At 52.3% G+C, this 57,546-nt stretch carries 57 protein-coding genes, 2 tRNA genes and 1 pseudogene (1 of these 60 only partly in view); 28 read left to right on the forward strand and 32 right to left on the reverse strand.

Going from position 1 to position 57,546, the window contains the following annotated elements:
- Positions 1-165: 165 nt before the first annotated feature.
- From J0A66_RS19045 to J0A66_RS19075, 7 genes are all read right to left on the reverse strand, one after another.
- Positions 166-250 (reverse strand) — tRNA-Leu (locus J0A66_RS19045).
- Positions 251-275: 25 nt separating this feature from the next.
- A complete protein-coding gene (gene secG / locus J0A66_RS19050; RefSeq protein ID WP_206575449.1) occupies positions 276-629 on the reverse strand; it encodes a preprotein translocase subunit SecG in 354 nt (117 codons plus the stop codon).
- Between the two features lie 13 nt (positions 630-642).
- The gene (gene tpiA / locus J0A66_RS19055) at positions 643-1,410 is read right to left on the reverse strand and encodes a triose-phosphate isomerase (RefSeq protein ID WP_206575450.1); all 768 of its coding nucleotides are present in this window, start codon (positions 1,408-1,410) and stop codon (positions 643-645) included.
- A 103-nt stretch (positions 1,411-1,513) separates the two neighbouring features.
- The gene (gene glmM, locus J0A66_RS19060) at positions 1,514-2,863 is read right to left on the reverse strand and encodes a phosphoglucosamine mutase (protein ID WP_206575514.1); all 1,350 of its coding nucleotides are present in this window, start codon (positions 2,861-2,863) and stop codon (positions 1,514-1,516) included.
- A 188-nt stretch (positions 2,864-3,051) separates the two neighbouring features.
- Positions 3,052-3,882 (reverse strand): dihydropteroate synthase, encoded by an 831-nt coding sequence (gene folP / locus J0A66_RS19065; RefSeq protein ID WP_206575451.1) that lies wholly within the window; start codon positions 3,880-3,882, stop codon positions 3,052-3,054.
- 58 nt (positions 3,883-3,940) lie between these two features.
- The gene (gene ftsH, locus J0A66_RS19070) at positions 3,941-5,884 is read right to left on the reverse strand and encodes an ATP-dependent zinc metalloprotease FtsH (protein WP_277603595.1); all 1,944 of its coding nucleotides are present in this window, start codon (positions 5,882-5,884) and stop codon (positions 3,941-3,943) included.
- 258 nt (positions 5,885-6,142) lie between these two features.
- Positions 6,143-6,385, reverse strand: a complete 243-nt coding sequence (locus J0A66_RS19075) for a hypothetical protein (protein ID WP_206575453.1) — start codon at positions 6,383-6,385, stop codon at positions 6,143-6,145.
- Between J0A66_RS19075 and yhbY the strand changes: the two genes are divergently transcribed.
- Positions 6,385-6,681, forward strand: coding sequence for a ribosome assembly RNA-binding protein YhbY (gene yhbY / locus J0A66_RS19080; RefSeq protein ID WP_206575454.1), 297 nt, complete (start codon positions 6,385-6,387; stop codon positions 6,679-6,681). The genes J0A66_RS19075 and yhbY overlap by 1 nt on opposite strands.
- Positions 6,682-6,928: 247 nt before the next feature.
- Entirely contained in the window at positions 6,929-8,872 is a 1,944-nt protein-coding gene (locus J0A66_RS19085) for a beta-propeller domain-containing protein (RefSeq protein WP_206575455.1), read from the forward strand.
- Between the two features lie 59 nt (positions 8,873-8,931).
- On the opposite strand, the gene J0A66_RS19090 is transcribed toward J0A66_RS19085, so the two are convergent.
- Positions 8,932-11,529 carry a PKD domain-containing protein gene (locus J0A66_RS19090; RefSeq protein WP_206575456.1) on the reverse strand — a complete coding sequence of 866 codons (2,598 nt, stop codon included), beginning with the start codon at positions 11,527-11,529 and terminating at the stop codon, positions 8,932-8,934.
- 262 nt (positions 11,530-11,791) lie between these two features.
- On the opposite strand from J0A66_RS19090, the gene J0A66_RS19095 reads away from it, so the two are divergent.
- The 7 genes from J0A66_RS19095 (at position 11,792) to J0A66_RS19125 (ending at position 18,340) form a co-directional block, all read left to right on the forward strand.
- Positions 11,792-13,087, forward strand: a complete 1,296-nt coding sequence (locus tag J0A66_RS19095; protein ID WP_206575457.1) for a pepsin-like aspartic protease — start codon at positions 11,792-11,794, stop codon at positions 13,085-13,087.
- A gap of 80 nt (positions 13,088-13,167) precedes the next feature.
- Positions 13,168-14,016: an SAM-dependent methyltransferase gene (locus J0A66_RS19100; protein ID WP_206575458.1), complete on the forward strand. Its 849-nt coding sequence runs from the start codon at positions 13,168-13,170 to the stop codon at positions 14,014-14,016.
- Positions 14,017-14,028: 12 nt separating this feature from the next.
- Complete coding sequence (locus tag J0A66_RS19105) at positions 14,029-14,574, forward strand: GNAT family N-acetyltransferase (protein WP_206575459.1); 546 nt, start codon at positions 14,029-14,031, stop codon at positions 14,572-14,574.
- 124 nt (positions 14,575-14,698) lie between these two features.
- Positions 14,699-14,923 (forward strand): hypothetical protein, encoded by a 225-nt coding sequence (locus J0A66_RS19110; RefSeq protein WP_206575460.1) that lies wholly within the window; start codon positions 14,699-14,701, stop codon positions 14,921-14,923.
- 6 nt (positions 14,924-14,929) lie between these two features.
- Positions 14,930-16,672: a GGDEF domain-containing protein gene (locus J0A66_RS19115; RefSeq protein ID WP_206575461.1), complete on the forward strand. Its 1,743-nt coding sequence runs from the start codon at positions 14,930-14,932 to the stop codon at positions 16,670-16,672.
- 77 nt (positions 16,673-16,749) lie between these two features.
- A complete protein-coding gene (locus J0A66_RS19120; protein ID WP_206575462.1) occupies positions 16,750-17,817 on the forward strand; it encodes an MBL fold metallo-hydrolase in 1,068 nt (355 codons plus the stop codon).
- Positions 17,818-17,971: 154 nt separating this feature from the next.
- Positions 17,972-18,340, forward strand: coding sequence for a hypothetical protein (locus tag J0A66_RS19125; protein WP_206575463.1), 369 nt, complete (start codon positions 17,972-17,974; stop codon positions 18,338-18,340).
- A 24-nt stretch (positions 18,341-18,364) separates the two neighbouring features.
- Here J0A66_RS19125 and J0A66_RS19130 read toward each other — a convergent pair whose 3' ends face one another.
- Positions 18,365-19,111, reverse strand: coding sequence for a substrate-binding periplasmic protein (locus tag J0A66_RS19130; RefSeq protein ID WP_206575464.1), 747 nt, complete (start codon positions 19,109-19,111; stop codon positions 18,365-18,367).
- A gap of 133 nt (positions 19,112-19,244) precedes the next feature.
- The gene (locus tag J0A66_RS19135; RefSeq protein ID WP_439098882.1) at positions 19,245-19,730 is read right to left on the reverse strand and encodes a MarR family winged helix-turn-helix transcriptional regulator; all 486 of its coding nucleotides are present in this window, start codon (positions 19,728-19,730) and stop codon (positions 19,245-19,247) included.
- A gap of 94 nt (positions 19,731-19,824) precedes the next feature.
- On the opposite strand from J0A66_RS19135, the gene hppD reads away from it, so the two are divergent.
- The 4 genes from hppD (at position 19,825) to J0A66_RS19155 (ending at position 24,871) form a co-directional block, all read left to right on the forward strand.
- The gene (hppD, locus tag J0A66_RS19140) at positions 19,825-20,913 is read left to right on the forward strand and encodes a 4-hydroxyphenylpyruvate dioxygenase (RefSeq protein WP_206575466.1); all 1,089 of its coding nucleotides are present in this window, start codon (positions 19,825-19,827) and stop codon (positions 20,911-20,913) included.
- 11 nt (positions 20,914-20,924) lie between these two features.
- Positions 20,925-21,473 carry a VOC family protein gene (locus tag J0A66_RS19145; protein ID WP_206575467.1) on the forward strand — a complete coding sequence of 183 codons (549 nt, stop codon included), beginning with the start codon at positions 20,925-20,927 and terminating at the stop codon, positions 21,471-21,473.
- The gene (locus tag J0A66_RS19150) at positions 21,470-22,477 is read left to right on the forward strand and encodes a fumarylacetoacetate hydrolase family protein (RefSeq protein ID WP_206575468.1); all 1,008 of its coding nucleotides are present in this window, start codon (positions 21,470-21,472) and stop codon (positions 22,475-22,477) included. Before J0A66_RS19145 ends, J0A66_RS19150 begins: the two co-directional genes overlap by 4 nt.
- A gap of 261 nt (positions 22,478-22,738) precedes the next feature.
- Positions 22,739-24,871, forward strand: a complete 2,133-nt coding sequence (locus J0A66_RS19155) for a TonB-dependent receptor (RefSeq protein ID WP_206575469.1) — start codon at positions 22,739-22,741, stop codon at positions 24,869-24,871.
- A gap of 132 nt (positions 24,872-25,003) precedes the next feature.
- Here the strand turns inward: J0A66_RS19155 and J0A66_RS19160 are convergent, their stop codons facing one another.
- A complete protein-coding gene (locus J0A66_RS19160) occupies positions 25,004-26,170 on the reverse strand; it encodes a hypothetical protein (protein ID WP_206575470.1) in 1,167 nt (388 codons plus the stop codon).
- Positions 26,171-26,303: 133 nt separating this feature from the next.
- On the opposite strand from J0A66_RS19160, the gene J0A66_RS19165 reads away from it, so the two are divergent.
- The 3 genes from J0A66_RS19165 to J0A66_RS19175 all read left to right on the forward strand — a co-directional run bounded on the left by J0A66_RS19165 (position 26,304) and on the right by J0A66_RS19175 (position 28,816).
- Complete coding sequence (locus J0A66_RS19165; RefSeq protein ID WP_206575471.1) at positions 26,304-26,513, forward strand: hypothetical protein; 210 nt, start codon at positions 26,304-26,306, stop codon at positions 26,511-26,513.
- A gap of 397 nt (positions 26,514-26,910) precedes the next feature.
- A tRNA-Ser gene (locus J0A66_RS19170) sits at positions 26,911-26,998 on the forward strand.
- A gap of 96 nt (positions 26,999-27,094) precedes the next feature.
- A complete protein-coding gene (locus J0A66_RS19175; RefSeq protein ID WP_206575472.1) occupies positions 27,095-28,816 on the forward strand; it encodes a DUF6538 domain-containing protein in 1,722 nt (573 codons plus the stop codon).
- Here J0A66_RS19175 and J0A66_RS19180 read toward each other — a convergent pair.
- The gene (locus J0A66_RS19180; RefSeq protein WP_206575473.1) at positions 28,813-29,205 is read right to left on the reverse strand and encodes a hypothetical protein; all 393 of its coding nucleotides are present in this window, start codon (positions 29,203-29,205) and stop codon (positions 28,813-28,815) included. The two genes, J0A66_RS19175 and J0A66_RS19180, sit on opposite strands and share 4 nt — an antisense overlap.
- 65 nt (positions 29,206-29,270) lie before the next feature.
- A complete protein-coding gene (locus J0A66_RS19185; RefSeq protein ID WP_206575474.1) occupies positions 29,271-30,158 on the reverse strand; it encodes a BRCT domain-containing protein in 888 nt (295 codons plus the stop codon).
- 152 nt (positions 30,159-30,310) lie between these two features.
- Between J0A66_RS19185 and J0A66_RS19190 the strand changes: the two genes are divergently transcribed.
- From J0A66_RS19190 to J0A66_RS19205, 4 genes are all read left to right on the forward strand, one after another.
- On the forward strand, positions 30,311-30,544 hold the full coding sequence (locus J0A66_RS19190) for a helix-turn-helix domain-containing protein (RefSeq protein ID WP_241264317.1): 234 nt from the start codon (positions 30,311-30,313) through the stop codon (positions 30,542-30,544).
- A gap of 287 nt (positions 30,545-30,831) precedes the next feature.
- Complete coding sequence (locus J0A66_RS19195; protein ID WP_206575475.1) at positions 30,832-31,710, forward strand: hypothetical protein; 879 nt, start codon at positions 30,832-30,834, stop codon at positions 31,708-31,710.
- On the forward strand, positions 31,710-32,456 hold the full coding sequence (locus J0A66_RS19200) for a ribonuclease H1 domain-containing protein (RefSeq protein ID WP_206575476.1): 747 nt from the start codon (positions 31,710-31,712) through the stop codon (positions 32,454-32,456). Before J0A66_RS19195 ends, J0A66_RS19200 begins: the two co-directional genes overlap by 1 nt.
- Positions 32,457-32,517: 61 nt before the next feature.
- The gene (locus tag J0A66_RS19205; RefSeq protein WP_206575477.1) at positions 32,518-33,528 is read left to right on the forward strand and encodes a hypothetical protein; all 1,011 of its coding nucleotides are present in this window, start codon (positions 32,518-32,520) and stop codon (positions 33,526-33,528) included.
- A gap of 140 nt (positions 33,529-33,668) precedes the next feature.
- On the opposite strand, the gene J0A66_RS19210 is transcribed toward J0A66_RS19205, so the two are convergent.
- The 10 genes and pseudogenes from J0A66_RS19210 to J0A66_RS19245 form a co-directional block, all read right to left on the reverse strand.
- Entirely contained in the window at positions 33,669-33,998 is a 330-nt protein-coding gene (locus tag J0A66_RS19210; RefSeq protein WP_206575478.1) for a hypothetical protein, read from the reverse strand.
- Positions 33,999-34,074: 76 nt separating this feature from the next.
- Positions 34,075-34,413: a DUF7957 family protein gene (locus tag J0A66_RS19215; protein WP_206575479.1), complete on the reverse strand. Its 339-nt coding sequence runs from the start codon at positions 34,411-34,413 to the stop codon at positions 34,075-34,077.
- A complete protein-coding gene (locus tag J0A66_RS19220) occupies positions 34,410-35,141 on the reverse strand; it encodes a hypothetical protein (RefSeq protein ID WP_241264318.1) in 732 nt (243 codons plus the stop codon). The genes J0A66_RS19215 and J0A66_RS19220 overlap by 4 nt, the downstream gene beginning before the upstream one ends.
- 162 nt (positions 35,142-35,303) lie before the next feature.
- Positions 35,304-35,384 (reverse strand): annotated as a pseudogene (locus J0A66_RS23965) (RHS repeat-associated core domain-containing protein); the annotation flags it as partial.
- 98 nt (positions 35,385-35,482) lie between these two features.
- Positions 35,483-36,043: a YjaZ family protein gene (locus J0A66_RS23990; RefSeq protein ID WP_500676667.1), complete on the reverse strand. Its 561-nt coding sequence runs from the start codon at positions 36,041-36,043 to the stop codon at positions 35,483-35,485.
- 184 nt (positions 36,044-36,227) lie between these two features.
- Entirely contained in the window at positions 36,228-37,181 is a 954-nt protein-coding gene (locus J0A66_RS19225; RefSeq protein WP_206575481.1) for a tyrosine-type recombinase/integrase, read from the reverse strand.
- On the reverse strand, positions 37,168-37,647 hold the full coding sequence (locus J0A66_RS19230) for a hypothetical protein (protein ID WP_206575482.1): 480 nt from the start codon (positions 37,645-37,647) through the stop codon (positions 37,168-37,170). Before J0A66_RS19230 ends, J0A66_RS19225 begins: the two co-directional genes overlap by 14 nt.
- Positions 37,644-38,399 (reverse strand): IS21-like element helper ATPase IstB, encoded by a 756-nt coding sequence (gene istB, locus J0A66_RS19235; RefSeq protein ID WP_206575483.1) that lies wholly within the window; start codon positions 38,397-38,399, stop codon positions 37,644-37,646. Before istB ends, J0A66_RS19230 begins: the two co-directional genes overlap by 4 nt.
- A gap of 1 nt (position 38,400) precedes the next feature.
- Positions 38,401-39,939 (reverse strand): IS21 family transposase, encoded by a 1,539-nt coding sequence (gene istA, locus J0A66_RS19240; RefSeq protein WP_206575484.1) that lies wholly within the window; start codon positions 39,937-39,939, stop codon positions 38,401-38,403.
- A gap of 255 nt (positions 39,940-40,194) precedes the next feature.
- Entirely contained in the window at positions 40,195-40,452 is a 258-nt protein-coding gene (locus J0A66_RS19245; protein ID WP_206575485.1) for a hypothetical protein, read from the reverse strand.
- 148 nt (positions 40,453-40,600) lie between these two features.
- Between J0A66_RS19245 and J0A66_RS19250 the strand changes: the two genes are divergently transcribed.
- The 6 genes from J0A66_RS19250 (at position 40,601) to J0A66_RS19275 (ending at position 45,009) form a co-directional block, all read left to right on the forward strand.
- Positions 40,601-41,590 carry a hypothetical protein gene (locus tag J0A66_RS19250; protein ID WP_206575486.1) on the forward strand — a complete coding sequence of 330 codons (990 nt, stop codon included), beginning with the start codon at positions 40,601-40,603 and terminating at the stop codon, positions 41,588-41,590.
- Positions 41,591-41,594: 4 nt separating this feature from the next.
- A complete protein-coding gene (locus J0A66_RS19255) occupies positions 41,595-41,858 on the forward strand; it encodes an HNH endonuclease signature motif containing protein (protein ID WP_206575487.1) in 264 nt (87 codons plus the stop codon).
- A gap of 808 nt (positions 41,859-42,666) precedes the next feature.
- Entirely contained in the window at positions 42,667-42,909 is a 243-nt protein-coding gene (locus tag J0A66_RS19260) for a hypothetical protein (protein ID WP_206575488.1), read from the forward strand.
- Between the two features lie 236 nt (positions 42,910-43,145).
- Positions 43,146-43,790: a type II toxin-antitoxin system Phd/YefM family antitoxin gene (locus tag J0A66_RS19265; RefSeq protein ID WP_206575489.1), complete on the forward strand. Its 645-nt coding sequence runs from the start codon at positions 43,146-43,148 to the stop codon at positions 43,788-43,790.
- Positions 43,783-44,640: a hypothetical protein gene (locus J0A66_RS19270; protein ID WP_206575490.1), complete on the forward strand. Its 858-nt coding sequence runs from the start codon at positions 43,783-43,785 to the stop codon at positions 44,638-44,640. Before J0A66_RS19265 ends, J0A66_RS19270 begins: the two co-directional genes overlap by 8 nt.
- Positions 44,641-44,700: 60 nt before the next feature.
- A complete protein-coding gene (locus tag J0A66_RS19275; protein ID WP_206575491.1) occupies positions 44,701-45,009 on the forward strand; it encodes a hypothetical protein in 309 nt (102 codons plus the stop codon).
- 57 nt (positions 45,010-45,066) lie between these two features.
- Here J0A66_RS19275 and J0A66_RS19280 read toward each other — a convergent pair whose 3' ends face one another.
- The 4 genes from J0A66_RS19280 to J0A66_RS19295 form a co-directional block, all read right to left on the reverse strand.
- The gene (locus J0A66_RS19280) at positions 45,067-45,945 is read right to left on the reverse strand and encodes an SMP-30/gluconolactonase/LRE family protein (RefSeq protein ID WP_206575492.1); all 879 of its coding nucleotides are present in this window, start codon (positions 45,943-45,945) and stop codon (positions 45,067-45,069) included.
- Positions 45,946-45,970: 25 nt separating this feature from the next.
- Positions 45,971-46,678, reverse strand: a complete 708-nt coding sequence (locus J0A66_RS19285) for a sulfite exporter TauE/SafE family protein (RefSeq protein WP_338143922.1) — start codon at positions 46,676-46,678, stop codon at positions 45,971-45,973.
- A 136-nt stretch (positions 46,679-46,814) separates the two neighbouring features.
- Positions 46,815-47,594, reverse strand: a complete 780-nt coding sequence (locus tag J0A66_RS19290; protein ID WP_206575494.1) for an SDR family NAD(P)-dependent oxidoreductase — start codon at positions 47,592-47,594, stop codon at positions 46,815-46,817.
- A gap of 66 nt (positions 47,595-47,660) precedes the next feature.
- Entirely contained in the window at positions 47,661-48,374 is a 714-nt protein-coding gene (locus tag J0A66_RS19295) for a FadR/GntR family transcriptional regulator (protein WP_206575495.1), read from the reverse strand.
- Positions 48,375-48,646: 272 nt separating this feature from the next.
- Between J0A66_RS19295 and J0A66_RS19300 the strand changes: the two genes are divergently transcribed.
- Complete coding sequence (locus J0A66_RS19300; protein WP_206575496.1) at positions 48,647-50,275, forward strand: sodium:solute symporter; 1,629 nt, start codon at positions 48,647-48,649, stop codon at positions 50,273-50,275.
- A 168-nt stretch (positions 50,276-50,443) separates the two neighbouring features.
- On the opposite strand, the gene J0A66_RS19305 is transcribed toward J0A66_RS19300, so the two are convergent.
- Positions 50,444-51,469, reverse strand: coding sequence for a glycoside hydrolase family 43 protein (locus tag J0A66_RS19305; protein WP_206575497.1), 1,026 nt, complete (start codon positions 51,467-51,469; stop codon positions 50,444-50,446).
- Positions 51,470-51,575: 106 nt separating this feature from the next.
- On the opposite strand from J0A66_RS19305, the gene J0A66_RS19310 reads away from it, so the two are divergent.
- Complete coding sequence (locus J0A66_RS19310; protein WP_206575498.1) at positions 51,576-52,598, forward strand: arabinan endo-1,5-alpha-L-arabinosidase; 1,023 nt, start codon at positions 51,576-51,578, stop codon at positions 52,596-52,598.
- A gap of 71 nt (positions 52,599-52,669) precedes the next feature.
- Here the strand turns inward: J0A66_RS19310 and J0A66_RS19315 are convergent, their stop codons facing one another.
- The 4 genes from J0A66_RS19315 to J0A66_RS19330 all read right to left on the reverse strand — a co-directional run.
- Positions 52,670-55,045 (reverse strand): beta-L-arabinofuranosidase domain-containing protein, encoded by a 2,376-nt coding sequence (locus J0A66_RS19315; protein ID WP_338143923.1) that lies wholly within the window; start codon positions 55,043-55,045, stop codon positions 52,670-52,672.
- Positions 55,042-55,986 carry a glycoside hydrolase family 43 protein gene (locus J0A66_RS19320; RefSeq protein ID WP_206575499.1) on the reverse strand — a complete coding sequence of 315 codons (945 nt, stop codon included), beginning with the start codon at positions 55,984-55,986 and terminating at the stop codon, positions 55,042-55,044. Before J0A66_RS19320 ends, J0A66_RS19315 begins: the two co-directional genes overlap by 4 nt.
- A 6-nt stretch (positions 55,987-55,992) precedes the next feature.
- Entirely contained in the window at positions 55,993-57,393 is a 1,401-nt protein-coding gene (locus J0A66_RS19325; RefSeq protein ID WP_206575500.1) for an MFS transporter, read from the reverse strand.
- Between the two features lie 147 nt (positions 57,394-57,540).
- On the reverse strand, positions 57,541-57,546 hold the 3' end of the coding sequence (locus J0A66_RS19330; RefSeq protein ID WP_241264319.1) for an AraC family transcriptional regulator. It continues 747 nt past the right edge of the window; only the last 6 of its 753 coding nucleotides appear in the window; its start codon lies beyond the right edge, outside the window; its stop codon occupies positions 57,541-57,543.

A 57,546-nucleotide genomic window follows, 5' to 3' on the forward strand; every position in this document is an offset into this window, starting at 1 on the left:
TCGAGAAGAGCGTATGGTTTTAGAAATTTTGAAAACTACCGGATCAGAGTAATGACCCATTGCGGATGGAATGGTGTTATTAATCGTGTACGTTGAGTGCTGATCCCCCGTTTATGGGGTAGAGCCTGGTCTGCTACCCATCAGATTAATCTGATGGGTATTATTTGGTGCGGATGGCGAGACTCGAACTCGCACGTCTTGCGACACCACCCCCTCAAGATGGCGTGTCTACCAATTCCACCACATCCGCAAAAACGTCTACAGGTTCAGGGTAATCAGTTTGGAACGTCTGTCGGTTCCTGCTTTTCTGTTACCGGTACATCATTGTCAGCAGGCTGACTGGCCGGCTGCTCAACCGGTACTTCCAGATTTTCCCACTCATCGACCTGCTTTTCCTTGCCCGCTGTCATTGCGCCCAGCACCAGGCTGATGGCAAAGAACAAAGTGGCCAGCACAGCGGTGCTGCGGGTCAGAAAGTTACCGGAACCTGAAGAACCAAAAACGGTGTTGGAGGCACCGGCGCCAAAAGACGCGCCCATGTCGGCGCCTTTACCACGCTGAATCAGCACCAGGCCAATCAGCGCCAGGGCAACCAGCAGATATACCACCATCAAAACTTCGTAAAGCATGCTTTACCTCAAATCACTTTGCCGCTTGGCAAATCGCTAAAAAATCGTCTTTTTTCAGACTGGCGCCACCTATCAGGCCGCCGTCCACATCCGGTTGTGCAAAGAGCTGCACTGCGTTGTCGGCATTAACACTGCCGCCATACAAAATTCTAAGTCCTGCGGCCGCCTCGGCATTGGCTTTGCTAAGGTGCCGGCGGATATGCGCATGCACATCCTGCGCCTGTTCAGGCGTCGCTGTGTTGCCCGTACCAATGGCCCAGATGGGTTCATAGGCAATGACCATTTTACTCAGCTGTGGTGCACCGACCCGGGTCACTACCGCATCCAGTTGGGCAGACACATAATGTAACTCGTCACCTGCTTCCCTGACCGGTAATGGTTCGCCGACACAGAGGATGGGGGTCAATTCAGCTCCGAGTGCTGCCGCCACCTTTTCTGCCACCAACTCATTGGATTCCTGCTGGTCGGTGCGCCGCTCTGAGTGACCGACAATCACGTATTGGCAGCCTACTTCCCTGAGCATCCCGGCAGCCACTTCACCGGTATGAGCGCCGGACTCAAAGTGACTGAGGTCCTGCGCACCCAGGGCGAACTTGTCGCTGTCGAAACTTGCCAGAAAAGGGAAAGGCGGGCATACCACCACGTCCAGATCTGTAAGGTCTGCGTCCTGCAGTGCCGACTGCATTGCCGAGGCCAGTTTCAGGTCACCGTTCATTTTCCAGTTTCCTGCCACCAAAGGCCTTCTGCCTGCAGCGTCAGTCTTTTGTTCGGACTGGGTCATCTTGACTCCGGGCTCGCTTGGCCAGTCAGTTCAAAGCGCGCGAGAGTGTACCCAACCCACAGGTAAGATACAAGTGGGCAGAAATGCAAACTCGCCAGTTTTGTCACCGTCCGGTTACTTTTCGTACCGAGTCGGCAATGTGCTCGGCCCACTTGCTTGCCACTTCGTCCCGGGTCGCTTCCACCATCACGCGAATCAGCGGTTCAGTGCCACTCTTACGCAACAGAATGCGACCTTCATCGCCCATATCCTGCTCAGCCGCTTTGACCGATGACTGCACGTCCGCATGATCTATTGGCGAGATACTGGTTTGGGTATACCGTACGTTGATCAGGGTTTGGGGAAATTTTTCCATGCCGCGACGCAGCTCATACAGACTCATGCCGGCCCGTAGCATGGATGTCAGCACCTGCAGACCTGAGACGATGCCATCGCCGGTGGAGGCCACATTGAGGTTCAGCACGTGGCCTGAACTTTCACCGCCGATATGCCAGCCCTTATCATGCAACAGTTCCATCACATACCTGTCGCCCACTTTACTACGGGCAAAGGGAATGGACAGACGGCTCAGAGCCACTTCCAGGCCCAGGTTGCTCATCAGGGTGCCCACTACCCCGCCGCCATTCAGGCGTCCGGATTTAAGCGCGTCCCGGGCGATGATATAAACAATCTCATCCCCGTCCACCACGTTGCCCTTGTGATCCACCATCATGATGCGATCACCGTCACCGTCCAGGGCAAAGCCCAGATCGGCTTTTTCCGCCAGCACCCGCTCGGTCACTGCCTGCATGGAGGTGGCGCCCACATCATCGTTGATATTCAAACCGTTGGGTGTGGTACCGATTTCGACCACCTCAGCACCCAGCTCACGCAGGACATTGGGGGCGATGTGATAGGTAGCCCCATGGGCGCAGTCCACCACTATCTTCATGCCGGTGAGGGACAATTCGGACGGAAAAGTGCCCTTGCAGAACTCGATGTAGCGTCCTGCCGCGTCCGAAATACGGGTGGCCTTGCCCAGCTTGTCGGAGGCCACACAGACCATAGGCTTTTCCAGTTGGGCTTCGATAGCCAGTTCAATATCGTCGTCCAGCTTAAAGCCGTCAGCCGAGAAGAACTTAATGCCATTGTCATAATAAGGGTTGTGTGAAGCGCTGATAACGATTCCGGCCTCAGAGCGAAATGTCTTGGTCAGATAGGCGATAGCGGGCGTGGGCATGGGTCCCAGCAGACCGATATTGATACCGGCCGCCGATAATCCGGCTTCCAGGGCCGATTCCAGCATATAACCCGAGATGCGGGTGTCCTTGCCGATCAAGACCTTGTTGGTGCCGCGGCCGGCCAGCACTTTACCGGCGGCCCAGCCAAGTTTGGTCACAAATTCGGGGTTGATGGCGCTCTCGCCCACCTTGCCGCGAATACCGTCTGTACCAAAATACTTTCTGCTCATGATTATCCTTATAATTGACCGGTCTTTGCCGGCTGGATAGTTTCCATCCGGAAACAGGCTCCTGCCCTTATTCCGGAGCGGAAAATGAAAATTGCGATTTCCATTTACCTCCCATTTTCAACGCGCAAACACGCATTGAAAATGGCGGCGCATCCCTACGCCGCGCTAGCACCCGCCTTTCAGGACGGGCACTAGACATTCTCGGGAGAAAGGGTTGCGCTGACCACCCGTAGCGCATCCACCGTAGGCTTCACATCGTGAACCCGGAAAATCCGTGCCCCTTTCAAGGCCGCGATGGTCACACAGGCCAGACTGCCCGCCAATCTCTCTTCCACCGGGCAGTCCAGCAGCTTTCCGATCATGGATTTGCGGGACATGCCCACCAACAGGGGAAAGCCCAGGTGATGGAATCGCTCCAGCCCCTTCAATAGCTGGTAATTATGCTGCAAAGTCTTGCCAAAGCCAAAGCCTGGATCCAGCATCAGACGATCCTGTCCAATGCCGACCTCCACACAGGCCTGCACCCTGTCATCCAGAAAGCTGAAAATGTCACCAAACAAATCGCCGTAGCGGGGCTCATGCTGCATGGTACGGGGCTGCCCCTTTATGTGCATCAGGCAGACCGCCGCCCGGGTGCTGGCAGCCGCCGCCAATGCGCCCTCTTCCTGGAGGGCGCGTACATCATTGATCAATCTGGCGCCGGCCCCCACTGCCTCGAGCATTACTTCTGGTTTGCTGGTGTCTATTGAGACAATAGTGTCGAAGCGCTGGCTGATGGCTTCGATAACAGGCACCACTCTGTCCAGCTCTTCCTGCTGCGGCACATCCTTTGCGCCGGGGCGGGTCGACTCGCCACCCACATCGATAAAATCGGCCCCTTCGTGCAGCATTCTCTCGGTCTGTCTGAGTGCGTCGTCCAGGCGATTGAATTGTCCGCCATCCGAGAAGGAGTCGGGGGTGACATTGAGGATCCCCATCACCCTGGGAACAGTCAAATCCAGTTCTTTATCAATAAAATTCATAGCATGACTTAAAGACTAAAAGGGCGCTGAAAAGCGCCCTTCGGGTTGGAATGCCGGCTTAGCCCGGAATATCCCCAGGCTTACCCAGGTCTGCCTCAGAGGACTTCTTCTTGTCCTTTTTGTCATCGGCGTCGGGCTTGCTGGATGCACCACCCTTGGGCTTGTTGTTGTCACTGTCCCAATCGGCCGGCGGGCGAACATCCCGACGGGCCATCAGATCGTCGATTTGTTTGGCATCGATGGTTTCGTACTTCATCAGCGCATCCTTCATGGCATGCAGGATGTCCATGTTGTCACGCAGGATGGTTTCCGCCCTGTCGTAGTTACGGTCAATGACGGCCTTGATCTCCGCGTCAATGGCCCGAGCCGTGTCATCAGACATATGCTTGGCCTTGGTCATGCTGCGGCCCAGGAAGACCTCACCGTCTTCATCGGCATACAGCATGGGTCCCATCTTGTCGGACAAGCCCCACTGGGTGACCATCTTGCGGGCCAGGTCGGTGGCGCGCTCGATATCGTTGGAGGCCCCGGTGGTAACCTTTTCGCCGCCGTAGATAATATCTTCGGCAATACGGCCGCCGTAGAGGCTGGAAATCATGCTCTCCAGATGCTGCTTGGTGTAGCTGAACCTGTCCTGTTCAGGCAGGTACATTGTCACCCCCAAAGCCCGGCCCCGGGGGATAATGGACACTTTGTAAACAGGATCGTGCTCAGGTACCAGACGGCCGACAATGGCGTGACCCGCCTCGTGATAAGCGGTCATTTCCTTCTCGCTTTCGGACATGACCATGGACTTGCGCTCGGCGCCCATCATGATCTTGTCTTTGGCTTTGTCAAATTCTTCCATCGCCACCAGACGCTTGTTGGCACGGGCGGCAAACAGGGCAGCCTCGTTAACCAGGTTAGCCAGATCCGCGCCTGAGAAACCCGGCGTACCGCGGGCAATCACCCCGGCATCCACATTGTCGGAGATGGGCACCTTGCGCATATGCACTTTGAGAATCTGTTCACGACCACGGATGTCCGGCAGGCCGACCACGACCTGGCGGTCGAAACGACCAGGACGCAGCAAGGCAGGGTCCAGTACATCGGGGCGGTTGGTGGCGGCGATCACGATAATGCCTTCATGACCTTCAAAACCGTCCATTTCCACCAGCATCTGGTTGAGCGTCTGCTCACGCTCATCATGGCCTCCGCCTAAACCGGCGCCGCGCTGACGACCGACGGCGTCGATCTCGTCGATAAAGATAATGCAGGGTGCGGATTTCTTGGCCTGCTCGAACATGTCACGGACACGGGAGGCGCCCACACCGACAAACATCTCAACAAAGTCAGAGCCTGAGATGGTAAAGAAAGGCACTTTGGCTTCCCCGGCAATAGCTTTAGCCAGCAGGGTCTTACCTGTGCCAGGAGGGCCGACCATCAGTACGCCTTTGGGGATCTTGCCACCGAGTTTCTGGAACTTGGACGGATCGCGCAAAAAGTCCACCAGTTCGGAGACTTCCTCTTTGGCTTCATCACAACCGGCCACGTCCTGGAAGGTGGTCTTGATCTGATCTTCGCCCAGCAGCCTCGCCTTGCTCTTGCCGAACGACATGGCGCCACGTCCACCGCCGCCCTGCATCTGGCGCATAAAGAAAATCCACACACCAATCAGCAGTAACATGGGGAACCAGGAAATAAAGATATTGGCCAGCATTGAAGGGCGCTCTGGCGGCTCATTGATCATGCGAACATCGTTCTTGATCAGATCCGTCACCAGGCCGTCATCGCCAACGGAGGGAATGTAGGTGGTAAAGCTTTCACCACTGCGGGACACCCCTTTTACCTCCCGGCCGTCGATGCGTACTTCACGCACCAAGCCCTGATTCACCTCATTGATAAACTGGGTGTAATCATACTGACGGCCGGCTGAATCGCCGGGTGTAAAGCTCTGGAACACCGTCATAAGGACGACGGCGATCACTAACCACAATATTAAATTTTTAGCCATATCGCTCAACGCTGTAACCTCTGTAAAAACAGTTTGTCTCCGAACCTGTTGCCAGGGTCGGTTGCCTGGCACAAGCCAAGGGCCTGTTCGATGCTGAAGTGTGAACTCCAGCCATCGGGTCGGACTGTATCAGACCCGATATCCACCAATAAATTCCCGGCAGGGCTAAGACTACAATAGTTTACCTGTGGAAACTATTCTGCTCGGGCAAAACTGCTACCCGGTATTTGTACTCAGAGCAGACTTGTCTCGCCGCCTTGCCCTCTATCAGGACCCGGGCTGGGCTTTTGCCTCACCTCGGCACCAGGCAATACGATCATCCTGTCCGTATTGATCAACCTGCCTTTGTTCTATATTTGCGATCAGTTGGACAAGTCCAAAAACACCGGCCCTGCGGCTGGCAGTGGCGTCTTTTTCGCCATAACTGATGATTGTCATTATGCTTAGCGCAAAGATGGCGCTAGAATAACGGTTTTCAAGCATTAATCCCCAATTAAATTTGTAACTCAATGAATCTTTCCACCAAACAGAAGCAATATCTCAAGGGCCTGGCCCACTCCCTCAAACCCGTTGTACTGCTGGGCAGTAACGGCCTGACCGAAGGCGTACTGGCCGAAATCGACAGCGCCCTGAACCACCATGAACTGATCAAAGTCAAGGTAGCCACCAGCGATCGCGAACAGAAACAACTGGTATGCGACGCCATCGTGCGGGAAACCAAAGCCACTCAGGTTCAACTGATTGGCCACAACCTGGTGCTGTACAGGGAAAGCGAAGAAAAGAAAATCCGCATTCCCAAGGGTTGATTCTTTGCCAGGCGCCCCGGCGCCTGACCAACTACCAATCTACCCTCACCTGGTCCAGGCGGATATCTGAATAAATCGGTTTATTTGACAGAAAAATCCGATTAAGACTGCCGATTTGAAAACGAGCCTGTTTGGACTGTTTAGCTGATTACGGATAGTCACAAATTGGTGTAATTTTAAGCAGATTTCCCGCTCCGCCAGGCCTAGGCTTTATCCGTCGGCTCTCCCATTAGGTAAGGAAATCAGCATGAAGAAGCGCTTCCCCGGATTACTGATACTCGCAGTCAGCCTGAGCGCTTGTTCCGGCTCAGATGACACGTCCACCCCTTCCCCACAGCCCGTTGACAGTGCACCTGCGGTAAATGCGCCTGTTACCTTCACCGGCAATCTGATTCAACCCGGAGAACAGGCGGTCAGCCGCTTTCTGAAAAATGGTCTGTATGCTCAGAGCCTGGCCGGCAGTGACGCTGAAGTCGCCTCACCTTCGTTCAGTTTTGCTGACACGAACCACTCAGTCACCAATACTCAGGAGGCCGGCGTGGACGAAGCTGACCGGCTCGAGTACGACGGCGAGTTTCTCTACTATGCGGCCTATCCAGCCTGGTACGAAGTCGATAACCAACCTTATGTCAGGGTGATGCAACGCCAGCATGACCAAAGTTTTAGCGAACTGACCCGTCTGCCGCTGGCGACAGAGCTTGGACAGATTAATGGCCTGTATCTTGATGACAACCGCCTGGCGGTGATCAACAGCTCCTTTCCCATTATGCTGTTTGCCGATATTGTCGGCTCCTGGGGCGGTGAAAAGAATCAGGTGACCGTCAGCCTGTTCAATACCAGTTCGCCTGACTCAATCGAGCAGGTTGTCCAGTTGCAGATGGACGGTTGGCTGCTCGGCAGCAGGCGGATTGAAAAGCAGTTGTACCTGGTCACCAGCAGTGCCCTGAGCCTGGAAGGATTAATAGCCGGCGCTGCAGATGATGAAACTAAATGGCGGAACTATAACCTGCTGCAAAGCACCGATATGCAGAGCCTGATGCCCAGGCTCGCTGTGAACGGCCAGTCAAGGGGATGGATTCAGGCTGAAGACTGTCTGATCCCCGAACAGGCCGGCGAGCAGGATGGCTACAGCCAGCTATTGATAGTCACCCGTATTAATATGGATAACCCCCAGGATATCAGCGCATTGTGCATGACGGGACAGGCAGAAAACCTCTATATGTCGGCACAAAACCTGTATCTGGCCGGCACAGTGGAAAATCAAACCGTCCTGCACAAGGTGGCCCTGTCAGAGCCTCTGTCTTATCAGGCGTCGGGATTGGTGGACGGCACACTGGGCTGGCAGGCCAATCCTTACTTCAGGCTCAGCGAGCATGACAACCATCTGAGGGTGGTCAGCAGTGACTACAGCGACGGTACCACCCACAGGCTGAATATTCTGGCCCAGCAAGGGCAAAACCTGGCCCTGGTGTCACAGCTTCCCAATGACAATCAACCAGAGGCTATCGGTAAACCCGGTGAAGATATTTACTCCGTGCGCTATCTGGATGACAGGGCCTATATCGTAACCTTTGAGCGGACCGATCCACTCTATATATTGGATCTGTCTAATCCTTTGCAGCCCATGGTGGAAGGCAGTCTGGAGCTGCCCGGATTCTCCAGTTACCTGCACCCTCTAGAGAATAATTATTTGCTTGGCATAGGCCAGGATGTGAGTCTGCAAGACCTGCCGGGGGAGGACGGCCAGGTCACTCAGACCCCGGTGCGCGAGGGCATGAAGGTCAGCCTGTTTGATATAAACGACCCGGCTCACCCCATTGAGCTGGCCAGTATCGCCAGAGATAACAGCTTTACCCCGGTTGAGTTCGACCATAAGGCTTTGTCGGTACTCAAAGAGGGCGATCAGTACCGCTTTGCCATGCCGGTGGAACATTGGCAGACCTGTGATGAGGCCTGCACCACCCTGTGGGCACCCGGCCACAGCCTGATGCTGGTGTCGGTGGACGCCAGTCCGGGCATGGCCAGTCTGAGTGTGGATGGACAACTGCAGGCTGATGACAGCGATGGCAGCTACCATTTCGGCGGTGCCGACCGTAGCCTGCTGCAGGGAGATAATGTCTACTATCTGCATGGCAATCAGCTATGGCATGCCAAATGGACCAACCCTGATTTGGTCAGTGGCCCTTATTAGCTTCACAAAAAGTAACTAAAGAGGTGAGCATGCTCACCTCTTTAATCTAAAAAATATAACTATTCCGGCAGCTCTACAGGCCTTTTAACTATCTTCAACATAGTTTGAGAAGTGACACTAAGATTATATATCTGATCTACTCCGTCATAGTCAGTAGGTTCAAAAATATAGAAATTGTAAAACTTATGCTGCTGTGAAAGATACAAACCAGCCTCTCCTTGTAAACTGCCACTTTCTAGCGAATCCAACTCCCAAATCCTCTCGTTATAGAGAAAACAGTCCTCTCCTATCTGAGGTTGGTAACCAGAAGGTTGGCAAATCTCTCCTCCAGATGTTTCCCAGGAGCGCCTGTAGCGGCGAATGACCATCTTATTTTTTTCATCAAGTTTCCAAAACCCCGGATAAACAATTACCTCGTGTACGGAAAGCATTCCATCGTTATTGGAATCATTGCTGTAATAAGTGGTAGCAGTGCCATCTGTTTCTAGTTCAAACCAGAACTCTTCAAGCGGTTTATTGGAAAAAACAGGCCATTTATAAATTCCTGAGAAAGTTTCCGCTCCAATATTGATAGCGTCAAAATCTTTTTTAACCACTCTCCCTGAACTTGCATATTCTTTGTCATTACTTGAAAGTAAAATGTTCACTAACGGCACTTCATTAGTGTCTTTGATGAATACAAGATTGGCTTTCCGGAACAATTTCGATTCGTCAAACTGCAAAGAAACATTTCCATCTGTAGAAATCAACCAGGTTCCCTCAACAACTTCTTCAAGCGAGACCCCCGCATTATCGACCGTAGGATAACGTATTTTCACTCCCCCCCCTGTTTGCCAAGAACCGCTGAGTGTGAGGTGGAAGCTTCTGTAGTCAGAAGTTATCCATTCTGAGTTGTTTGTATCCTCCCCCACGGAAAGTTTAGGAAGTTGTATAACATACTCTTTATCCAATTCGATGACTGACTCGGGGAGAATGAGGTCTTCAGCAGTACGCCAACGCATAGACATAAGAATAGGTTTGTAATATGACTCAGAGGTGTACCATTCCGCTCTAGTCAATAGATTGATCAGTAAAACCGGCTCACCATTGGGAAAATAAACTTTCCTCATTTCAAGGTTTTCAATAAATACATCGCAAAATGAAGAGTTAATATCATAAAATAGGAAGCAATCCCAGCTACCCAGAAATAGCTTCTCTGAATCCACCGAAAAGTTAATCTGCTCCTCAATCTCAGTCCATGAAAAGTCAGCAGCTCCATTAGGGTAAGATGTATCCTCAGGACTGAAGTGGATTACGCCTGTACCATCTTGTTTAAGACTAAGTTTTCCTGAATCCGATGTATTCTGTGTTGAAGATTCATAAAAATAGAAAGTTTCCTCTCCATCAATGGAAAAACCGGGCAAATCTGAGATAAAATCATTCATCTTACTGTAATAAAGCTCTTCTCTTTCCCCCTGGATATCATCCAACAGTTCCGGAATTTCTTGCTGCTGCCTTGAATAGGCTAACAAATCGTTTATCTGCGCAGAGTACGCACTCAGTTCGCCAGCTTGGTAGTCATCCAACATCAGCTTAAACAGCATACCAGTGGGAATAATGTCCGCAGCGCGGATTTGGGAGCTGATACTGATTAGGTCATGGGAGTCTTCTGCGCTGACAATAGCCTTGTCCAGTTCGGCGTGAATCGCACTGGTAATATGGTCAATTTGCACCTGGTAAGTAAGAGGCTGCCCTTCAACCTCTTTGGCTGACAGATAAATGCTGTCCACTGTACCCGGCACACTGCTGACGGCCAGTTTGTCATATGGGCTAGCGGCCCGGGCGGTGACAATGACCGGGTGCACAGCGGCATCATCTCCCAGATTCAGCGCAATCCTGAATTTGCCGGTTTCATCGGTATTGCCGCTAAAATTCTGCTCCCCGACTGCAACCACCACTTCCGCACCTGCAAACAATGGCGCTGTTAGCTGCCCAACCAAATCAAATCGGTATTCGAATTCTTCCACCGTAACTTTAAAGGTCTTTTCAGCAGACTTGCCCAACCTGTCACTGACCACCAGTTTGAATTCCAGCGCTGTATTAACCGAAACGTCTGGGGCAGAAAAGCTTATTCGGTTTGCTTCGGTAACAAGATTGGCAACAGCAGGTCCGCTAATCTGCTCCCATACGTAACTGGCAATCCCCCCGTCTGTATCCAAAGCCTCAACGCTCAGGGAAAACTCTGCCTGCTCCATTACAGTTTGATCTTCAACACCAAACTGTGGGGGATGATTAAACAGTACGTTAACGCTTATCTGCCCCTTGCTCTGGGCACCGTCATTGTCCGTCACCTGCAGCTCAAACACTATCCTGTCATCGGCTTCCACAGCAGGTGCCGTGAATGTTAGTGATGCAGAGCCTGGCTGCTGGAAATCGACTTCGGGGCCCGACACCTGCTGCCAGATATAGTCACTGATCTGGCCATCGGCATCGGTCACAGTGGCAGATACAGTCACCTCTTCACCTTCGATGGCAGAGACGTTGGCGGCTGAGATTACTGGAGCCTGGTTAGCTGAAGGGTTGGGAGTGGGAGAAGGTGCGGATTCGCTGCCACCGCCTGAGCCGCCGCAGGCAGTGAGAACCAGCAGCAGGCCCATAATAGTTATTCTTTTTATCATTCTTGTAAGTCCTCAATACAGGGACGCACAAGTTATACCTCCCTGAAAATACTGATCCATGCCGGCAAAGCGGCGTTAGCATTATCCATGGAAGGGATTATCGGTCAATACGATAGTCTGGAAATTATTGGGTAGGGACAATCTCTCTGAACCCTTTTTCCTGGCATGCAAAAAAGAGAAAAAGCAGAAGACACACAGGAATCCCCGGATACTAATTTCTGCTTAGCTCTGTTAGGCTCACCAAAAAACTAAGTCATTGATTATGCAGCACTCTGTCCGGATTCCTCTAAACAACACCTTTGCCAAAGGGGGCTATTGCGCCCGGGTGCATATTGGTCAGCACCAGCATCCGGTTAACCTGGTGTTGGATACCGGCAGCAGCACCCTGGCGGTACATAACGGCAGTTACCAGCCGGAGCGGGACGATGCCTTGCAGGCCACATCCCTGGCCCAGGATGTGATCTACGGCAAGGGAGGCTGGTACGGCCCGGTGGTGAATACCACTGTCAGTATGGGACTGCCGGGACACAGGGCGGTGCTGGACAGGGTCAATGTGGCTGTAACGGCCAAAGAGCAGGCGCAGAGTTTTATCGATGCCGACGGCATCCTGGGGCTGGCTTATGAGGGCCTGAATCCGGCCTATGATATTGCCCCATACCTGCAGGATAAACAGGTATCGCCGGCACTGAGTTATCCCTTTTTAATGGACACGGCGCAACACCCAGACTCGGTACGCCAATACCGGGAGTTTTTGCATCAGTATCCGCGCCACCCTGTTACCCCTTATTTTACCCAGCTCGAAGAACATGGCGTGGTAGCCAACCAGTTTGCCCTGCTGACCCACAGGTCCAGCGTGTATCAGACCCATACTCATTCCCCGTTGGAAAAACTGACTTCCCATCATCTCAACCATGGGCTGTTTGTGCTGGGCAAACCCAAATTACATCTGGACCTGTACCACGAGCCGTTTCACTCCATCAAGGTGCTGGACGACAAATACTACAATGTGGATCTGCTCGGCTTGCAGCTTGGCGAGACTCCAAAACTGGCAGCGCCAAAGCTTGCCGCCGACCAGGTTAAGGGCTGTCGCACCAATGCCATAGTCGACAGCGGCTCTACCCTGCTGGTGCTGCCGCCGGGCCTGTTCGACGCCCTGATGCTGCAGTTTTACGCCTTAAACCCCGGGTTTAAGGCCCTGCTTGCACCTTTTCAGTCATTCAGCGGCGAGGAAGTGGGTATCCCCTTAGCGCAACTGAATCTTAAGGAGTGGCCGCCCCTGTATCTTGATTTCACCGGCGAACAGGGCCAATCGGTGCGCCTGACCTTAAGCCCCCAGACTTACTGGCAAATCCATGCACCCCAGCCCAACCAGGCTTACTTTAAGCTGACCACAATGCCAAGCTGGCCTAATCAAAGCATTTTGGGCCTGCCGCTTCTGAACAATTACTACTGCCTGTTTGATCGCAGTGCCAGCGGCACCGGCGCCATCCGCTTTGCCGCCAAGCGGGATTTCAGCGGCCAGTTGCTTGGTCATCTTTGCCAGGAGTTCAGTACCTGAAGCAACCGGCAATTAATGCTGGACTTGACGGGCCAAATCCATACATTAACCACAAACAATAAAAAGGATCCTCCCACCTGATGGAAACCCCCAACCAATCCGGCAGCATAGTCTGCGTGGGCGTCGGCATGACCCTTGGCTCCCATATCGCTCCTTTATGCCGCAGTTATATTGAACAGGCCGACGTGGTTTTTTGCGGCGTGTCCAACGCCATCGTCGAGCTGTGGGTGAAGGAAATGAACCCGGATGTGCGTAGCCTGCAGATCTACTACGAGGAAGGTAAAGACAGGCGCATCACCTACCGGGAGATGGTGGATGCCATGATGGCGGAAGTACGGGCAGGCAAAAAAGTGGTGGGGGCCTTTTACGGCCATCCCGGAGTGTTTGCCTGGGCGCCCCATAAGGTGATCGAAACCGCCAGAAGCGAAGGCTTTGAGGCCCATATGGAGCCGGGGATCTCCGCCGAAGACTGCCTGTTTGCCGATTTGGGCATCGACCCGGGCAAAAGCGGCTGCCAGCATTTCGAAGCCAGCCAGTTTATGTTCTACCAGCGCAAGGTAGATCCCAGCGCTTATCTGATCCTCTGGCAGGTGGGCATCGCCGGCGATCGCTCCGCGGCCCGCTTTGCCACCGATAACGCCTATCGCCAGGTGTTACTGGAACTGCTGCTGGAGATTTATCCGCCCGACCATCAGGTGGCCCTGTATGAATGCCCCACCCTGCCCATTGACGATACCCGTATCGATTGGATCCCGCTACAGGATTTCGCCAGGGTGGAAGTAAACCAGCATACCACTATGGCTATTCCCCCCTGTGCGCAGATGGAAAAGAATCAGGCAGTACTTGATCGGTTGACGGAACTGGACAAACAATTTGCTAAACAGAAGATTGTTCACCATATAGACCCAAAGGGCAAAGAGACTGTGTAAGAGAGCGTTAGTATGGAGTTCAGAACTCAACGACTCTTCTGTAGGCCGTTAAGAGAGTCTGATAAACAGATCTATTGCTTCTTATATACCGATACCGAGGTAATGAGAAAGATTTCGAATCCAATTTCGATACAAAGCGCTGAGAAAAATTTCCAAAAGGCTCTAATGAATAATGCTAACAAGCCCTTTGCCCAATTAAGCTGGGCAATCGAGGAAATCCAGACTTCCAGAATTATCGGAATAAAAGGATTCAGATGGCATCATTCCGGTGCCAGCGAGACTGAAATTGGTATGATGCTAGTCCCAGAAGCACAAGGTATGCGCTACGCTGTGGAGGGATTGGGGGCATTAGTGGACTACGGCTTTAAGTACCTAAGCCTAAGGCGCATTTTTGCCCAATACAATGTAGGTCACCTGGCATCGGAAAACTTAGTAAAAAGATTAGGGTTCACCGTCCTTCCTGACATCATAGACACCCTATATGGTTCTACCAAAAGATGTGAGATTCATGCCCAGAATTGGCAAGCCTGCGAGATCACAAGGGCAATAGTATCTTAGGATCGTTTTTGGCCTTGAGCAAAGCTGCCATTAGAAGTTAACAATCCAGACTTATAGTGCTAGATTGAGCTTTCTGGAAACCTCTCAACTTCCAGATCTGTCATTAAAAATATAAGGAATAAAAATGTCTGCCATTCAATTACTAGAGAAAATAGGATCCTCGTCAGAACTACAAGGTAGGAACTCTACAGCCGCTGAAGTTCGAGAACTAGCAATTAATTCAGTAAGAGAGTTAGAAATTCATAGCGAGAAAAAATGGTGTGTTTTTGTACCGGCCGAAGATGACGAGCAAGACAGTGAGGATGAATCCGAAGAAAAAAAAGAAATAGAAAAGGTTATCCTTCAGTAAGAAAAAATGACTAGAATATTCTTCTGTTGCCTTTTATTTATCACCAGCACTTTATGTGCTGGTAATTTTTATGACAGACTAGAAGACGCCGATAGAATAAGAAGTTCAGATCTACATGGCTTTTCATTAGCGTTAGCAGAAATAGAAAAAAGTTACAATTTACTAAATGAAGAAGAAAAAGAATACCTAGAATACCTTAGGGCTTACAAGTTATCTTATTCTGGAAAGTATGAAGAGGGATTAAAGATTTACAAATCTCTCTTTAAGGTTGCAAAAAATATAGATGTGAAAATACGCTCTGCGGCATCCATAATAAACACGCATGCAAACACTAGGAATTTCACAAGCGGTTATGAATATGTTGAAAAAACAAACCACTTGTTAGCGAACTATACAGGACAGTATAGGCATAACGCTCTTAATGTAATGGGTATATTTTTCAATCAGATTGGTGATTACGAAAGCGCAGAGCAAAAAGCCCTACTTGTCATCTCCAGCCAGCCTGACGCACGAAATTTATGTCTCGCAAAGCATATAGAATACGAATCAAAAATAAACAGAAAAGTCTTCATCAAAGATAGAGAAATAACCGAATCAATAAGAAAATGCGACGAAAGCGGCGAGCTTGTTATAAGCGGAATGATTAGAACACATTATGCCGAATATTTAATAGAGAACAACTCATCAACAAGAGCCATTGATATTTTACAATTATCTAGTGAGCTTATTGAGAAAACAAACTATCCGAGACTCATGGCTGAGTTCTACTCCACCCTTTCCTCTGCTTATTTAGTCGAAGGTAACTTAACACTGGTTGAAAAATTTGCACTGAAAGCGATTAAAAAATCTGGTGCTATGGGGCCTACAAAGCCTGTTGTGATTGCATATAAAAACTTGTCGATAGCTGCAGAAAAGAAACTTAACCTTTCAGAGAGCCTTGTTTATTTTAAAAAATACGCAGAAGCCGATAAAGCCTATCTCGACGAAGTGAAAGCCAAACAACTAGCCATCCAGCAGGCCAAGCACGACGCCATAGAAAAGGCCAACCAGATTAAACTGCTGGATAAGGAAAATACTTTGCTGAAAACAGAGGCGCGGTTGGCTAAGGAAGAGCAGGAGAACAGCCGGCTGTTTATGGCGTTTCTGATGCTGGTGATTCTGGTTGTGGTGCTGTGGGCCTATAAGAACCGCCGTATGCATATTCAGTTGCGTAAGCAGGCAGAAACCGATGATCTGACCGGGGTCAGTAATCGCAGCCATTTCAGCCAGGTGGCCGAATCGGCGCTCAACTATCATCAGAAAACCCGTCAGCCCCTGGCTTTTGTGATTTTTGATCTGGATCTATTTAAGAACGTAAACGATCAGTACGGCCATCAGACTGGCGACTGGGCGTTAAAAGAAGCCGTCGAAGCGTCCCGACGGGTCTGCCGGGAGCAGGACCAGATTGGCCGCATGGGCGGTGAGGAATTCGCCATTGTGCTGCCGGGCTGTTCCATCGACAAGGCCATGCAGGTCGCAGAAGCCTGCCGGCAGGCCATAGCTTCTATCGATACCTCGCCCAGCAGCGAACAATTCACCCTGACCGCCAGCTTCGGTGTGGCCGACACCCAGGTATGCGGGTACGACTTTGACCAGCTCTACGGCTGCGCCGACAAAGCCCTGTACCAGTCCAAGGAGCAGGGCCGCAACCGGGTATACCGATATATTCAGTCGCCTTCCGACGGCCCGCTCACCAGCCAGCCTGTTTAGTGGCGTCCGACGGCGCTGGGATATGATGATATCTTTTAGTGGACAAGGTTTACTGTCAAATAACGACAAGGTCGGTGATGACACGCTATTTACTGCTGATATTCTGGCTGGGTCTGACCGGTTGCAGCTACACCCAACCGTTGCCGGAAAACACCACGGCCCCGGTAAAAAACGGCAAATTCGATAACCCGCATATTGTGGATCCGGAAAAAACCGTATTCGGTTTTTTAAAGGTTAAATACTTCGGCGATGTGCCTTTTGCCGATCAGAGCGAACAAACCGACAGGATCCGCCTTGCAGAGACTTTTGTGGATCTGAGGCAAAAATCCGACAGACCCCGGGTCACCTGGCTTGGCCATTCCAGTTTTCTCATCAGTATCGGCGACTTGCATATTCTTACTGACCCCATACTGACGGACCGCGCCTCGCCGGTCAGCTTTGCCGGGCCAAAACGGCTGGCGCCCCTGCCCTACTCTTTTGAGGATTTGCCACAAATCGATCATGTGGTTATCTCTCACAATCATTACGACCACCTGGATCAGCCAACTATTGAGGCGCTGGGCCAGGGGCCTGTCTACCATGTGCCCCTTGGGCTAAAAGCCTGGTTTGACGATATTGGCCTGCAAAAAGCCAGGGTGGAGGAATACGACTGGTGGCAAACGCGGCAACTGGCCGGACTGACCTTGACCGCCACCCCCACCCAACACTGGTCGGCCCGCAGTTTGTTTGACCGGCGTGAGACCCTGTGGGCCGGCTGGCATCTGGCCGTCGGCAACTTTTCTGTCTGGTTTGCCGGCGATACGGGTTACAACTCCTATGACTTTGTCGAGACCGGCAGGCGCTTCGGCCCTGTGGATCTTGCCCTGATCCCCATCGGCGCCTATTCACCAAGGGATTTTATGAAGCCCTATCATGTGAACCCGGCCGAGGCGGTAAAAATACACCAGGAAGTGCAGGCCCAGTTCAGTATCGGCATGCACTGGTCTACCTTCCAGCTCAGCGCCGAGCCGTTGGACGAACCGGCTCAGCTACTGGACCAGGCCATGGCATCACAGCCTGATGTGGCTCCCTTTGTTACCCTGGCCATTGGCGAAAGCCGTTATTTCCCGTCCAACGCCCCACCGTCAAACTCTGCAGACGACTAGCCAGCTCGCATTTGCAGCGAGGTTGCCGCAATTATGAAGCTGCTTGAGCCATCCGCACTGGCCTTTTTTGTGGAATTGTCTTTAATTAAGACAGATAATAAAAAACAAGGATTGTAGGACGCAATCCATTGTCGTTCAGGAACAAGGAGTTTCAATGCATCCATCAGAACTGCAGTCGTTCAACCAGGCTCTTCTCAAGCTTCTAACCCTTATTTATCAATGTGATCAGCGTATTCGTCTGAGCGAACAGGACTTTGTCGACGATATAGCCGAAGGCATGGAATGGCACAGCCGCATCCCCATCGACATGTACCGGGCCGAGGCCGTAATAAAAGCCAGACAGGCCCTGGACAGTGACAACATCAAACCCTTTCTGATTGAGCTAAAAGCGGATCTGCAGGCAGATCCGGCGCTTGCCATGCAACTGGCCAGGCAAATGGTCGATGTGGACGGCGAATTGAACCACAACGAAGAGGAAATCCTCACCTTGCTTGAAGAAAAGATCCTGGTGGCGACAGTCTAGTCGCCACTTGCCTGAACTGGGTGATTATTTGCGATACTGTTCGATGATCTGCTGAACGACACCCTCGTCATTCATGTGATCCAGCGCCTGTTGCAGTTGCTGCTTCAGTGGCTTGGGAAACGCCAGGTTCAGGGCCAGATAGTTGCCTTTAACCGGCAGGGGGAATTCCAACGCAGGCACCAGATCCTCCAACGCGAAACCTGTCGCCTGTACCTGATAGTGCAGGGTCAGGGGTGAGCCCACTATCAAATCCAGCTTGCCCAGGGCGAACAGCTTCATGTCCGCGTGTTTATAAGACACATTGAGCAAATTGCGGCCTTTCTCAAAGCCGTGTTGGATCAGTATCGCCTCGTACACATCATTGGGTGGAATACCTATGGTGAAGCGGGTGGCATCGGCCAGATTAACCAGTTGAATATCCTCACGCTGACGCAGCTTGTAAAGGTAAGAGGTGGACTTGACCAACGGCCCCACCCATTGGAACTGCTGTTCCCTGTCATCACTGCGGGCCGTTGAGATCAGTCCCCCCGCCCTGTCCTGCTGAACATTCTGGTAGGCCCGCTGCCAGGGCAACAATTCAAACCGGCACTCGGCCTCTACCTTCTGACACATGCGCCTGACAATATCGGCATTGATGCCGACCACTCTATTTTTGTGAACAAACTGATAGGGGGGAAAATGCTCCGTATAAACCGTCATATCTGCTGATTCAGCTTTACCTGCAGCGGTAAGCGCCACAGACAACCACATAAGCCAAAATCGTAATCGCATAGGGACCTCATCGAACAAGGACCGGAAGATTAAAGGAGCCGACAGGGATTAACAACCTGCAAATTGCGGCTTTTTCCGATAAGTCTTGCGCCTGCTCCAAGGGGCGGCGTCTAAACGTTTGACGGATAAGAGATTAGCTGGACATAACCTGATCCAGATGATTAAACAGGCTGTCCATCTGTTCGATCTGCTCAGCACTGAGATCGGCAATCAGCTTCTCTTCGTAGGCGATGGCGATTGGTACCACTTCGCTGTAAAGATTTCTGCCCGCCTCAGACAGGGCCAGGGCAAAGCGGCGATTATCCTTGTCGTCCTGCGCTTTGATCAGCCTTCCCTTGTCCAGCATCTTTTTGACAGCCCGTGACACGGCCACCTTGTCCATGGCGGTGCGCTGCACTATCTCAACGGCTGACAAGCTTTCTTCCTCCCCCAGTATGGCCAGAATACGCCACTCGGGGATACTCAAATCGAACTGCTTACTGTATTGCTCGGCCAGGGACTGAGAAATTTTGTTAGCTAAAGTTGACAGTCTGTAGGGCAAAAAGCGCTGTAATTTTAACGGCGGGGACCTGTCCAACGGGGTGTCCTTATTGTGAAAAGTTACAGATGAAACTAACATGCCTGCACAACAAATTGCACGATTGGGCAGGTTCCAAGGTTCGTAGCGACCAGATTGCCCAATCTAACCAGTAGAGACAACAAGGGGAATAAGCGTGGCTGATTTATTTGACAATCCAATGGGCCTGGACGGCTTCGAGTTTGTAGAATTCACGGCTCCCAGAAAAGGCATTCTTGAGCCTGTTTTTGAGTCCATGGGCTTTGTAAAAGTGGCCCGGCATAAGTCCAAAGACGTCGAACTGTGGCGCCAGGGCGATATCAACTTTATCACCAACTACGAGCCCGGCAGTCATGCCTATTACTATGCCATTGAGCACGGTCCCTCTGCCTGCGGCATGGCCTTTCGGGTTAAAGATGCCCAGTTTGCCTACGCCGAAGCGCTGCGCAAGGGTGCCCAACCCATTGAAATAGAAACCGGCGCCATGGAGCTGCGACTGCCTGCCATCAAGGGCATCGGCGGCGCGAACTTGTATCTGATCGATCGCTACAAGGAAGGCGAGACCATCTACGATATCGACTTCAAGTGGCTGGAAGGGGTAGACCGTCACCCGGAAGGTTGCGGCTTCCACACCCTGGATCACCTGACCCACAACGTGTACCGCGGTCGCATGCAGTACTGGGCTGACTTCTATTCCAAGCTGTTCAACTTCCGCGAGATCCGCTACTTCGATATCAAAGGCGAATATACCGGCCTGCTGTCCAAGGCCATGACCGCGCCTGACGGCAAAATCCGCATTCCCCTTAATGAAGAAGCCAGCGCCGGCGGCCAGATTGAAGAGTTCCTGATGAAGTACAACGGCGAAGGGATCCAGCATATCGCCTTTGCCTGTGACGATCTGATTGCCTGCTGGGACAGACTGAAGAAGCAGGGCGTGAAGTTTATGACCGCTCCCCCTGAGACCTACTATCAGATGCTGGAAGAGCGCCTGCCCGGCCACGGTGAGCCGGTTGGAGAACTGCAAGCCCGCGGCATTCTGCTGGATGGGACCACAGAAGGCGGTCAGCCCCGTCTGCTGCTGCAGATTTTCTCTGAAACCGTGCTCGGGCCGGTATTCTTCGAGTTTATCCAGCGTAAGGAAGACGAAGGATTCGGCGAGGGTAACTTCAAGGCCCTGTTCGAATCCATTGAGCGTGACCAGGTGGCCCGCGGCATCGTCGGCAAGAAAGAACAGGCCAAGGCATAAGGAGCCGGACAATGAAAATTCAACGTATTCACCATGTGGCGTATCGCTGCAAGGACGCCAAACAGACGGTCGAGTTTTATCGCGATCTGCTGAACATGGATTTTCTGCTGGCCATTGCCGAAAATGAAGTGCCTTCCACCAAGGAGCCGGATCCTTATATGCACGTGTTTCTGGATGCGGGCCAGGGCAACGTGCTGGCGTTCTTTGAGATCCCCAATTCCCCGGAAATGGGTCGCGACCAGAACACCCCTGCCTGGGTACAGCACATCGCCTTTGAAGTGGGCTCCATGGATGAACTGCTGACCGCCAAGGCAAGACTGGAAGAGGCTGGGGTATCGGTTTTGGGTCCGACGGATCACACCATCTTTAAGTCCATCTACTTCTTTGATCCCAATGGCCATCGCATCGAGCTGGCGGCCAACACAGCCAAGCCGGGCATGTTGAATGAGCTCAAACGGGTGGCCGACGACATGCTCAACGAGTGGGCCAAAACCAAGCAGGCCCCCAAACATGCGGCCTGGCTGCACGGCGAAGGGGATTTTAACGGAGACAAACAGTGAAGCTGGCCAGTGTTAAGCATGGCCGCGACGGCAAACTGGTAGTGGTCAGCCGCGATCTGGCTCGCATGGTATCCGTGGAAGATATTGCGCCGACCTTACAACAGGCCCTGGACAACTGGAACGAGGTTAAAGAGCGCCTTAACACCCGCTTCCAGGCCCTGGACAGCGGTGAGCTGGCCGGTGAGCCCTTTGAACAGAGCCGGTGCGCTTCGCCCCTGCCCCGCGCCTATCACTGGGCCGACGGCAGTGCCTATGTGAACCACGTGGAGCTGGTGCGCAAAGCCAGGAACGCCGAGATGCCGGAATCCTTCTGGACCGATCCATTGATGTACCAGGGCGGCTCGGACAGCTTCCTGGCGCCGACGGATCCCATCCGAATGCCACAAAGCGAAGGCTTCGGCATCGACTTCGAGGCCGAGATTGCCGTGGTGGTGGACGATGTGCCCATGGGGCTGTCAGCCGATGAGGCGCTTAACCACATCAGGCTGATAATGCTGGTCAACGATGTGTCACTGCGCGGCCTGATCCCCGGTGAACTGGCCAAAGGTTTTGGGTTTTACCAGTCCAAGCCCTCCAGCGCCTTCAGTCCTGTCTGTGTGACCCCCGACGAGCTGGGTGATAAGTGGCAGGGGGGCAAGCTGCACCTGCCGCTGGTGTCCCGCTTAAACGGCAAACTGTTCGGTAAGCCCAATGCAGGTATCGACATGACCTTTCATTTCGGTCAGCTGATTGCCCATGCAGCCCGTACCCGTCCACTGGTTGCCGGCACCATCATCGGCTCGGGCACAGTGTCCAACAAGCTGAATGATGGCCCGGGCAAACCCATCAGCGAAGGCGGCGTGGGCTACAGCTGCATCGCCGAGGTGCGAATGATTGAAACCATCCAACAGGGCAAACCATCCACCCCCTTTATGGACTTTGGGGACAGCATCCAGATTGAAATGCTGGACGAAAATGGCCTGTCTATTTTTGGTCGTATTGATCAGAAGGTAGAGAAGTACTGAGCCCTCGGCCAGGCTAGCCAAGGTTAAAGCCCGACCCCAGGTCGGGCTTATTTACCACACGGAACTGGGCTGACGTGGCTCCCGCTCCCCATGTTTTTCATGCATTTTCCTTCACGTTTCTTTGCCAGCCATCTTGCCGGTGACTGACGCTGTTTCAAGCGGGGCCGCTACCCACAATTAGTTAAATGATAACCATTGTCATATGCATAACTATTAATTAGAATTCGCGCCACACTCACGTAGCAGTAGTACGGAAATCCAATGAAACCCAATTCGCGCTTCGTTCCTTGTTATCTCGCCGTCTGTGTGGCGATGGCCAGCTCCCAGGCCCTGGCAGATGTCGCCGACACTAAAGTAGAGCGACTGACGGTGACCGGCTCCCGCATCGTTGAAAGCCTGGATGAAGTACCCGCCAGCATCACCTTGATTACCCAGCAGACCATACAAGACAACCTGCAGGTCAGCAGCGAGCTGCAAAACCTGCTCTCGGTGGCGGTCCCGGGCATGGCGGCCAGCACGGGCAGTACCAGCAACTTTGGCCAGACTCTGCGTGGCCGGAATGTACTGGTAATGATCGACGGTGTGCCCCAGGACACTCCACTGCGTAACGGTGGATTGGGCATCCGCACTCTGGATCCGGCCAGCATAGAACGCATTGAAGTGGTCAAGGGCGCAACGTCCATTTGGGGTAACGGTGCGGCCGGCGGCGTGATCAATTACATCACCAAAAAGCCTGGCCAGGGAGCCGCCAACATTGCCCTGACCCAATCGGTACAGACCAGCCTGGTTAAGACCGAGGACAGTCTGGGCTACCGCACAGTCATATCTGCCGACGGCAGCCTGGAACAGTTCAGCTACGTGGCCAAAGCCTCCCAGGAAAAATACGGTGTCCAGCGGGATGCCGACGGCGACATCCTGGGCCTCCAGTACGGCCTGTCAGACAGCAAACAGCGGGATCTGTTCGTCAAACTCGGCTATGCACTCACCGACAGCCAGCGCCTGCAGCTCACCTACAACTACTACGACTCGGATCAGAATGCCGATTATATGGATATGCCCGGCCAGATAGATCTGGGCGGTAAGACCTATGCAGTGCCTCTGCCTGAGGGGCAATCCGCCACTGGCGCCCCTCAGGGCCCCGAGGGCAATTACAATCTGATGTTCAAGTACGAAAATGACGAACTCTTTGCCAATACTGCGCTGGTGTTGGATGCCTACGAGCAGAAGATCGACAATGTGTTTTTCTGGTCATCCAGCCTGGCCAATCCCGAGCAGGGATTTAACGGTGGGCAATCCGCCATTTTGTCTGAGAAACGTGGCCTTCGTTCGGTGCTGACCACCCAACTGAACTTCGGCGATATCGACGCCACCCTGATTTACGGCCTGGATCTGCTCGAAGATGTCACCTCACAGCCCCTGCTTGACGGCCGTATTTGGGTACCGCAAATGGACATGGGATCACAAGGGGCTTTTTTGCAAAGCAAATGGCAACTGGGCGATGACTGGACATTAAAAGCCGGCGCCCGTCGCGAGTCCATCAATGTTGAGGTGGACGACTACCAGACCCTGAGGCTGTGCCGCAGCGCCCAGACCTGTTCGGCGCCGATGGCAGTGACCGGCGGTGAGCTGGATTATGATGCCACCACCTACAATCTGGGTCTGCGTTACCATGCCGGTTCAGCCTTTTCGCCTTACCTAAGCTACTCCGAAGGCTTCGAGGTGCCGGATCTGGGCTTGCTGCTGCGTACTGCCACCGTCAGCGATATCGGCCTGATCCACAGCGAAGCCTCGGTGATCAAAAACTATGAGGCGGGTTTTAGCAGCCAGTTGCAGGACCTGTATCTGAGCCTGGCCGTATACCGCAGTACCTCTGAGCTGGGCACCGGCAGTCAGCTCGACACGCAAACGGGTATTTACCGCCCGGTGCGGGCACCGCAAAAAATCTGGGGTTATGAACTGGCCGCCGAGTATAACTTCGCGGAAGCCTGGCACATCAGCGCCGGTTACGGCTATACAGAAGGCAAGGATACCGAAAATGACGTCTATCTGGGGGCCCGCCAGATCAGCGCCCCCAAGCTGACCACAGCGGTGCTTTATCAACCCGGTAACGACCTGTCGGTCAGCCTGACCTGGCTGCACCTGTTTGACCGGGACCGTTTTGAGCCCAACAGTGAAGGCTTATACAGCGGCGACCAGGGGCCTATCAAAAGTTACGATGTGGTTAACCTGTCTGCCAGCTACCAGTTGGGCCAGTGGCAGCTGTTTGCCGGAATCGAAAATTTGTTTAATGAAGACTACTTCCCGGCCCGCTCACAGGCATTTCGCTACGGCACCGGCTACAGCGTCAAGGGGCTGGGCACCAACCTCAATATGGGGGTGACCTACCGTTTCTAAGAAACCAGGGGCGGATAAAGCGAGCGCATATGGCTTTATGCCAATCCAGTAAAAAGGGAGTCCTGCCGGACTCCTTTTTTGCTGCCTGTAGGGAGCGAACTGCCGGTCGCTGAGCCAGCAATGACAAGGCGTTTATTGCCCGCTTTCTGACGGCTCTTTGGTATAGCGCGGCACACAAGGCTCCACAGAAAAGCGGTATCCCAGTGGTGAGTCGTCCTTTTCGGCCACAAACATGGAATAGTCATCTATGGTCAGGGCATGCTGCTCGGGCCGTTTGGCACAGGCCGAATGAGGGTAGGTTTCAAAATGGTAGATAAACCTCGCCACCATCATATCAATAAAACGCACTTCCTCGACCGGGGCAGCGTCTGCCTGAGCCGCACCATCAGGCCGTTCAGCATCAACAGCCGGGACCACCGCTTCCTGTGCTTCTGCAGGCTCTGTTTGTCCCTCCATCAAACCCGCCGCATCAAGTCTGGCCTGAACTCTGGCCCGCTGAGGCCCGGTGAGTTGTTCCAGTAGTGTGGTCAGTTCCCTGCGGCTCATGTCTTCCAGATTTTGCTTGTCCACATCAGAGGATGGGCCCGTCATTAGCACCAACCCGTCGCCAAATACATCCATCTGTTTGGCATAGGGCTCCACCAAATGAACCAAGCCGATAATCAGCGCGGGGATCATAATGATGCGCAGGATCATAAAGGCCACCACGAAGGACTTGTCTTCCCAGTGTATGGGCACCTTGATGCCCACCAGGCGCAACAAAAGACAGATCAACAACCACAGATTGCCGGCCACCAGCGCCACGGAAAAAAACACTACCGTGGCCGTTACCAGCCAGAACGGCAACGTCAGAAAGGTGGTAAAACCCAGGGTAAAAATAAAGGGAGTGGGCTCAACGCCGGCAATATGGTTGATTTTAAGGGCCGCTATGGCCAGGGCCAGGTTGGCCGTGCCCGCATACAGCACCAGCAGCAGCCCCTTGCCCAGGGTCTTCTCCCAGATAGTATGAAACAGATGCCACATCTCCCGGATCAGACCGATGCCGGCCAGGATGATCACCGCATAGTTGATCACATTCCCATTCGGTTGGCGACTCTCACCTATGGTGCTCAAAAGCACGATAAAGGCAGCCAGGTAGAACCATTGGGACACGGTTAACTGGCGAAGCTTTTCCCGAAAGGTCCGCCGTGGTTTGTTCTTGCCCGGCAGGCCGAGACGGTTTTTAAAACGCCGCCACAGGCCAGGTTTCTGTGATTCAAAATCGGAGTCGGATTGGGAGTTCGCTGCAAGGTGGTCCATGGTGAGTCTGATTATTATGCTTTTGCCGGTCAGTGTATCAGTCAATTTCGCAAATACGAAAATCCACACTACAAGTCGCCCTGTCGGCGCGAAAATTGCCTACAATTTACTGACCCAACTCAAGGAGGAAACCATGGCTCACCAACACAAAAGATTGCAAGAGAACCAATTTAAACCCAGCAAGGCCCTTCGCAAAGCGCAGGCCCTGGCGGCCAGCCATATGCCCTATCCTGAAAAACTGAAGGAGCTGGACAAGCTGGCCGCTTCAGCCCCGGTGGAAGAACAAAACGCATTTGACGAATTGTTCGCCGAGTTGGAGGAAGAGACTTTGATGCGGGGGTAGCCCGGCCTCTAAACGGTAAATGGGGTAGTTAGCTGTCGCTAAAAAGATACATGGCTTGCCAGGTTGGCAGCATAGTCAAAGACCCTACACACGCAAAAATCAGAGTCAACCTAAAACCCCATGAACTTGGGGTAGGCATGTGACAGTCCCTTAGCTTCGTCCCATCTGTGTCAATGGGTTAGCGGCATATCTGAGCGTCCTTATTGGCGGTTCTGCCTATAAACCCAGCGATTGATTGCTATTTGGGATATTTTTCTTGATTAAGGTAGTTGAATTCCCTACCATACGCGGCGCTGAATTGGCCGGTAGAACCTTTATAGGTAGGCATCAGCAACGAGCACGCCGCAGTGCTCCTGAGCCCCCTCAGAAATCAACACGGCAAAGACAATTAGAATTAGGTGAGGTGTCCGAGTGGCTGAAGGAGCACGCCTGGAAAGTGTGTATACGGCAACGTATCGAGGGTTCGAATCCCTCCCTCACCGCCATCTTATCGACAGGCCCTGCAACTCGCGGGGCCTCGTCGTTTCTGGGGTCTGAGTAAAACGCGTCGAGCATTGACTGGTACAAAGAGGTGGTAGAGAATGCCGTCGATGACTAGTCCCTGGAAACACCCCAAGACCGGCGTTTATTATTTCCGAAGAGCCGTTCCCGCTGACATAAGGGGAGCGTTGGGTCGTGGCCGGGAAATAAAACGCTCCCTTAAGACGAAAAGCCCTAGCGAGGCCAAGCGCCTAATCGTCCCTCACATCGCCGAAACCGACGACCTTTTTAGCCTTGCAAGGCTCAGATCGGGTAACGACGATAATATCGCCCTTACCGTTAAAGATGCAGCCGTTATCGCTGCTCGTTGGTACGAACGCATGAAGGACGAGATCGACAAGAGAGGTGGAGACGTTGGGTTAGTCTCAAGGGTCGAGAGTCCCGATGGCCATGTCTATTTCGAAGAGATTTCTTTTCATCTGGCTATCACTGGGTCCGACATGCTCGATCCCAGTCCATCTCAGGTAGATAAGCTCGCCTGCCAGCTCAGTGAATTTATCGACGAACAGTTACGCCTTGAGGCCCTGAACGTCCCCAGAGGCACCGATCAATACCGTTGGCTGGCAAGAGAGTTCTCGCATCACCTATTCGAGTTAGAATCTCTTTGCCTTGCCCGGTTGAACAGCAATTGGTCTTACCGTCCCGCCGAGTCAATCGCCCACCAGCCACTCTCTATCGAGGTCGCCGGGGTGAGAAGCCCAGATAACCCTACCGCTAAGACTAACGGAAGGTTACTGTCCGAAGTCTTGAGGTCATACCGAACGTCGGAAGACATTAAAAGCGGGGGCGAATTAAGTAGGGCCAAGACACTCGACGGATACGAGTCCCACTTTAAACGCCTTATTGAAGTTATCGGCGATATTCCGATCGATAAAGTAGAGCCTAGACATATTTCGCACTACCGGGACACCTTGTTACAGCTTCCAAAGACAAAGTCCAAGGACGTACGCACCCTCTCGATTAAGGAGCAGATCGCTTACGGTAAAGTAAACGGCTGTCCCCTACTCTCTCCGGCAACCGTCAAGAACGCCTTAAAGCAGGTCGCGACGGTTTTTAATTACGCCCTTGAAATGGAGCTGATAGAGCGCAACCCGGCAGAAAGGGTTAAGAAGCCCACCGCTAAGAGGGTTACTGAGGCGACGGAGCTTGAGCGTGGATATACCGAAGACGAGTTAACCCGAATCTTTAGTCACCCGATTTTTAACGACCCAACGGCGCACAGACGGTACGGATGGGCCTCTTACTGGGTCCCGATCATTTGTCGATATACTGGGGCGCGTCTTAACGAAATCGCCCAGCTGCACAAGGCCGACGTAAAGCAGAACGACGGGGTTTATTACCTGAACATCTGTCGCGGTGAGGGACGTTCGGTCAAGTCTGATAGTTCTGTCCGACATGTCCCGATCCATAAACACCTTGTTGAGTTGGGGTTTCTCGATTTCGTTACAGAGTCAAAGAGTGGCCGACTGTTCCCCGAGATTCCTCTGGACAAATACGGCAAGGCTTCGACTAAGTTCAGCCCCTGGTGGGGCGAGATAGTCAGAGAGCAAGGCGTTAATCCAAAAGCTCCGTCCCACGAGTTCCGCCACACGGTTAAAACGGAGTTACGAGGGCTTGGGGTCCCTGACAGCGTTAGCGATCGTATAACGGGCCACAGCGCCAAGGGAGAAGGTGGACGCTATGGATCCGTTAGTTTGGTTAATCGCGAAGAGGTGATCGACAGGTTAATATATCTCAAATTAGAGAAGATCTACCTTCCCTAACAGAGTCGCATTTGAAGCCTAAACCAAGCGATAAAATGGCCAAGGGCTAGGAATACAAGTGTTATAGCAGGGAATATTAAGAAGAGCCCTTGTGCTGGCCACTCGACTATTACCCAAGTACAGAGTAAAAGCAGGGTGAAAAAGATAATCGATTTTTTCTTATGGGAACCCCTTTGGATGTTTAACAGATGAAATTCGACTGCGGCTTGCTCTTGAGCAGTTAGGGCATCAATAAGAATACTTGCTTGCTCCTTACCAAGGAACTGGATTGTCTCATGGGGGTCGAACCCCAACTTCCATATTTTATGCATTTGATTCTTTGTGGCATTTGGCTCATAAGGACCTCGAGGTGGAACTCCGTATTTTCTTAGTATCAGATTCACTTCCATATTATCTCCTTGCCCCCACACCGCTGTATGGACTATTCAGACCAGATTGACGCCAGATTGGTTCTCTAATCGATTAGTTGAGTCCAATTTTTCTCGGATAAGATCTTTATGGGTATTCCCTCTTCCCGATACTTGACGGCTTGTTCAATCTTCCGCCCATAGCTCTGAAACCGCCAGTCAGGAGTCACTAACTCACCAATAACAAGGTAGTTTAACGACTTGGTTATACGATTCTTGGGCTTAAGTCCCTTTGAGACAGCTAATCCTTCCAAAATGCGTCGACTACCAGAAACAAAGGTCCCGGTGAAACAAATGAGACTATCCTGTTCAATTTTTTCGATGGAATCTTCCAGGTAGGCGATAGACGAACACTCTGCCGATCCAGTCTCGTTGAACTGATAACCAGTAAGTTGCTTAACTAGATCGCCAAATTCTGTTAGTTCTCCTTGGGTAACTATCCCGTCAGACATAATTTGATTTGCTCGCGAGACTACCTGTTCGACTAGCCAATCGTCTTCGACTACGTCGTTTTCTCGAAGCCAACCAATTAGGAAATCGAACTCTTGTCGATTTACGCTCCCGTCGGCAACGACTCCCTGTAACACCCCGAGAAATTCGTTGATCTTAGCTTCGTAAATCCCCTCGTCTTCCGATGAACGGTAAGTTACAACGTCGTTACATAGAGTAAGAAGATCATGCATTTCCTCCGACGACACCGCTCCGTCTTCGACAACATCAGCGATAAGATCCAATAGATCTATCGCGTCGGGATCGTCTCTAAGTGAAGACTGGGATTTCAACCAAATGTTTAAATACATTAGTTCGTTCTGATTGAGCTTAGTGTCGGCTGTAACGCCGCTTAAAATGCCAATCAGACCATTCACGGCCTTGTCGATATTTCGTTTTCTATTGGCAAATTGGTGGGGACGAAACGCAGGAACATTAAATTCCATATTCATTATCTCCTTGCTTTGACTCGACTTTTATAGCCCCATAGGTGTGTCCGAGTCAATCGCTCCGCCCCTGATTTGCTGAGCTCATCTGGGCAAAGGCGACCGAACAGCCGATTAATACGAACACAGCCGCAGGTAAAGCGTTCCTAGACATGCTTGGGGTCTTCGCCGAGTTCGAGACTAACCTCCGCAAAGAGCGGCAGCTCGAGGGGATAGCGGAGGCAAAAACACGAGGCGTATATAAAGGAGGCGCTCCGTTAGACGCAGAGAAGAAAGAAAGAGTTCGGCAGCTTTATCGTAGCGGAATGAAACCCGCCGATATCGTTCGCGAGAGTGGAGTCGGTAAAACGTCGGTCTTCAAGATTATCAAGGAGTTGAGATCGTGATATTCGGTCCAATATATGGCCTTTCGTTGAAGAGTACGAATAGCCGACTGTCCGATTGCGAGAGTGCTATTATGGGACACCCTTGAGCCCCCCCCCTAAACTCGTCCCGAAGCCTTGCGATATTGGGCTTTAAGGCGACTTAACCCTGTCTCTTTTTATTTTTTTATTTCGAGGGCCTTTCTCCATTGCCAAGACTTACAAAAATCCACCTGTCTAGCATCCTAACGCTAAAAGAGCTGAACCCTAGGGACACCTCATTCGCAGGCTCGAAAGCTAAAGGTGAAGCCTTGAAGGGGCTTCTAGTCGAACACCAAAAGAGCATGGCCAGCGAGGCGAAACGGGACGTTAAGCCTACAGCTCAAGGACCTTCCCTTAGAGGAAACATTCCGGCTTTAGTTGTTTGTAAGCCACCAAAAGATCTCCCGGAAACTTACCGGGCAAAGCTCACCGACAAGACTCGCGTACTGGTCGACGGCTATCAAAGGTACGAAGCAATTAAAGAAGCTGGTGGCCTCGAGGTGCGAGTCAGCATTACAGAGATCGATGTTAACTCAACGGCCCAACTCATGCGGAAAGCCCTTGAGCTTAACTATGGGAACTCCATGCCGTTAACTCGGGGAGAAAAGTTAGCCCATGTATTCCGACTCTTGTTGCTCGGTGAGTTCGACGACGGCTCGCCATGGCGTCCACAATTCGAAGACATCGCGGTAGCTTCAACATTGTCCGAATATAAACGTCTCGCCGACTTCACTCGTAAAGAATTAAGGCTCGAGGGCCTAACATTCGATCAGCTCCGGGTCACTCTTGTTGAAGGCATGAGGGACGTGTTGGGCGAGTTTGAGGCCATCCATTACGACTCCAAGGGCTTCCCTTCGAAGCGTTCGGTCTCCAAATGGGAGCAGGTTCTCCGTAAGGGAGACGTTGAGGCTTGGCGTAAAGAGAAGACCGAGGAGGCCGCAAGACGCGCAGAGGAACTGCAAGATGCCTCTCGTTCACTGACAAAACCTCTTGAGAGGATGTCGCCACAGACACGCGTTGCTGTCCTGCAAAGGCAACTCGCAATTGCCAGAGCTGAGCTTGCGGATCAGCCAGACGAAGAGTTTAAGGACCTCTTCGTGGACGAGCCGGAAGAGTTCATATTGATCGACGAAGACGAGGAGTTTTAATGCCGAGCTACTACGCAGTCCGGAAGGGACACAAAACGGGGGTATTCGAGACGTGGTCGGAATGCCAACAGGCCACCAGCGGTTTCCCCAAGGCAGAATACAAAAAATTTAAGACTCGAGAAGAAGCCGAGGCCTTTGCTGGTGGATTAGCCCCGGCTCTCGTGAAGCCGAAGCTCGCTTCTAAGCCTAAAGGCCAAGGAGACCTGACCGTCATCTCTCCGTATAGGTTCCCGGTTCAGATCTATACCGACGGGGCTTGCGACCCCAACCCAGGAAGCTCTGGGTCAGGTCTTGTGGTCTACGAAGGCGGACAATTAACCATGCTTAGATACGGCCTCCACGAGCCACAGGGGACGAATAACAGCGCCGAGTTAATAGCCCTCCGGGAAGCCTTAAAGATTGCCCCCCGGTACATCGAAAAAGGCAGCCCTGTCGAGATCCTGAGCGACTCTGATTACTCCCTTAAGGCCGTGTTTGTCTGGGCCGAGAAGTGGTCCCGAAACGATTGGCAGACCTCGAAGCAAGAACCCGTCAAAAACGCCGACTTAATCCGAGAGTGTGTGGCCTTAGCTGCTCCACTCATAGGTCGTATTCAAGTGACCCACGTTGCGGCACACAACGGCACTGAGGGCAACGAGCTGGCCGATCGGCTGGCTATGCAAGCCTCCATTCACAAAGTCGTGGGATGGAGCGACTATGGCACATATACATCGGTTGAAGATATATTACAGCTTGTGCGTGGATAAAATCCGCCTTTTGTCAAAGGGTTAACCTTCTCACGGCCATAGTTTTTAGGAGAACATTAGAATGGATTTGGAGTCGATTAGGCCTAAAGAGTCCCCTCGGATAATAGACCTCGTTACTGAGGTTGGGATCGATACTAGTAATTGGGCTATCAACGAGGATGGCACTGAATGTGCGGTGCCTGCAAGCAATCCGAAGTACTGCTATGAGTGGTGTTTCCGAGACCACAAGAGAAAAATCTTACTTCTCAACTTGTGGTTCGACGAGACTTCGGTTGAGGACGGGGTCTTGGTCCAGCGTCAGAATCTAAGGGGCTTAGCCTCAACTGACAAAGCCTCAAACAGACGCCGACGAGCTGCCAACATGGATTCCGCATTGCGTGTGGCGTCGATGGGTGGATGGACCGTCAGAGTCATGATTATGGATGGCAAAAACGAAAGCGACGCCAAACAAAAAGCAAGCGCCAGAATGCTTGACCCGAACCCTTGGCGCGTCGAAAAGTACGACGAGGAGACTGGAGACTGTATTCTTGTTAGGGAAGGGCTGAGTGCCTCTGTTCAGGAAATGGAATCAAAGACTTGGTCTCAGGAAGAGCTTAGGGCCCTAGTTGGAGCCTACGTTGAGATGCGGGACAAGCAGTTAGCCGGTGAAACCTTCTTAAAGGAAGGGCTGTACCGAAGATTAGCAGAACAGTTTGGCCGAGCCGAGAAGTCACTCCAGGATCAAATGCAGGTCATTTCCCATGTATTCGCACAACAAGGCCGTCAGTGGATAAAAGGACTCAGACCAGCTAGGAATGTGGGAGCCAATAAGACCAAGGAAATTGAGGCTTTACTTGCTGAAGTGGAGGGAACAAGCCACTCCGACGCAGCTAGCTTTTACTCGACTGTTGACGACTTTCGCCGAAAAGGGCTCCCCCCTCCCTCTGGCAGTAGGGTTCCGGGCCAAAGTGAAAATATTTCGACAACATACAACAGAGATCCACAGGTAATCGCCTGGATACTTAACGAGGCGGATGGCACATGTGAATCTTGCGGTAGCCCTGCTCCATTCGTAAAGAGTGATGGTTCCTAGCGGCGCTGGCCCCTACTGCCCGGCCTGCTGGTCATGGGTGATCACTTCTACTGGTAAGGACTGACCACCGTGCTGGTAAGGATTGCCCGGTCAGGCACAAAAAAACGCCCAAAATGGGCGTTTCTTATAAGAGGCCGGTATCAGTCTTTATTTTTCTTCTCCTTACGGGCTTTGATTTTGATGACCGCGCTGGTGTCGTCGCGGGACAGGCATTCTTTGTCGTGGCCATTTTTGAAGGTGAGTTCTACTGGCTGGCTTTGCTGTTTGGCGCGCTGGGCGATGGCCATTTTGGTGGGCAGGTCTTCGTCACCGACAAAGCCCAGCACCTGCCAGTTCTGGCCTTCCAACTGGATAAAGGTTTTTTCTTCGGTTGGATACAACATTTGCACCTTGGCATCCGGGCATTTGACGTTGGCTTGGGCGAAGGCACTGGCTATTAATAGCATCAATCCAGTTAGTATTTTTTGCATTTTTATTCCTTTAACATCTTGATTAAGATAATTTTTATTAATTTTGCACAGCGCGAAATTTGACCATGTGTATCTTTCACTTATAGAAATCTTTTCTCAATATTTTCCCCGTCGATATATCAAGTTCACATTCATATGAAGAAAATGAATATACTGTTAAAGGGACTCTTTTAGCGATTTTCCAATAAACATCTGATTTTTTTGTCGTGGGTAACTCAGCCTCCCACAGCTTTGTACCATTAGAGCTATAACCAATTAGATTCCGATATTGTCCTCCACTACCTAACTCAGCATCCGGATCAAGAAATACTATTATTACTCCCTGTACATCAAACGCTTCGAGGATCTCATGTGGTAGCATAACTGGGTTACCATTAACTTTTAAAATAGTTCCTGAATAACTGATTTGACTCATCTTAAGGGACTCCCAGGGCCAAAATTCTTTGTAGGGATGCGATCTAAAAGCTCAAACTGTTCAGCCCCTCCTCTTCGGTTGGGGAACATTTCATTAGCTCTTATCGGAGCTGCTCTAGAACGCCTTAATGTAGTGCCTGCTGGCACTACAACCTGCTGAATAAATTCGGCTGTATTTGATCGAGGTAAAGCCAATGCTTCTTGTGCATAGCCGCTACTTTTAGGTTTTACTGCTGTCAGGAATCCTCCAACAGTTTTGTCACCAGAAAATACCCTGAAGAAAATCTGCTCTGCCTCAGTAACGAACTCGCGAATTACCCCAGCTTCATTTGGAGTTCTACTTGCAACAGCACTTCTAATTGCTTGAGCTGCCTGTCCACTAGCTCTTCCCGGTGTCAGTCCCGTTGCATAATATCCTAAACCAACTCTATCCTTAAATGCCTCTATATCAGCGTTGTCCTCAGGGTCGGCGTTTAACCAGTGCTCAGAACTCATATCCCCATACCAAATTCCCATTGTTATGAGATTGCCTAATGATTTGACTAACCCCATATAAGGATTGCCATCCAAGGGCTCGATGGTTCCAGTTATCTGTGGATAATTTCCCCCCTGCTTAGCCTTTTGATACTCGCCAAGCATATCCATCATTTCTTTGACATCACCGCCTGTCAAAGGCTGGGATGCGCTGGCTCCGTTGGACTCACTGCCTCCATGCTTACTATTAAGCATCTTGGCTGTATTTGATGCGGCTTGGTTCGATCCATTACCGCCATTACTGGGAGGCAACTTGTCACATATGCTCTCAAGTCGTGATGCTGCGCATGGCGCATACCCCGTAGGGTCGGTGCCACTCAGCGGATTGTTAAGGATATAGGAGTACGGATTAATGCCCTGACTATTGCCACTGCCGTGGATAATGGGGTCCACAGACAGGAACCGTCCGACCTTGTAATCGTACACCCGGCCGTTCATATGGATTAATCGGGCAGCACTAGGGGTCCTAGTTGTTAGAGAACAAGCAAAGGGAGGTGATTAGAAAGAAACAGTCCTTCGTGAAGCAAATCCCTATTTCACCTGGATGGTGGCTTCTGTGGTAACTTTTTGTTGGCATGTAGGTTATGACAAATAACCCAGAAATTCACCTTTTTTGTTTTAGTTGGTCGTGCAGGCAGAGGATAGGCACTTTCAACGTGAAAGCGCATTTTTCCCCTTGCCTTCCAGACTCTGAAAACAACCTGATAGAAAATTTCATTTCCATCATCGTCTTCCAGCTTACAGGTACAATAGCGGCTGTACCCACCGTGATAGCAAAACTGGGCAGGTAATGTCTCTAATATATAGGGCAGATGAAAAGACAAAGCGTACCTGGTCGGACAAAATGCTCTTGGATCTTCCGGTTTATGGGGATAAATCTGTGGGCCGCCAGGGTCTTTCGATTTACTGGGATCTACAGTAAAAACATGGTGTGAAATGGTGATGTACAGTGTGTACTGTTCGTTCCTCTCAGGACGACTATAGGTATGCTTTCTGGCTTCCAGGTGATCAAAGTGAATTGGTGTACCCTGGTAGTCAAAGGGCTTCCAATACTGGTATTCACTATCGGCAAGATTGAAAAGACGCTTCGAGCTCATTTATTGTAATGATTATTTGAGGCCAGAAATAACAAAGGCTCCAACAAGGGAGCCTTCGCCAAGTCATACTTGGATTCAGAACGTCATTACCGGACATTGCCTCGACCCTTTCGGGTTACGTGGTGTCATGCTTTCGCATGTCTGCTGCACCATGCCTATAGTTTCGGCCTTTTTGACGGGATTGTCAATTCTGTTCATGGGCGGCAGGATGCGTCCGGTTATAGACTTCCCGAAGCTTCGTCATGCTCACATGCACATAGACTTGCGTGGTGGACAAGTCGGCATGTCCCAGGAATTCCTGCACATGGCGGATATCAGCCCCGTTATCAACCATATGTGTAGCAGCAGCGTGGCGGTACTGGTTGCAGGCACCGGTTTTGCGGATATCTGACAGTTTGATGTATTTCGCCACAAGCTCGGATAGCTGCGCCGCCCGGAACGGCTTGCCACTATTCGCCAGGAACAGGGCTTTGCCTGAGTACGAATTGGCAAACTTGGGCCTGACTTCTTTCAGGTAACGGTAAATCCACAGACAAGCATTCCTGGCTATCGGCACATAGCGGTCTTTAAACCCCTTGCCCTGGTTCACCCGAAGATGATGCTGCTCAAAATCCACATCGTCCAGGGTCAGGGTGCCCAGCTCAAAGCGCCTGATCCCGGACGCATAGTAGGTGGCCATGATGGCTCTGTCTCTTATCCCCTTCAGACCATAATGCTCTGCCTGCTGAAGTACTTTAATCACCTCCTGCTTGCTCAGGATTGGTTTGGGCAAGCGCCTGCCATTTTTAGGCAGTTCGAAGTGCTCGACTGCATTTACCGAAACCACGCCTTTGATAAACAAGGTTCTGATCAGCACTTTCACTGCCGTCAGCCGGTACCGGATGGTCGCCCGGCACAGGGGCTCGCCATCAAGGGCTTTTCGGTATTGATTGAGGTGCTGCTGATAGCTGTCCAGCACATCCACATCAACCAGATTGGCACTGACAATACCATGCACTTCCCCCCACTTTTGGAACAGCGATAAAGCCGCGCCTTTACTGACCACGGTGTTTTCACTCTGTCCTTTTGCCCGGCAGACTTCCAGGTAGTAATCAATACAACCCGTCAGTGTCAGGGACTTGGGTTTAGTGAGTAACATAACGCTGCCCCCATACCATAATGCTGAACCTGATCGGATGCGTATAAACACAATCCCGGTACCACTGAATAATGCGAGGTGCAGGACGGCTGGGGCAGCGAAGCTTCACCCCACAGGCCGCTATCAGCTTGCCCTCATCAAATACCGGTTCAACAATGCAACCCCGGAAGATTTCATGGCCGTTGGCCTTGGTTAAGCCCAACCGTCGGAGCGCACCTCTGAAACCAGCGCCATCCGGCTTTTCAGAGGTTTGCACGTAGCGGTTGAGCTTGCGATCACAAATACCGATTTGCTGAGATGTTATGGTATCCATGCTGATCCCCCGTCGTGCGAGCTTTTTGCAGGCCGCGGCATTAGCAAGCAAACGCTGATGGTAAATGTCGAAAAGCTGCTTCAGATACAACTCGTCTATATCAACGGACATCAGCATCTGCTCAAACTCTTCTATATGTAATTCGCTGCTCATACCTTGCCCTCCTTGACCGTTTTATAAAGCTTGCGCATGGATTCGCCGTGCAGTTCCAGGCGGTGAGACCGATGAATAATGCGATCCATAATGGCATCAGCCAGGGTCGGTTCCCCGATATACTCATGCCACTTACTGATGGGAAGCTGTGTGGTGATGATAAGCGATCCTGACTCGGTACGATCTTCTATCAGCTCCAGTAAATCCTGCCGGTTGCGCTCACTCAATGGAGCCATGGCCCAGTCATCCAGGATCAGCAGTTTGAACTTGGAGAGTTGACTGCGCAGCTTTGGCAAAGAGCCGTCCTTGCGGGCAATATCCAGCTCTTCCATCAGCAGGCCGTAGCGCTTGTACAACACCGGCAGGTTCAGTTTGATCGCCTGGTTTGCCAGCGCACAGGCAATCCAGCTTTTGCCAACACCGGTTGGCCCCGTGATAATCAAAAACTGATTGCGTATCACCCATTCGCAGTTAACCAAAGAGGCCAGATACCCTTTATCGATACCTCGTTTCGCCAGGTGGTCGATATTCTCAACACAAGCCTGGCCTTGCTTGAGTTTGGCCGCTTTGAACAGGCGTTCGCGCTTTTTCTGGGATTTGTGCTGGATTTCCTCACAGGTTAAGAAGGCCAGCACATCAAGGATGGGCATGGCAGCCATATCCGGTGTGACCAGGACTTTTTGCAGGGCATCACACATCCCCATTAGCCGTAGTGTCTGGAGGTTCTCAAAAACACTTTTTTCATTACTCATGTTACTGCCCTCCATTCACATAATATTCCGCACCCCGCACATTGTGGTGAAGGGGCAGCTGCGACTGCACGGGGCCATCATCCTGCCCAGGCTCATCCAAACGGCATTGCAGGATAGAGCGCACGCTGCTGACAGTCAGAGACTGGATTTCACAGGCGCACTGACAGGCCTTCTCAAAACGCGAGTGACCATATTGCCGGGCCAGTTTTTGTAATTGTGCACTGGCTCTGCAACCCTGAAGGGAGTATTCCGGCTTGTCGGCAAATTGTGCGGACACCAGCGCCAAAGCACTTTCACCAATGCTTTTGGCCCACTGTTTAAAGTGGGCCCTGGACTGCTCTGCATAGGCCTGATGGCTTTTAGGCCGGTGACGGTTTTCGGTGGTTGCCCCGCCCTGCACAAAGCTGCGCAGATGCACTACCACCAGTTTGTGCTGGAAGTAGATTTCCACCTTGCTCTGACAGACTTTGATATCAACATGCTGGTTGGTCAGCTCATAAGGCACCGAGTACGCATGGCCAAGCACATACACATGGTAATCCCGGTTTACTTTCTGCTGATGGAGCCAGCAACCAATATCAAAGACCTTGACAGGCAAGGAGGAAAGTGCCTCTTTTTCAGCATCTTCAAACCGCTCACGGCGATTGCCTGCATAGCGCTTGAACCGGCGCTGATTTAACTGCTCCAGTAGTTCCTGCATTGCCTGGTTAATCTCGGCGATACTGAAAAACTGCCGACGGCGCAGCACCACGGTGATCCAACGGGTCACCAGTAGCACACCAATCTCAGCTAGGGATTTATCCTGTGGCCGTCTGACCCGGGCGGGATCAATCACAAAGCCATAATGCTCAGCCAGCTCCTGATAGCTGTGATTAACTTCCGGGAATTTGCTAGGTGTGGTAACCGCAGACTTGAGGTTATCCGGCACCACCAGTTGCGGCACACCGCCATAGTAGGCGAGCATCTTCTGATGGGCCCCCAGCCAGTCTTCCAGTTTCTGCGAGCGCAGCGCCATGGCAAACACCAACTGTGAATGGCCCAGCACGCCGACAAAAATCTCCGCAAAATGCTCTTCACCGGTTTGTGTCTCAGTCCAGGGTATGCGTTTCCCGGCAAAATCCACAAAGCAGACTTCGCCAGGAGCATAGTATTGGCGCATTGAGACATCGATGGATTTAACATATTCACGGTAGTAATGGGTGAACTGCGAGTAGCAGTAGGCATCCTGGGGGCGAATACTCCGGTACTCTTCCCACAACTGGATCAGCGTTTGGTGCCTGGCCTGCATCAGATGGTGGATATGCGGCCAGTCCGGTTGGCGTTTTGTGCTAACTGTCGGTCCGGGTTGGCTGAGCTGACACACCAACTGGTTATCAGTCAGTTGCTCCATTTCCTCGGGTGTTAATGTCACCTCCCGCAACTTACTCCGATACGTGCGCACAGTATTAGGTGATGTACCGACAAGTTGCCCAATACGGCGGTTGGAATAATTTGTACTCATCAGCAACCGGAGTAGCTGCCGCAATGTTTGCTTGCTCATAATGAGCCTCCTCAATTTCAAGGTTAATGAAATCAAGGCCCGCCATGCCTGAGCCTCGGTACACTACCGAAACTTGACAGTCAGGCATGGGAAAGCTTTAATGAAAGTGTCGAGCCAACAAATTCGACAGTTCCCGAAAAAGTCAGCATCCGCAAAATGCTGGCTTTTTCACTTTCTGTGCCTTAGTTTTATTATTTACTAAATTTGCAAGTCGATAGGCTTATCCTCCACGGTTGAATCATTAATCGTACGTGCTTATTGAAAGCGCTGTTTGACCAGCCACTTGGCAATATCGCACGCCAAAGCAAACCGGCCTCGTCGATTCTCAATGGGAAATATCGGAACAGGTACTTTATCTCGGCTAACAGCCTGCCTGAATGCATCGCCCGAGCGATAACCCAAAGCTCGTTGAAGATCCTTCCCACCTATCAAGTGCCCGTATTTCTCAATCAGCTCACTCTCTAGCTTTCTCTCCAGGGCTGTCTCTGGACTCAGTTGTTCCATATCAGTCATATAACCCTCAGGCAATAACCTTTAGTCATGGTCAGTCATTCAACCATAGAACAGATACACAGAATGTGTAGAAGGATAATTACCAGAGTTTCGATCCTTATAAATTGCGCTAAAATTTGTGTATTTAGGTGACTTAGAATAACTATGTGTGACGAGAGAAAATTCTACATCGCATGATGTAAAACCCGTCAAAGGGCGAGACAGGCCGAAACGTAACCCGGTAGAGATAGTCTGGACAAAGGTCTTTATGTGGGAAGTTTGCTATGCAGCACATATAGAATTCAAAGGCTGTCAGCTTGAAAGACATTTTGAGCCTGAGAAGATAAAAACACACCGCTCTGGCACCCTGCAACGAAGTGGCAAATGGGACCGATACGTTAAGGGCAAATCAACACCCAGCCAGGAAACCGTCGCCAGAATCAAGTCCCGCTACTCAAACCCTTACTTTTATCAGTTTTCCGACTCCCGGCTGTGGACAGCCATTAGAGCAGGCAAACAGTCAGATACCTACTGGCACAGCTTTTATAGAAGTCTGCGGCCAAGTCTACAAAAGCATGTTTTTAAGTCGGATATTGGTGAACTGAATCAACTCAGCCGAAGGAATCTCAGAGCGTCATCTATAGACGCCATATTAAGAGAAGGTGATTTGGAAGCCTTAGCCTGTCTGATTGCCTTGATGCGAGATGGACAACATCCACCGATAACCTGGACGTATCAGAAGCTAGAAAATGCCATGTGTAATCTCTTGCTCTGGACGCTGACATATTCCGTAATGAATCGTGTTCTAAACCTAATCTGGGCCTACTTCAGAGCGTTCATCATAGAAAAGAACAGAGAGCACTTTTACCATCCAGATTTATGGGACACTGATACTGCCACCCTCAACACAATCGTTTCCGCGATCCAGTCGAATGTATTGCTTGCCGAAGATCTGGAGCTAATCCTTCCAGGCAAACAAACTCGGGAATTCCTGTACTGGAAATATAAGGGTAATACACGCCTTATTATAGAGGAAATGCTGGAGGCCAAAGCAGTAGAAACGTATGAGTTGAAGGATTCTCCGCTAGGCCTTAAGTGGCTGACTAAGCAGTTAAACAAGACCCGTTCAGAATCTGACCAGATAGGCAATATCATATAGCAACATGCAGCACAGTGATCAGCTACAAGCAGTAGAGGTGATCAGTGCTCAACAGCAGAAGCGATCAATATCGCCAGCCCCACTAGGTTCCTCCTTCCTTGAGGTTCACCATGTAATAAGGCTCGCCGATAATGGCCCTGACACAATCGACAATGCAGTAGCCTTATGCCCCAATTGTCACCGAGCACTTCACTACGCCGACGACATGCATGAACGAAGAGAGTTGCTTTACGAAACGGTCAGTCGATTACGAAAAATCAGGGATTAGCCACGGGTCCTTCCCAGCGCTTAATCCGAGGGTAATTCGCGCCGCATCGTTCAAATTGTGGGAGGCGCTGTGACAGCCTTTACTTCAACTATTCCTAAGCTCTCGTCTGTTAGCCCCTGGAAGCTACGGAGACAATGCTTGAGGCTAGTCTTCACGGCCTCCCTGGCTAGGTCCGCCAGATTAAGAGGTACAAAACAGGTGGTACAAAGCCCAACTTAAGGCTAACATTAAGTCGTTGTTTTAATTATGGTTTGTCGATGACGACGCGTATCGAGGGTTCGAATCCCTCCCTCACCGCCATATAAAAAGCAAAAACCCCGTCCAAAAGATGGGGTTTTTGTTTTTTACCCGGTGACGGGAGGATTTGGTTCGAACCCTCCGTTCGACAAATTCGTCCGGAACGAATTTGAACATCGCCTTTTACTCACTACATCCATGTAGTTCGTCCTGCGGACCAACTGAAGCTGTTGATGATTGCTCCAGGCAACCATGCTGGTGATGGCCAGGAGGGCGAAATATAGGACTTATTCTGTAATCCTTCCCGCTCTACCCCAGGATGTTTTCTGCTTTTTTTGCACCGCCCCAGATCAAGAAGCCACGGTGCGCACCGGCACAACAACTGTATATTTGAACAGCATAAAAACATAATCTATACTGTTTATAAATACAGCATCAGGAGATCGCTATGCACACCGGACTTAAAACGTTGGACGCTGTGATTACTCGCTGGGGAATTGCCGGAGCCGATACTGAGAACCCGTTTCAAACCTGTACACGAATGACTGGCAAAGACCCAAGCGCACTCAGAATGCAGTTGCCATATTGTATTTTGCAGCAAATCAACCTGCATTCCCCCGGCACCCCCTTGTTGCTGCACAGGTTTTACGTGCCTTATAAGGAACAACGCCTGGCCTGTTTTGTCACTGATCTACAAGGGAATGTGCTGGAGCGGGTATTTTATGGGAAGGATCGCCGCTACTGGCAGGCCAGCCAGGTGATAGAAAAAGCCCTGTGTGTAGCTATCCGTAAAGAGCTTCGGTTGGCAGCCTGATATCGCCCCAAGCTGGATCAAAAACAAGACGGTGGTGAGCCATACAAAAGCACCGGCTCTACCAGCGGGTTTGAGTCTGGATGTCTGGGCTGATCCGTCTGCTATCTGAGGGAAGTCTTTGAACCGGTGCTGATTTTAACCACCGCGCCTCATCGCCAATTGTGTACACAAATCTTGCATTGACCTATCCTGAACACTATAGTGTATTTTGTGTACACATTTGTATGGGTGATTGTATGAGCCATGACAAAACCTTTGAACAGATAGGGATCCGGGAGTTTCGTAATAATCTCAAGGAGACCTTAAGGCGTGTTGATGTCAATGGAGAGCGTTTGTTGCTGGGCAAGCATGGCAGGAATGTGGCGGCGCTGGTGCCGGTGGAAGACGTCCATCTGGCAGTGAAAATGGAAAAGCAGCTTGCCGAGGCGGCAATGCAAAACCCGGAAAACCTGCCGGGTTCAGAATCCTCAGAAACCAGTCTTGAACAGTTGCTGGCCGACTACCATCCTGCAGATGAGGATCCTTCCCGCTACGAGCCTGAGCTTGATGATGCGCTGGAATCACTGAACAGGGCTTTTCATAAAAGAGCGATGCATGATGTAGAAAGCGCGTTGATGGCAGTAGCGATTAAGAAGCTGGCTGAGATTATCTCTACGTCCCCCAATATAGCTTCCATTGCCACCTCGTTACAGAGTCTGAGCGGGCAAACCGGAGGATTGTCGAAGAGGACGTCATACGCAGTGGAGCAGACAAAGGCCGTTGCCGTTGTTGAAACGGTTGTCAGCCCCTCTGAATCGCTAATAGAACGAACAGAATTCGCTACTGAGCAAACAGAAGTCGCCGCTGCCATTACCGAAGCAGTGCGGCACGCCCATGATTAATAAACAAGTGCTTGGCACCTCCCTGGCCTGGACCATAAGCTGCGTAATCAACGCAGGACTGGTCGCTTTGAGCCTGTGGGTGATCACCTTTGACGGCACGCTCTGGCGCGTGATGGGCGGGGCATTTCTGATTGCCTACCTTTATTTCTTCTTTTCTAATCCGTCACTGTTATGCCGCCGGCTGCTGGCCACAGTGGTTACCGTCAAGATCAGCATCTGGCTGGGATTACTGGAAGCACTGTCGGCTTTGGTGACTGGTGAACTTCTGGTAGTGGTAAGAAAGCTTTCAGCCCTGCTTGAGACAGTGGTGGCGGACAACAGTTGGTTTCTGCCGGTGTTTTTCGGTCTACTGGTGGCTTCCATTTTTGAGATGGCGATAGTCAACGGTGTCCTGTCAGACAAAGGCCTGCTGTCTTTATTTAGCAGGAAAAAACTAGCCGTCACCCCGACCCAGAGTCATAGCTGGAAATACAATCCCAGCGCACAAGACAAGGAGGGCGCTACCTGTATATCCTTCTCGCTGACGCTCAGGCTGAAAAACCTGAGCCAGCATCAATCTCAGGCCATTGTCACCGATGATATCGATTTCCAATCCAGCTTTTCAGGCGTGTTTTCCCATAACAATGTCACGTATTCCGTAACACCGAGAATTGGCAGTGGTGTTCAGCAGAATCTGACCCTGGCAGCAGGGGCTGAAGGGGATGTGGATGTGATTATTTATGTTCAAAGTCCACGCTTACAACGTTTCCTGCGATACTGGCGCCCCACCTCTTTTACGCTCTATTTTGTGCTCAGGGACAGCCTGGGTTATTCGCATCGCATTGCAAAGAAATGCTCGACTGCTCAGTAAGTTGGCGAATTCAATAAGATTTTGTATGCTGTGCTTGTAACAAAAAACATGCACAGGGACATGGCGTACAAACTCGAACAATTCGATGAGGATATTCAGGCCAATCAGGCGTTTTTTTCTGCTCTGGAAAAACTGCCGGTGGATAAAGATGAAGTGTGGGCCCTGCTTGATGAGATCCTCGAAGCGGTGAACGCCCAGGACCTCAGCGCCCTGACAAACAGGCAAGATATCACTGTGCTTTGTCCCATGGCCCCATTGGCCCGCAGTCAGCATATGCGGGGCTGCATCATTAAGATCCATAAGATGATGGTGCTGTTCAGACTCAACCCCACCGTACCTGTGGTGAGTTTTCGCTATCAACTCCCATAAGTAATAGCTTGCTCATGAAGATCAATATCTTAGAGCCAACAATGTCAAGAGGTTGGCTTATTCCTCCAGATGTGAAGCCGCCAGCCCTTTGACTCCTACCTGAAGCTCAAACAAACAACCGGCGTTGGGGTGTTGCACCTTCTGCTGCTCGTTCATGCCGATATGGGCGGTGGTGACAAACAGTCTGTCCAGGTTTTCTCCCCCAAAAGCCAGGCTGGTGACCTGGGGGGCCGGCAAGGGAATGCGCCTGTCCAGTCTGCCATCGGGGTGGAAGCGGCAGATGCCGCCGCCGCCCCACTGGGCCACCCACAACCCGCCTTCCACATCCACTGTCATGCCGTCGGGATAGCCCATCTCTTCGTTAAACTGAGTAAAAACCTGCTTGCCGGATAGTTCACAATCCTCAGTCAGGGTAAAACGGTAAACCCGTCGCTCTGTCGATGAGGCGTGATACAAATAGCGTCCATCCGGTGAAAAGGCCGGCCCGTTACTGACCACATAACCACTGTCCATTAATAGTGCCTGGGCCTGCCGCAGCCGGTAGAGGCTCCCGGTTGGCTGAGCTTCCTGATTGTCCATGCTGCCAAACCAGAGTCGGCCATGCCTGTCTGTCTTGGCATCATTCAAGCGGTTATGGGCGGGCTCGTGGGTCAGGCTTAACAGCGGTTGCCGGATACCTTTTTCAGGCTCCAGCCAATAGAGGCCGCCGGCAAAACCTGCCAACATTTTCCCTGTTGCTGTTTGGGTCACCCAACAGATGGGCTCGGGCTGAGGCCAGAACTGATGACCACCAGTGACGGGATCCAAACGGTGTAAAAGCTGGCCTTTAATATCCACCCAGTACAGACAATTTTCGTCATCGGACCAATAGGCCCCCTCCCCCAGCAAAGCGGGTATGTCCCAGCAACGGATTATCTCAGTAGCAGAATCAGACATGGTAACGGCAACAGGACACACTGGCTTACATTAGAATAGAGGCAATGCCGGAAAACAAGGCCACCAGCAGAATCAGCACCCGTACCGCATCGCTGTTGATTCTGTTGTTGACCAGGGCAGACAGCAGCCAGCCGATAAGGATGGCCGGCACACATTGTAGAAACAGTGTCAGATCCGCAAAGTCCGCCGCCCCGGTCAGCCACAGCACAATGATGCCCAGACTGTTGATATACAGGAAGAATACGCTGAGGTTGGCCTTGATTTGCCGGTGTTCGGCCGTCTGGTACAGCAAGCCCATGGGCGCCCCGCCGGCCGAGGTGGTAGTGCCCATAAAACCTGACAGCATGCTGGCAACGAGGTTGGAAATAATGCTGATGGTGGGTTTGATCCCCACCACAGACAGCAACACGGCCAGAATAATGGAGATGCCGAACAACAACCGGTACTGATGGGGCTCCAGAAACAACATCACCACCCCGGCCGTCAGCACACCGGCGGTGCCCCCCAGAATGGAAAAGGAGGTCTGCTTCAGATGGATGGCGTCACGGTTGCGTATCGAGATCAGCAGGGTCAGTAGCAGGGCATTGAGGATCATGGGCGCCGGTACCAGCGCCGGAGAGATCAGAAACAGAATAGGCGCGCAAAGCAGGCCAAGGCCAAAACCAATCACGCTTTGCAAGCAAGCACCGGTAATCAGTACCAGATAAATCCACAGCCAGTCTGCCAAATTCACTACCCATTGTTTCGAACCGAATCAGAAATGAGGTTTGCGCACTGGCTCACCACTCTGAAATATAAAATATTATAATACTATTTTAAACACAAACAATGCCTGATGTTAAGGAATTGTTATCAGATACAGAACGAGCTCAGACCCAACCGCCATCCACTATCAGGGTTTGGGCGGTCAGCATGCGGCTGTCGTCGGAGGCCAGAAACAAGGCGGCATTAACGATATCATCGGGTTGCAGGGTTTCCTTGATGCACTGATTGCTCTGGATTTCCTGGGCGATGTCCGGGTTGATCCAGCGGGACACCTGGCGCTCGGTCATCACCCAGCCGGGAATTAGGGTATTAACGCGGATATGGTCCTTACCGTGCTGACCGGCCAGGGTCCGGGTCAGTCCTTCAATGCCCGCCTTGGCCGTAGTGTAAGCCGGCATGCAGGTTTGCTTCAGGCGCCAACTGATGGAGCCCAGGTTGATAATGCTGCCGCCGCCAAGCCGCTGCATCTGCGGCACTACGGCCTGGGCAGAGAAAAAACAGGGCCTCAGGTTGATGGCCAGGCGGTCGTCCCAGTACTCCACGGTCAGTTCGTCCATTTCATGGCGGGTATCGTCGGCGGCGTTATTGATCAACACGCCAATATCCCCATGGGCACATCTGGCTTGCTCGATGGCACCTTTAAGGGCATCGATATCGCGGATATCACAGGGAATATACAGGGGATGAACCTGACGCTGCTCTGCCAGTCTCTTGCACAGGCTGCGGCTGGGCGCATCGGCAATATCGACAAACGTGACCCTGGCCCCCTGCAGACAAAAACGTTCCACCATGGCCGCACCGATGCCGGTACCGCCACCGGTAATAAAAATGCTTTTGCCAAGCAGGCTGGAATAACGGGTTTCCCCACTGGACTGATTCGACATATTCAACTCAAAAACTTCACTCGTGGTCCGCCGCTGCCACTGCGCTGCAGTGAACGGACACTTGCCTCAACCGGCGCGCTTAATCTCTGCTTCGATAAAGGTCATGGCCTCATCAATAAGGTAGGTCATCATGTTTTTAGCCCGCTCTGGCTGGCGATTCAGGATGGCCGTGTAGATCTTGCCGTGATCTTCCGCCACCACCATATCATTGCCCTTGGCCGGCGTGGTGTGCTGAATACTGACACTGAGCGCAGTACTGATAAAGTCACGCAGTTGGAAGAAAAAACGGTTACGGCTGGCAAACAGAATACTGGTATGAAAGGCCAGGTCCGCCTCATGCATGCTGATGTCAGGGTCGGCTGCCGCCCGTTTCATGCCTTCCACTGCTTCACCAATCTTACGGATATCCTCATCCGTGCCAAACTCGGCAGCCAGGGCCGCGGCCTGGGGCTCAATGGCAAGACGCATCTGCAGAAACTCTTTTAGAACCAGTAAAGAGGGACCGCTGTCGAGCATCCACTTGAGCACGCTGGTGTCATACAGGTTCCAGTTGGCGGCAGGCTCCACACGGATCCCCTGCCTTGGCCGGGAGGAAATCAGACCCTTGGCCGCCAGCATCTTTACCGCTTCGCGCACAGCCGTGCGGCTGATACCATACTCCTCGCAGAGCTGGGCCTCAGTAGGTAATCCCGCCTCGGCACTGTATTCACCAGCAATGATCGCGCGACCCAGTTCGTTGGTCACCCGTTGTGACAGATTAAGATTCTCAATCCGCGCCATAACCCTTCCTTTAAAGACACGTATGTTATAATACTACCATACACCTTTATTAAAACAGCTCAATTACTTATACGGCCGAAAGCCTTCACCAGCCGCCTCTTTCAGGCCGATCGTTCGTTTTTGCCAGAGAAAATTTAACCCGCCGTTAACATGCCCCTTCTCATCAGATTAATTGTATTATAATATGCCTTAACCGAGTATTAACAATCGCACCGAGCGTGGCCCATCACCGGGACCGGCTGACTCAGTGCGACCCGAACGGAACTGCATAAATGGTTGAACTAAGTACTCTGGATTGGCTGGTGCTGGCCGGTTTCTTCGTCTTATTACTGGGGGTGGTGATCATGTCCATCCGGCGCAAGGAAGAAGACACCGCCGACTATTTCCTGGCCGGCCGCAACGCCGGCTGGCTGGTGATCGGCGCGTCCATCTTTGCCTCCAATATTGGCTCTGAGCATTTGGTAGGTCTGTCCGGTGCTGGCGCCCAGTCAGGCATGGCCCTGGCGCACTGGGAGCTGCAATCCTGGATCATCCTGCTGCTGGGCTGGATTTTCGTGCCCTTTTACTGGAGCAGCAAGGTCTACACCATGCCGGAATTTCTGGAGCGGCGATACAACCCGGCCTCGCGGACTTTTTTATCAGTGATCTCCCTGGTCAGCTATGTACTGACCAAGGTGGCCGTCACCGTCTACGCAGGCGGCATTGCCTTTAAAACCATCCTGGGCATCGACTCTATCTGGGGCATCGATTTCTTCTGGATCTCGGCCCTGGGCCTGGTCATTATCACCGGCATCTATACGGTGCTGGGCGGCATGAAGGCCATCATGTGGACCTCGGTGTTGCAGACCCCTGTGCTGATTATCGGCTCGGTGGTCATCCTGGTGGTGGGTCTGGACAAGGTGGGCGGCTGGTCGGAAGTGGAGCGTCTGAATGACGCCAACATGCACCTGATCCGCTCCGCCTCCGATGCGGATTTCCCCTGGCCGGGAATTGTATTCGGCTCCTTTATTATCGGCTTCTGGTACTGGTGTACCGACCAGTACATCGTGCAGCGGGTATTGTCCGCCAAAGGCATCAAGGAAGCCCGTCGCGGGACCATTTTCGCAGGCTACCTGAAGCTGCTGCCGGTATTTATCTTCCTGGTGCCGGGCATGATCGCCTATGCCCTTAACGCCAAAGGCATTATCAGCTATGAAAGCGCCGATCAGGCCTTCCCCACCCTGGTGTCTGAACTGTTGCCATCCGGTGTCAAAGGTATCGTTATCGGTGGTCTGGTGGCGGCGCTGATGAGCTCGCTGGCCTCTTTGTTCAACTCCTCCGCGACTCTGTTTACCATCGATTTTTACAAGAAATTCAAGCCCGAATCGAGCGAGAAGCACCTGCTTAAGGTAGGGCGTATTGCCACTGTGGTCATCGTCATACTGGGCATACTCTGGATCCCGGTCATGAGCCTGATTGCCGATGTGTTGTATGAATATCTGCAAAGCGTACAGTCGCTGATTGCCCCCGGCATTGCCGCGGTGTTTCTGCTCGGTCTGTTGAGCAGCCGCATCACCCCGGCAGCCGGTTTTGTCGGCCTGGTCTCAGGCTTTGTACTGGGGATGGTGCGACTGGTATTACTGCCTTTCAGGGAGTCACTGCAAGGCACATCCGTCGCCTGGATTGTGGAAATGAACTGGCTGTACTACTGCATACTGCTGTTTGTAGTGGTAATAGGCATCATGATCCTGACCAGTCTGTTTACCGCCAGGGCCAGTAAAGAAAAACTGCAGGGCTTGACCTTTGGCAGCCTGGGTAAGGACACTATGCGCGAAGTCGTCGCCGGCCTGGACAAGTGGGACTATATCCATACTGTGGGGATCCTGGCCATTACCGCCTTTATCTATATGCGTTTCTGGTAAGCAGCCCAATACGAAAAGGGCATCCAGTCGGATGCCCTTTTTATTTGCTCCTCTTACTTCCTGCTCGCTTTGTACTTCGTGGTAATCAAGCAGTGTTAGCTAGCCGCCTTGAAGAGCACGAAGGGGCACTGAAAATTGCAGTGGCGGGCCAAACAATAGTCCTTCCCCCTAATCCCCCTGTTCTTGCATAAACACCGGGAAGCCGTTGGCATCCCAGTAAATGGCGCGGGCACGGGCGTGGCGGTTGGGGTCCGTCAGCGGCGTGCCTTGCAGTTCCTGATAGTCGCGGCTGTGGTAAATCATCAAATCCGTGCTGCCGTCCTCGGCCAGCACAAAACTGTTGTGGCCCGGCCCATAGCGGCCAAGGCGTTCATTAGTGCTAAACACAGGATCAGGGGACTTGTGCCAACTGTCGGCATCCAGCAAGTCTGCATCTGCATCGGCCCACAGCAGGCCCATGGCATAGCGATCATCGGTGGCGCCGGCCGAATAGGTCATAAACACCTTGCCGTTACGCACCAGTACCGCTGCCCCTTCATTTACCTTATAACCCTGTATCTCCCAGTCCAGGGTAGGCTCACTGATTTTAACAATGGGAGCCTTGACCGAGGTGGGACTGTCCATCTCGGCAATCCACAGGGCCGAGTTATAGCTGCGCTCGGCATTTTGCTGGGCCCAGACCAGATAACGTTTACCCCCATGTTCAAAGGTGGTGGCATCCAAGGAAAAACTATCGATATGAGTGCTCAGCTGTCCCTCTTCCTGCCAGGTTCCTTGACTCGGATCCTCCGAGGGGTTAGACAGCACATACATACGGATACTGAAGGGTTTGGCTGCATCGCCCGCAGCAAAATACACATACCAGTTGCCGTCGATGCGGTGCAGTTCCGGCGCCCAGATATTGGCGCTCATGGGCCCTGAGGTTTTCTTTTGCCAGATCACTGTCGGCTCGGCCAGTTTCAGGTCGTTGAGCCGACAGGCACTTCGGATCTCAATCTGATCGAATTTTGGCGAGGTGCCGATAAACTGATAACAACCCGTTGCCTCGTCCCTGACCAGGTAAGGGTCGGCCCGCTGCAATACGATGGGGTTGTCGATATTCAGGGATGGGTCGGCCTGCACGGCGCCACCGGCAAACAGTGCCAAGGGCAGCCACGCCCGGCGAACGCCGCGCAGGATATTTTTCTTTAACATGGTGAACTCCTGTTTTGAGAAAGCCATCAAGATATTGTTAATATTGTATTACATATATGCTAAAATCCCAATCGACAATTCGATCAGCAAGACAGGAAAAAGCCTGATGAAACAGCGTACTAAACTAGCCGGTGCAATGTTGCTGGCATGGGGGCTGGGTGCCTGCGCCACGGCCAAACAGGTGGAAGTGCATGATCCTGTGATGACCAAAGAGGGTGACAGGTATTATGTGTTCAGCACGGGGCCCGGCATCACCTACTATGAATCCGAAGATCTTAAGCACTGGCGCCTGACCGGCCGGGTATTTGAACATGAGCCTAGCTGGGCCAGACGCATTGCAGAGGGGTTCAACGGCCATCTGTGGGCACCGGATATTTACCACAAAGATGGCAAGTTCTATCTGTACTACTCGGTCTCAGCCTTTGGCAAGAACACCTCAGGCATCGGTGTGACGGTCAACGAGACCCTGGATCCGGGATCACCGGATTACCGCTGGGTGGATCAGGGCATTGTGCTGCAGTCGGTGCCCAACCGGGATCACTGGAATGCCATCGACCCGGCCATCATCGAGGATGAAAAAGGCAATGCCTGGATGAGCTTCGGTTCATTCTGGGAAGGCCTGAAACTGGTCAAACTGGACGACAGCCTGACCCGCCTGGCCGAACCGCAGGAATGGCACAGCATCGCCAAGCGTCCCGGCAATCCGCTGACGCCGGATGCCGATGCCGGTGAAGGGGCCATCGAGGCGCCCTTTATCTTTAAAAAAGGCGACTACTACTACCTGTTTGTGTCGTTCGACAAATGTTGCCGTGGTATGGACAGCGACTACAAAATCATGGTGGGCCGCAGCCAGTCCGTCACCGGCCCTTATCTGGACAAAGACGGCAAGTCCATGCTCGACGGGGGCGGTTCGCTGGTACTTGAGGGCAATCAGAACTGGGTGGCCCTGGGTCATAACTCGGCTTACACCTTCGATGGCAAGGACTACCTGGTATTCCACGCCTATGAGACGGCCGACAATGCCCTGCAGAAACTGCGTATCCTGCCTATTAATTGGCAGGACGGCTGGCCGGAGGTGGATCCGGCTGACCTGAACCGCTTAAGCACGGTGCTTATGAGTGACAAGTGACGGGTAACAAGTGACAAGTGACCAAAAAGCGCATTGCTTGGCAATGCGCTTTTTTAATTGGGAACAGTGGCTTACTGAGCCTTAAGCAGCCTGACCCCATAAATGCCACCGGCAATGGAGCCGGGTTTGGCGATAAACTTCAGGGAATGCCCCCCCTGCCCCTGGCTGACCAGGGTTTCAGGCAGTGGATAATCCACCTCATAGAAGCGGTCCCCTTTGTCTTTGAGGGTCACATCGGCAAGCTTGTGGCCGTTTAACCAGATCTCAAACCGGCGATTGGCGTCACCGCCGAAATACATCAGGCGCAATAACTTTGCCTCACGTTTTTCATCACTTAAGCGATAGCTGAACCAGTCACTGGCATCGCGCCAATGCACACCTTTGTTGACCCCGGCCCTGCTGCCTTCGCCCTTAAAGTCATGCTCGGCTTCGGGCTGCTGCTCGCCGGGATTGATCTGATCCAGGGTCTTGGCGACAAGTTCAGAGTGGGCCCGGGCCCGCTGTTTGGCCTGGCTCAGGAAATCCGGATACAAATCCGGGCTCATCTGAGGCCAGTAAAGCTGATAGCGGCTGTCGTGCAGGCGGAAAAACGGTATCAGCCTGACCAGATCAGACTGCTGGCCCGGCCTGCCAATCCCCTGGGTGGCGGCAAAGGCCAAAGGCTCGTCCTCCATGCGTTTTAAGCCGGCCAGAAAAGCCGAGGGCTCACCCACCATCATCGGCAGCGCCTCGGGCGGACACATGGGACCGGCGGCTATATGGCCCATGCGGCTGTCATCGGCGACAAAATCCAGTTTTTCGTTGGCAAAAGGCTGCACTTTGCTGGCCAGTACCACCGGGCCGTAGAGCACCGAGTAATAGTCGCTGCCATCCGGCAGTTGCTCCAGATAGGGTTCGGCGTCCAGGGACAGGCTGATTTCATCGCCTTGCTGCCATACCCGGGTCAGGGTCAGATAGCCGGCACGTCCTGCCTCTGCCTCGACTTGCTTGCCGTTTACCTTCACCCTCATAGGTCGTCCGTCCAGCCAGCCTGGCTTTCGGATACTCAAGCTAAGCGACTGATCACCGGCCTCAAGCACCAGCAACTGCACGGCTTCACTATCGGGAAAACCCGTACTCAGTGACAGGGACAACTGTTTGTCCTGCCAGCTCAGGCGCGACGGAATAAACAGATTAACCAGCAGTTCTGCATCATCATGGGCGTAAATCAGCTCGGCATATTTGCTGTGGTTCTCGATGCCAGAGCCCACGCAGCACCACATGGAGTCATGCACATTCGAGTACATCCGGTAGTGACCGGGTCGCATGGGGGTGAAATACACCAGGCCCCCATGCACCGGATGCTGGGATGAAAGAATATGGTTGTAGGTGGCCCGCTCGTAGTAATCCAGATAGCGGGGATCTTCCGACTCGGCAAACAGCAGCTTGCTGAGTTTGAGCATATTGTAGGTGTTGCAGGTTTCCGGCCCTTCCACATCCTCCACCATGGGGGTGAAATCCGCCTCATCATGGAAATGTTCACGCACGCTGTTGCCGCCTATGGACACGGAGCGTTTCTGGGTCACAGTCTGCCAGAAAAACGCTGCCGCCTGTTGCCAATCCTCTTTGCCGCTGGCCCGCGCCACCCGCTGATAGCCGATGACTTTGGGGATCTGGGTATTGGCATGCAGGCCATTAAGCTTGTCCAGCTTCTCAAGCAGGGGATCCAGCACCAGGCGGTGTGAAAACCGCTCGGCCAGGATCAGGTAGGCCTCATCACCGCTAATCTCGTACAGGTCCACCAGCGTCTCATTCATGCCGCCATGTTCTGCGATCAGCATGGTTTGCAACTGTGTATCGGAAAGCTTGGTGGTGAGGGTTTTCAGCCAGTTGCCCAGTGCCAGCAGCATCTGCCTGGCCTTGACGCTGTGGCCCAGACGATGGGCATCCACCAGCCCGGCAAAGATCTTGTGCAGGTTATACCAGGGCACCCAGCGGTCGTTGAGACTGAACAGGTCGGCTTTGATCTGACCTTTTTGGATCTGCTGCCAGGCTTCGTTGCCATCCGGTATCCCCCCCAGATAGCCGTTGCCGTTGGTCTGCTGAGCCTTTTGCAACTCATCGATCATATAGTCCAGGCGTAATTTCAGCCTGGCGTCCCCGGTGGCGGCATAGGCCAGGCTCAGGGCCGACAGATAATGGCCGCCGATATGCCCATCCAGGCCCGTGCTCTCCCAGTTGCCGTAGGGCTCTGCCTTAGCCTGCATTCCTGCCTCACGCAGATAGGGCGCCAGCAGCCTGTCCGGTTCCATCGTCAACAGGTATTGCACGTTCACCTTTTGGGCGTGGGCAAAGGGGCTCTCGGTGAGGCTGACTTGGTGTAAATCAAAAAGCTCTACCGCTGAAACCGGACCGGCTGCCAGGTACAAGGCCATGGCAGCCATGCTGTGCCTGATGCTGACCTTCACGGCTGGCCGGGACGACCGAAGTCCGGCATGCCGTCCTTATCCCACTCGATCGTCTTGATAAAGGTATGGCGATCCGGATTCCACAGGGGATCCCCTTCAATTTGAGTGTACTGGCGGGCGTGATAGACCAATATATCTTCGCCGTTCTCACCCTGGGTAAAGCTGTTGTGGCCGGGGCCGAACATCTTCAGTTCACTGTGGGTCTGGAACACGGGTTGGTCCGACTTGGTCCAACTGGCAGGATCCAGCAAATCGGCGTTTTCATCGGCCCATAACAGACCCAGACAATAGTTTTCGTCGGTGGCGCTGGCCGAATAGCTGATAAACACCCGGCCATGGCCCTTGATCACCGCCGGTCCCTCATTGACCCAGAAACCGCGGATTTCCCAGTCCAGTTCCGGCTTGGTCAGCATCACCGGCTGGCCCTTGATGCGGGTCGGGGTATCCATCTCGGCAATATACAGATTGGAGTTGCCGCGGATCCCCGGGCCTTTTTGCGCCCACAGGTAATAGAGCGCGCCCTTGTGGGTAAAGGTGGTGGCATCCAGACAGAAGGTATCCATGCCGGTGTCAATCTGGCCACAGAACTGCCAGTCCCCTTGCAGGGGATTGGCCGCTTCGGTCTTGATGGCATACATACGGTGCTGGAACAGCTCATCCTTGATTTCGCGACTGGGGGCAGCGGCAAAATACACATACCAGGCGCCCTGGTTGAAATGGATCTCGGGGGCCCAAATCAGCTCCGAATAGGCACCGCTGTCCGGCTTCTTCCACACCATAAGGGACTGTGCCTCAGCCAGGCCCTCAAGGGTTGTGCTGCGGCGAAGTTCAATGCCGTCATAGGCCGGTACCGACGCAGTAAAGTAGTAATAACCGTCGCTGTGCTTATGGATAAATGGGTCGGCACGCTGCGGGATCAAAGGTTGATTGGTATTGAGCATCTGTCACTAGACTCCAGTGGCGATCTTGGTTTGCGGGGAAGCCGGGCCGTCCTGGTGTGGGTCGTGCATTTTCACGTTCAGGGTTTCCAGCAGGCGGCGGTACTCGTCATCAGTGATGCGATAGCGTTTCATCAGCGCCCCCACCAGATAATGGAACAGGCCGGGAATAATGGTCAGCATCAGGGCGATGCCGGTCAGGGTAAATTCACTCTGCGCCTGCTCGGGTACGTAATCAAAATAGGTCAGCAACCAGCCCACCACACCGCCGGCCAGACCCATGCCCGCCTTCTGACAGAAGGAAATACCGCCGAAGGACAAACCCGCCACCCGCTTACCGGTCTTACTCTCGCCGTAGTCCACCGCTTCGGCAATGGCCGACCAGAAGATAGGCGCATGCAAATCCACCACAAAGGAAATTAAAAAGAACAACACAAAGGCCAGCAACATGTCGCCGGGCTGCACCAGGAAAAACATGGCCAGACTTAAAAAACCCACTGCCATCTGACTGTACTTAAAGAGTTTAACCTTACAGTAGCGCTTGGTGATCCAGGTGGACGCCACCATGGCCAGGATCGCCGCACCGACGCCGGTGGAGAGGAACAAGGACTGTACGGTGGAATCGCCACCCAGGTAATATTTTGCATAGTAAAGCGCCACCGAACCCCGCACCACATAACCTATGGTGCCCAGCACACAGACGCCGCACAGCACCAGCCACTGATCGTTTTTCACCAGCAGGGCCAGTTGCTGTTTGAGCGGCTTTTCTTCCACCTTGTGCTCCAGCCGCTCGGTGGTGGAAAAGAAACAGAACAGAAACAGCAGCACGGCCATGGCCGCCATCAGGCCCATGGCACTCTGGTAGCCGGCAGCGGCATTGCCCTGCCAGTGATCGGCGCCGGCCATCATAGGCACGATAATAGTGACGAGGAAAGCGGCAATCTTGGCGAAGAACAACCGGTAGCCGTTGGCTGACAGGCGTTCCTTGGGATCATCCGTCAGCACCCCGATCAGCGAGATATAAGGAATCGTTACGGCGGTAAACATCAGCGTGACGAAAATGTAGGTGGAATAGGCCCAAACCAGCTTGCTGTTGTAGTCGGCGTCCGGGGTGGAAAAGGTCAGGAATACGGACAGGCCGAAGGGCACGGACAGAAACAGAAAATAAGGACGGTAGCGGCCCCAGCGGGTGGTATAACGGTCGGTGATCATGCCCATCAGCGGGTCGGTGACCGCATCCAGAATGCGCACCAGCAGGAACATCAGCGCCATGTCCGAAGGCTTAAGTCCAAACACGTCGGTATAGAAAAAGGTAATGATCAACATCATTGACGAGATCACGACGTTGACCGCCATATCACCGGCGCCGAAGCCGATCTTCTCAAAGTGGGACAATTTATACTGGGTCATGGCGCTGCTTCCGTCGGCGGGACAGGTGGTAACATTGTCACCAGCCGTTAACAAATTCGATACATAGATAATATTATCATACCATTTGTATGACAATCTCTTTCTGCACTGATTTTGCCGTTCTCATCAGCAGGGCCAGCAACAGACTCAGTC

It is taken from the genome of Bowmanella dokdonensis (genome assembly GCF_017254865.1).
Classification (GTDB): Bacteria; Pseudomonadota; Gammaproteobacteria; order Enterobacterales; family Alteromonadaceae; genus Bowmanella; species Bowmanella dokdonensis.

Coding starts and splice junctions, on each gene's coding strand:
- secG (WP_206575449.1), bottom strand. CDS start 629: ATGCTTTACGAAGTTTTGATGGTGGTATATCTGCTGGTTGCCCTGGCG.
- tpiA (WP_206575450.1), bottom strand. CDS start 1,410: ATGACCCAGTCCGAACAAAAGACTGACGCTGCAGGCAGAAGGCCTTTG.
- folP (WP_206575451.1), bottom strand. CDS start 3,882: ATGAATTTTATTGATAAAGAACTGGATTTGACTGTTCCCAGGGTGATG.
- yhbY (WP_206575454.1), top strand. CDS start 6,385: ATGAATCTTTCCACCAAACAGAAGCAATATCTCAAGGGCCTGGCCCAC.
- J0A66_RS19085 (WP_206575455.1), top strand. CDS start 6,929: ATGAAGAAGCGCTTCCCCGGATTACTGATACTCGCAGTCAGCCTGAGC.
- J0A66_RS19090 (WP_206575456.1), bottom strand. CDS start 11,529: ATGATAAAAAGAATAACTATTATGGGCCTGCTGCTGGTTCTCACTGCC.
- J0A66_RS19095 (WP_206575457.1), top strand. CDS start 11,792: ATGCAGCACTCTGTCCGGATTCCTCTAAACAACACCTTTGCCAAAGGG.
- J0A66_RS19100 (WP_206575458.1), top strand. CDS start 13,168: ATGGAAACCCCCAACCAATCCGGCAGCATAGTCTGCGTGGGCGTCGGC.
- J0A66_RS19105 (WP_206575459.1), top strand. CDS start 14,029: ATGGAGTTCAGAACTCAACGACTCTTCTGTAGGCCGTTAAGAGAGTCT.
- J0A66_RS19110 (WP_206575460.1), top strand. CDS start 14,699: ATGTCTGCCATTCAATTACTAGAGAAAATAGGATCCTCGTCAGAACTA.
- J0A66_RS19115 (WP_206575461.1), top strand. CDS start 14,930: ATGACTAGAATATTCTTCTGTTGCCTTTTATTTATCACCAGCACTTTA.
- J0A66_RS19120 (WP_206575462.1), top strand. CDS start 16,750: ATGACACGCTATTTACTGCTGATATTCTGGCTGGGTCTGACCGGTTGC.
- J0A66_RS19125 (WP_206575463.1), top strand. CDS start 17,972: ATGCATCCATCAGAACTGCAGTCGTTCAACCAGGCTCTTCTCAAGCTT.
- J0A66_RS19130 (WP_206575464.1), bottom strand. CDS start 19,111: ATGCGATTACGATTTTGGCTTATGTGGTTGTCTGTGGCGCTTACCGCT.
- J0A66_RS19135 (WP_439098882.1), bottom strand. CDS start 19,730: ATGTTAGTTTCATCTGTAACTTTTCACAATAAGGACACCCCGTTGGAC.
- J0A66_RS19145 (WP_206575467.1), top strand. CDS start 20,925: ATGAAAATTCAACGTATTCACCATGTGGCGTATCGCTGCAAGGACGCC.
- J0A66_RS19155 (WP_206575469.1), top strand. CDS start 22,739: ATGAAACCCAATTCGCGCTTCGTTCCTTGTTATCTCGCCGTCTGTGTG.
- J0A66_RS19160 (WP_206575470.1), bottom strand. CDS start 26,170: ATGGACCACCTTGCAGCGAACTCCCAATCCGACTCCGATTTTGAATCA.
- J0A66_RS19165 (WP_206575471.1), top strand. CDS start 26,304: ATGGCTCACCAACACAAAAGATTGCAAGAGAACCAATTTAAACCCAGC.
- J0A66_RS19175 (WP_206575472.1), top strand. CDS start 27,095: ATGCCGTCGATGACTAGTCCCTGGAAACACCCCAAGACCGGCGTTTAT.
- J0A66_RS19180 (WP_206575473.1), bottom strand. CDS start 29,205: ATGGAAGTGAATCTGATACTAAGAAAATACGGAGTTCCACCTCGAGGT.
- J0A66_RS19185 (WP_206575474.1), bottom strand. CDS start 30,158: ATGGAATTTAATGTTCCTGCGTTTCGTCCCCACCAATTTGCCAATAGA.
- J0A66_RS19190 (WP_241264317.1), top strand. CDS start 30,311: ATGCTTGGGGTCTTCGCCGAGTTCGAGACTAACCTCCGCAAAGAGCGG.
- J0A66_RS19200 (WP_206575476.1), top strand. CDS start 31,710: ATGCCGAGCTACTACGCAGTCCGGAAGGGACACAAAACGGGGGTATTC.
- J0A66_RS19205 (WP_206575477.1), top strand. CDS start 32,518: ATGGATTTGGAGTCGATTAGGCCTAAAGAGTCCCCTCGGATAATAGAC.
- J0A66_RS19210 (WP_206575478.1), bottom strand. CDS start 33,998: ATGCAAAAAATACTAACTGGATTGATGCTATTAATAGCCAGTGCCTTC.
- J0A66_RS19215 (WP_206575479.1), bottom strand. CDS start 34,413: ATGAGTCAAATCAGTTATTCAGGAACTATTTTAAAAGTTAATGGTAAC.
- J0A66_RS19220 (WP_241264318.1), bottom strand. CDS start 35,141: ATGCTTAATAGTAAGCATGGAGGCAGTGAGTCCAACGGAGCCAGCGCA.
- J0A66_RS23990 (WP_500676667.1), bottom strand. CDS start 36,043: ATGAGCTCGAAGCGTCTTTTCAATCTTGCCGATAGTGAATACCAGTAT.
- J0A66_RS19225 (WP_206575481.1), bottom strand. CDS start 37,181: ATGTTACTCACTAAACCCAAGTCCCTGACACTGACGGGTTGTATTGAT.
- J0A66_RS19230 (WP_206575482.1), bottom strand. CDS start 37,647: ATGAGCAGCGAATTACATATAGAAGAGTTTGAGCAGATGCTGATGTCC.
- istB (WP_206575483.1), bottom strand. CDS start 38,399: ATGAGTAATGAAAAAAGTGTTTTTGAGAACCTCCAGACACTACGGCTA.
- istA (WP_206575484.1), bottom strand. CDS start 39,939: ATGAGCAAGCAAACATTGCGGCAGCTACTCCGGTTGCTGATGAGTACA.
- J0A66_RS19245 (WP_206575485.1), bottom strand. CDS start 40,452: ATGACTGATATGGAACAACTGAGTCCAGAGACAGCCCTGGAGAGAAAG.
- J0A66_RS19255 (WP_206575487.1), top strand. CDS start 41,595: ATGCAGCACAGTGATCAGCTACAAGCAGTAGAGGTGATCAGTGCTCAA.
- J0A66_RS19260 (WP_206575488.1), top strand. CDS start 42,667: ATGCAGTTGCCATATTGTATTTTGCAGCAAATCAACCTGCATTCCCCC.
- J0A66_RS19265 (WP_206575489.1), top strand. CDS start 43,146: ATGAGCCATGACAAAACCTTTGAACAGATAGGGATCCGGGAGTTTCGT.
- J0A66_RS19270 (WP_206575490.1), top strand. CDS start 43,783: ATGATTAATAAACAAGTGCTTGGCACCTCCCTGGCCTGGACCATAAGC.
- J0A66_RS19275 (WP_206575491.1), top strand. CDS start 44,701: ATGGCGTACAAACTCGAACAATTCGATGAGGATATTCAGGCCAATCAG.
- J0A66_RS19280 (WP_206575492.1), bottom strand. CDS start 45,945: ATGTCTGATTCTGCTACTGAGATAATCCGTTGCTGGGACATACCCGCT.
- J0A66_RS19290 (WP_206575494.1), bottom strand. CDS start 47,594: ATGTCGAATCAGTCCAGTGGGGAAACCCGTTATTCCAGCCTGCTTGGC.
- J0A66_RS19295 (WP_206575495.1), bottom strand. CDS start 48,374: ATGGCGCGGATTGAGAATCTTAATCTGTCACAACGGGTGACCAACGAA.
- J0A66_RS19300 (WP_206575496.1), top strand. CDS start 48,647: ATGGTTGAACTAAGTACTCTGGATTGGCTGGTGCTGGCCGGTTTCTTC.
- J0A66_RS19305 (WP_206575497.1), bottom strand. CDS start 51,469: ATGTTAAAGAAAAATATCCTGCGCGGCGTTCGCCGGGCGTGGCTGCCC.
- J0A66_RS19310 (WP_206575498.1), top strand. CDS start 51,576: ATGAAACAGCGTACTAAACTAGCCGGTGCAATGTTGCTGGCATGGGGG.
- J0A66_RS19320 (WP_206575499.1), bottom strand. CDS start 55,986: ATGCTCAATACCAATCAACCTTTGATCCCGCAGCGTGCCGACCCATTT.
- J0A66_RS19325 (WP_206575500.1), bottom strand. CDS start 57,393: ATGACCCAGTATAAATTGTCCCACTTTGAGAAGATCGGCTTCGGCGCC.